Source organism: Silvimonas sp. JCM 19000, assembly GCF_054652575.1.
In genome coordinates this window covers 113852-160008 of sequence record NZ_BAAIHC010000009.1, presented here as the reverse complement: position 1 = coordinate 160008, position 46157 = coordinate 113852, and the positions used below count along the sequence as shown (strand labels likewise).

Below are 46157 nucleotides of genomic sequence, written 5' to 3'. Positions count from 1 at the left end.
CTGGGAAGCTGCTAAACTCTTCGTTTTCGCTGTTTCGCTGTGTGTCTGCAGCGGAGAAACCGAACTATACCCACCGCCTCGCAGACCGTCAACACCTGCTCTGCAAAAAACAATCTCCCCGATCGTTAAACCCCTGATCTGTCAGGAAATGTTTATTCGACATTGTTCGACAGCCTGCAGAATCCATTTTTCTTACATCTCAAAAACCGACGCCGGGCAATAAAAAACCCCGCACTTGCGTACGGGGCTTCGGCCTTACTCGCTTGGATATCTATATATAGCGAGCAATCATTCCCACTCAATGGTGGCAGGCGGTTTGCCCGACACATCATAAACAACGCGATTGATACCGCGGACTTCGTTAATGATGCGGTTGGATACCTTGCCCAGCAGTTCATACGGCAGTTCGGCCCACTTGGCGGTCATGAAGTCGCTGGTCTGCACCGCACGCAGCGCCACCACATATTCATAAGTGCGGCCATCGCCCATCACGCCCACCGACTTCACCGGCAGGAATACAGCAAACGCTTGCGAAGTTTTGTCGTACCAATCGGCAGCGCGCAGCTCATCAATAAAGATGGCGTCAGCGCGACGCAGCAGATCGCAGAACTCTTGTTTGACTTCGCCCAGTACGCGCACGCCCAGACCCGGCCCCGGGAACGGATGGCGATACACCATCTCATGTGGCAGGCCCAGCGCCACACCCAGCTCGCGGACTTCGTCCTTGAACAGTTCGCGCAACGGTTCCAGCAGCTTGAGGTTCAGCGTCTCTGGCAGGCCGCCCACATTGTGGTGGCTCTTGATGGTGTGGGCCTTCTTGGTTTTGGCACCGGCGGATTCGATCACGTCCGGGTAGATGGTGCCTTGGGCCAGCCAACGCGCGTTGGGCAGCTTGCCGGCTTCGGCCTGGAATACTTCAACAAATTCGCGGCCGATAATCTTGCGCTTGGCTTCCGGATCATTCACGCCTGCCAAGTGGCCCATGAACTGTTCAGTGGCATTGACGTGGATGACCTTCACGCCCAGATGCTTGTTGAAGATGTTCATGACTTGCTCGCCTTCGTTCAGACGCAGCAAGCCGTTATCTACAAATACGCAGGTAAGTTTGTCGCCGATAGCGCGATGGATCAGCGCAGCTGCGACCGAAGAATCGACACCGCCGGACAAGCCGAGGATGACTTCTTCGTCACCCACTTGTTCGCGGATCTTCTGCACCGCCTGGTCCACATAATTAGGCATGGTCCAGGACGGCTGCGCTTTGGCGATTTCGAGCACAAAGCGGTTGATCAGATCGCGGCCCTTGATGGTGTGCGTTACTTCCGGGTGGAACTGCACACCGTAGAATTGCCTGTCTTCGTCCGCCATGGCGGCGATCGGGCAGGAGGCGGTTTCAGCGATCAGCTTGAAGGTCGGCGGCAGCTCGGTCACCTTGTCACCGTGGCTCATCCACACTTCAAGCAGGCCGTGGCCTTGTTCGTTGGTGCGATCCTGGATATCGCGGAACAAAGCGCTATGGCCGCGGGCACGGATTTCGGCAAAGCCAAACTCGCGCACATGGCCGCCTTCGACCTTGCCGCCCAGTACTTGCGCCATCCACTGCATGCCATAACAGATACCCAGCACCGGCACGCCCAGCTCAAACAAGGCCGGATCCGCCTGATAATCGCTTTCGTAGACCGAGTTAGGTCCGCCCGAAAGAATGATGGCCTTGGGGTTGAACTCGCGAATGAAGTCGACCGTGACATCAAACGAGTGCAGCTCGCAATAAACGTGTGCTTCGCGCACGCGTCGGGCGATCAGTTGGGCAACTTGAGAGCCGAAATCAAGGATCAGGATCTTGTCCATGGCGCGCCTTTGGTTAACCTGCGGGTAGCAGGATGGAAAAAAGCTCGCTATTTTAGCGTGTTACGCCGTCGACGGCGAGCGCCACACAGCAAGGCCGCCACGCAGGCTGGACTACTGCCCTGCTCCCGTCGCTTGCGCCCAGGCCAGGGCGGTATCGATCACCGTCATGGCCCGTTCTGCCTGCGGATGATTGAGGATCACCACCACTGCCAGCATGTGGCCATCGGCCCCGCGCATATAGCCTGCGGCGGCGCGCACATTCTTGAGCGTGCCGGTTTTGATATGCGCTCCGGCGCCATCGGTATTGCGCAGGCGTTTTTTCATGGTTCCGTCGACCGCCGCGATGGGCAGCGACGAGATATATTCCGGCGCATACGGGCTTAGCCACCCCCATTGCAGCAACTGCGCCATATGACGCACCGACACTTGCTCCTCACGCGACAGCCCGGAGCCGTTCTCCAGCACCAGTTCTGGCCAGTCACCGCCATGTTGGCGGATGACCTCATGCACGCTGCGGATTGCCGCACCGATGTCATCGGGATCAGCGGGCTGCCGCGTTTGTGCGCCCATCGTGAGGAACAACTGCCGCGCCATCAGATTGTTGCTGTATTTATTAATATCGCGGATTGCGCTGACCAGATCAGGCGATACGCTTTGGGCCAGCTTGATAGCACCAGGCGGTACGTTGCCCAAGCGCCAGTTGCCCGCGATGTCGCCGCCGGTTTCCTTCCATAGATAGCGCAGCAAGCTGGCGGTGTAGACCGGGCTATCCAGATACGACTGATATTTGTCCACCACACAATCGGGCGGCAAGGCGCCGCTCACTTTGACGCGCACGGCACCACGCGCGCCTGGTGTGGCGGTAAAAGCCAGGGCATTCCCACTACAAGCCGCATTGCTGGACACCCGCACACCATTATCGACATCCAGCAAAGCCACCGGCGGGTCGACCACCACGCGCGTGCTGCGCGTGTCGCTCAGCACATGAAACCGGAAAGCATGGAAGTTGGTCAGCAACGCATCCGGCCCCACCAGGTAAGCGCGCGCCGGGTCGTTGCCGTCATCGGCAAAGCTGCTGCGCTCCGGGATTTGCAAGGCGCTGCGATCGAGCACGATGTCGCCGGTAATGCGGTTGACGCCAGCGGCGCGCACATCGCGCAGCAACAGCCACAAGCGTTCCAGCGTTAACTTGGGATCACCGCTGCCCTTTATATATAAGTTGCCGGCGAGCACGCCTTTGTCAGGCGCGGTTTCGGACCAGGCGTCGGTGGTCCAGCTGAAGGCTGGGCCGAGCAGATCAAGCGCGCTGAAGGTGGTCAGCAATTTCATGGTCGAGGCCGGATTGACCGGGCCGTCCGCATTCCAGTATTGCGCCTGCTCCGGCTTATCCAGTGGCAGCAACGCCAGTGACAGCGCGCTGGCCGGAATATGTACCGCGTCCAGCGCCTGTTGCACCGGGGCGGGCAAGGGCGTTGCGGCCATTGCGCCTGCCATGACCATATTGCTGCAAACCAGCATCCACCCTGCGACTGCACTTACCCATCTACTCATACGTCATCCCGGCCTGGCGCCGGTGATTCCGGCAGGCGCTATTGTGCCTGCGTTGCGCGGCTTGCGTGCGGCGCCGCGCCGGGTTGGTGCTTATACGCCGTGGCGCTGTTGCCATGCCTTGAGTTCGGCGCGATAACGGCGCAACTCCTCGCCATAGGTATCGAAAATACAGGGATCGCAGCCGTTGCCGCAGCAGGCCTCAAGCGGCGGCTCGTACGGCGGTTCGGGGCGTGGATCGGCCGGCTCGGCGCTGGCGGGAACAACGGGTGTATTCATGATCTGACCGGCTGGATTGAATCGGGCCATTATCGCCCAACATAGGCGTTACGGCAGCCCGGGCCGTCTGCTCGTCAACGAGACCGCCCGCCCCGCGTTGGGACTGCAGCGTGGGCCGGTTCGACGGGTATAAAAATATCGCAAAAATGCGTGCTGCGATGTGACAGCCCGACCGGCTTCTTTCTTATAATGCGACCAACCCGTCCCACAAGGACTGGCCCCCTCTTTTTAACTGCTGCCGATGGTGACCCACCCCATGAATATTGCTGAGCTCGTCAAGCCAGAAACAATCCTGCTCGACCTCAACGTTTCTACCCGAAACCGATTGTTTGAAGAAATTGCCCGTAAGCTTGAGCAGCAATATGGTTTGAATAAAGATCAGATCGTTAAAAGTCTGATCGCCCGTGAAGAACTCGGCTCGACCGCACTGGGCCTGGGCATGGCGCTGCCGCACGCGCGGCTTAAAGGGCTGACCGAAGCCAAGGCCGTGTATGTGCGGACTGCCCTGGCACTGCCGTTTGATGCCCCCGATGGCAAACCGGTGTCACACATTCTGGCCCTGCTGGTGCCAGAGCGTGCCACCGAAGCGCATCTACAATTGCTGGCCAGCGTGGCGCAATTGTTCAGCGATCAGGATTTCCGCCAGCATCTGCGCAACTGCGCGACGCCGGATGCGGTGTACCAGTTGTTCCAGTCCAGCGCACAGGCTTAAGGAGTAGCAATCGTGGCATCCGATACGCTGAGCGCGGGCAACAAGGCCAATATCCTGGCCGAGGCACTGCCTTATATCCAGAGCTTTCATTCGCGCACCTTCGTGATCAAGTATGGCGGCAACGCCATGACAGACGAGTCGCTCAAAGCCGGCTTTGCCCGCGATATTGCGCTATTGCAATTGGTGGGGATGCGCCCGGTGATCGTGCATGGCGGCGGCCCGCAAATTACCGGCTTGCTGGAACGCATGGGCGTCAAGAGCGAGTTCCGCCGTGGCATGCGGGTGACGGACGCGCAAACGCTCGAAGCGGTTGAGATGGCCACCGCCAAGATCAACCAGGAAATCGTGGGCTTGATCAATCGCAGCGGTGGCAAGGCTGTGGGCTTGAGCGGGCAGGACGGCCGGTTTATTCAGGCGCGCAAACTGCTGCTGCCGCCTGAAGCAGGCGAAACCGAGCCCGTCGATATCGGCGCAGTTGGCGAAATCGAACGGATAGATCCCGAAGTCATCAACTTGCTGCAGTCCCGCAGCTTTGTGCCGGTGATCATGCCCATCGGTGTGGGCACTGATGGCGAGGTGTACAACATCAATGCCGATCTGGTGGCGGGTACGCTGGCGCGTTCGCTCGATGCCGAAAAGCTGATCCTGATGACCAATACGCCGGGCGTGCTCAATAAAGCGGGCAAGCTGATCCCGAGCCTGACCTTGTCTGAAGTCGATGGCCTGGTGGCCGACGGCACCTTGTCGGGCGGCATGCTGCCCAAGATCAGTTCCGCACTGGATGCGGTAAGGGCCGGCGTTAAATCAGCCCACGTTATTGATGGCCGCGTCCCCAATGCCTTGCTGCTGGAATTGCTGACCAGTGAAGGCATCGGCACGCTGATCCGCCCCAATGGCGGCCCGCACTTTTTGACCGACAGCCAACGTTATTTCGGCGACCTGTAATCACGCGCCGCCAGCCGTCCAGCCGCCCGCTTCCAGTCCGGATCGCGGGCGTTTGCTTCTGGGCGGGCGCCGCCTGTTTTTGATCGCGCGGGCGGACGCGCTGTGCCTAATCGCTCTCTGGTAGAATCGCCCGCTATGGCTTATCAAGTACTCGCCCGCAAGTGGCGCCCCCGCACTTTTGCCCAGCTCGTGGGCCAGGAACATGTCATCAAGGCACTCGCCAACGCGTTTGCCAATGGCCGGTTGCATCACGCATGGCTACTGACCGGCACGCGGGGCGTGGGCAAGACCACCATCGCCCGCATCATGGCCAAATCGCTCAATTGCGAAACCGGCGTCACTGCGGAGCCGTGTGGTGTGTGCGCGGCCTGTACCCAGATCGATGCGGGGCGTTTTGTGGACTTGCTGGAGATCGATGCGGCGTCGAATACCGGCATCGACAATATCCGCGAAGTGCTCGACAACGCCCAGTACGCGCCTACCGCTGGCCGCTTCAAGGTTTACATCATCGATGAAGTGCACATGCTGTCCAAAAGTGCCTTCAATGCAATGCTGAAGACGCTGGAAGAACCGCCAGGCCACGTTAAATTCATCCTCGCGACCACTGATCCGCAGAAGGTGCCGATTACGGTGCTGTCGCGTTGTCTGCAGTTTTCTTTGCGGCAAATGACGCCGCAACAGGTTTCCGGCCATTTGCATCACGTGCTGCAAGCCGAACAGATTTCGTTTGAGCCGACCGCACTGGCGCTGCTGGGTCATGCCGCCAATGGTTCGATGCGCGACGCGCTCAGCTTGCTGGATCAGGCCATTGCGTATGGTGGCGGCGATGTGCGCGAAGAAGGCGTGCGCGCGATGTTGGGCGCAGTCGATCAGAGCTATCTGTTTGAGGTGCTGCGCGCCTTGGTGGCGCATGACGGCGTCGCCATGATGGCCGCCGCCGACAGTATCGCGGCTCGCGGTTTGTCGTATGAATCGGCTCTGCATGAGCTCGCGCATTTGCTGCATCAGATTTCGGTGGCGCAAGTGGTGCCGGCGGCGCTGGCGGATGATCTGCCGCAGCGTGGCGACATCCTGGCGATTGCCGATGCGATCAGCGCCGAGGACACCCAGCTTTATTATCAGATTGCAATTCACGGCCGCCGCGACCTTGCCCTGGCCCCGGATGAATACGCCGGTTTTTCAATGACGCTGATGCGCATGCTGGCCTTTGCGCCGGTTGGTGGCGCTCAGTTGGCGGCACTCCCCAGCCGTGGTGGCGCGACCCTCGCTGCGCCGGGTTCGGCTGCAGCACCTGCCGCTGCACCGGCACAAGCCGCCGTGGTTGCACCGGCCGTGGCGACCGCGCCGGTTGTCGCAGCGCCTGCCGTTGCGCCGGTAACTGCCGTTGCGGCGCCCGCGGCGATACCGGCTGCGGCTGCGGCGCCAGTGGCGGCAGCGCGGCCCGCGCCAGCACCAGCGCCCGTCGTCGAACCGGAAGACCCGAACGACATGCCGCCGTGGGAATCGCTTTCCACCGAGCCCCCCGCTCGCGCCGCGCTAAACCCGGCCGAGGCGGACCATCATGTTGAAGTAACCGTCAACGTCAGCGGCCCCGAACTCGCAGCCGTCACCGTCCACGTTGAGCCCGCCGCGGCACCGCGCCTGAGCGACTTTGATGGCGATTGGCGCGCGCTGTTGCATAGCATGAAGATCGGCGCGGCGTTGATGTTGGCGCACCAGGCCGAGTTGAGCAGTTGGGATAACGGCGTGTTTGTCTTACGCGTCAACAACGCCAACAAAAGCATCGCCACGCGCGATTTCCAGGACAGGCTGCGCGAGGCCTTGAGCCGCCATTTTGGCCAGGACATTGAAGTCAGCGCCACGCTGATCGAAGAAGAAATACACCACACGCCCGCGGCGATCATGCAACGCGAGCGTGCCGTACGCCAGGCACAGGCGGAAGACGCCATCCAGAACGATCCGTTCGTGCAATCACTGGTGCAGGATTTTGGCGCAACCGTGGTGCCCGGCACGATACAACCGGTGTAACCCGCGCTTTTACCGTTCAACAAGGAGCAAGCACATGTTCAATAAAGGCGGTCTGGGCAACCTGATGAAACAGGCCCAACAGATGCAGGAAAACATGGCCAAGGCGCAAGAAGCGCTGGCCACGGTGGAAGTGGAAGGCCAGGCCGGTGCCGGCATGGTCAAAGTGACCATGACGTGTAACCACGCGGTCAAGCGCATCCATATCGACGATAGCCTGCTGCAAGACGACAAAGACATGCTGGAAGACCTGATCGTGGCCGCGCTGAACGACGCCACGCGCAAGGTGGAGACCACCACGTCCGAAAAAATGGCGGGCTTTACCGCCGGCATGAGCCTGCCGCCTGGCTTCAAGATGCCGTTCTAAGCGCGCATCGCCCCGGGGGCAGAAGACCAGTGCTTCTGCCCTTGTTGTTTATACCCTCCTCCATCCACCCCGAGTCGCCTGTCGATGAGTACGCCGTCTTCTTTGCAGAACCTGATCGACGCATTGCGCGTGTTGCCCGGCGTTGGCCCCAAGTCGGCCAGCCGCATGGCGTATCACCTGTTGCAGCGCGATCAGCCTGGCGCCAATGATCTGGCGCATGCACTGATGCATGCGTTGGGCACGCTGCGCCATTGCCGCGACTGCAATACCTTTACCGAAGCCGAAGTCTGCGAGATTTGCGCGGATGAGCGCCGCACGCGTGAGCAATTGTGCGTGGTGGAAATGCCCACCGATTTGCTGATGGTGGAGCAAACGCTGGCCTATCACGGCTTGTACTTTGTGCTGATGGGGCGCTTGAGCCCACTCGATGGCATCGGCACGCAAGACATCGCCTTTGCCCGACTGCTGGAACGCGCCAGCGACGGCATCGTGCAAGAAGTCATCCTCAGTACCAACTTCACCGTTGAAGGCGAAGCCACCGCGCATTATCTGGCCGAGATGCTGCGCGCGCGCGGGCTGCAAGTCAGCCGCATTGCACGCGGTCTGCCGGTGGGCGGCGAGCTGGAACATGTCGACCCGGGCACGCTGGCGCAAGCGTTGGTGGAACGCCGCAAGCTGTAACCGCACCTCAGGCCGATCAGCTGCGGCGGCCAACACGCATAGGGTGGGTCATGACCCACCCATCAAAGGCAGCGAAAAAAACGCAAAGATCGCGGGTCTTATCAGTGGCTTTGAATGGTGGGTCATGACCCACCCTATTTGAAGCGCTGCCCGCGCAAAAAAAAGCCCCACCGGGTAACGGTGGGGCAGCTCTACTCCAGGAAGACCTCTTCAGGCACATTCCGTCGCCGGATTACTCCAGACGCAATTCAGTTTTCGGATCGAACAGCACTACCTTGCTCATATCCAGCGCCAGACGCATGGTTTCGCCCGGGCCCTTGGCATCACGCGGGTGCACACGCGCCACCACTTCTTTGCCATGGTGTCCGGGCCGGTCGGCTCGGTCAACACGCATAGGGTGGGTCATGACCCACCCATCAAAGGCAGCGAAAAAAAACGCAAAGATCGCGGGTCTTATCAGTGGCTTTGAAGGGTGGGTCATGCGCACCCTATTTGAAGCGCTGCCCGCGCAAAAAAAAGCCCCACCGGGTAACGATGGGGCAGCTCTACTCTAGGAAGACCTCTTCAGGCACATTCCGTCGCCGGATTACTCCAGACGCAATTCAGTTTTCGGATCGAACAGCACCACCTTGCTCATATCCAGTGCCAGACGCATGGTTTCGCCCGGGCCCTTGGCATCACGCGGGTGCACACGCGCCACCACTTCTTTGCCGTTGATTTTGGTAAAGATCATGGTGTCCGGGCCGGTCGGCTCGGTCAGGTTGACCTTGATGCTGATGGCGGCGCTGTTGTCTTCTGCATGCGCCACGTCCAGTTGTTCCGGACGTACGCCCAGGATCACTTCCTGGCCCACGCGGCCAGCCAGACGCTGACCATTCGGCAACGGCAGGAAACGCGCGTCGCTGTCGGTCTGCAGGCTCACGCCGATCTGGCCGTTTTGCTCAGCCAGGTGGCAATCGATGAAGTTCATCGACGGCGAACCGATAAAGCTGGCCACAAACAGGTTGCTCGGGCGCTCGTAGATTTCTTGCGGGCTGCCAAACTGCTGGATGATGCCGTCTTTCATCACGGCAATACGATCGCCCAGCGTCATGGCTTCGATCTGATCGTGCGTCACGTAGACCATGGTGGTCTTCAGGCGCTGATGCAGTTGCTTGATTTCAGTCCGCATTTCCACGCGCAGCTTGGCGTCCAGGTTGGACAGCGGCTCGTCAAACAAGAACAGGATAGGATCACGCGCCAGTGCACGGCCCATGGCCACACGTTGACGCTGGCCGCCGGACAGCTGGCCCGGCTTGCGATCCAGCAGGTGGTCCATCTGCAGCATCTTGGCCACGCGCTGGATCACTTCGTCTTGCTCTTTCTTCGGTACTTTGCGGGTTTCCAGACCAAACGCGATGTTCTGGCGCACGTTCATGGTCGGGTACAGCGCGTAGCTCTGGAACACCATCGCGATATCGCGATCTTTGGGCGAAATGTTGTTCACCACGCGGCCGCCGATATGCACTTCACCGGTGGTCGGGCCTTCCAGGCCTGCAATGATGTTCATCAGGGTGGACTTACCGCAGCCCGACGGACCAACCAGGATCAGGAACTGACCGTCGTCGATCTCGATATCGATGCCTTTGAGGATATGCGTGTCGCCAAAGCTTTTGGTGACGTTCTTGATGGCAAGTGCGCCCATCTTTTTCTCCAGTTCTGAGTTCGGGTACCGGGCTGCTGGCAAAGCGGGCATCGCCGTGTGGCTTGCTCCTGCGTTTGCCGCAGCGCTCGGGTTTATCTATGAAGGCTGGATCAGCCCTTGACCGCGCCAGCGGCCAGGCCGCGCACGAAATATTTGCCTGCCACCACGTAGACGAAGATCGTCGGCAGCGCCGCGATAATCGCGCCAGCCATGTCTACGTTGTATTCCTTCACCGACGTCGAGGTGTTGGCCATGTTGTTCAGGCCCACGGTAATCGGTTGCGAATCACCGGAGGAGAACACCAGACCGAACAGGAAGTCGTTCCAGATCTGGGTAAATTGCCAGATGAAGGTCACCATCACGATAGGCAGCGACATCGGCAGCACCACGCGGAAGAAGATACGCCAGAAGCCAGCGCCATCGAGGCGTGCGGCGTTGATCAGCTCGTCCGGGATACCGACGTAATAGTTGCGGAAGAACAGCGTGGTCGAGGCGATACCGCAGACAACGTGTACGAAGATCAGGCCCGGTGTGGTACCGGCAATGCCCAGATAACCTTCGGTTTGCGCCATCGGCAGCAGCAGCACCTGGAACGGGATGTACAAGCCATACATCAGCATGGCAAACACGATCTCGGAGCCGTAGAACTTCCACTTCGACAAGATGTAGCCGTTGATGGCGCCCATCGTGGTGGAGATGATCACGGCCGGGAAGACCATGCGCACCGAGTTCCAGAAGTACACCGACAAACCGGTACATTGCACGCCGGTACATGCCGTGCCCCAGGCTTTACGCCATGCGTCCAGCGTAATGTGCATCGGCAGCGACAACAGGTTGCCGGTGCGGATTTCGTCCGTCGTCTTGACCGACGTGGTGATCATGACGTACAGCGGCAGCAAGTAGTAGATAACCGCGTAAATCAGAACCGCATAAACCAGGATGCGGGCCCACTTGTTGTTATTAGCCATTAACGACTACCTCTGCGCAGTTCGGAATACAGGTAAGGCACGATGACGGCCGACACGCTCAGCAGCATCATCATTGCGCTGGCAGAACCCAGGCCCATTTCGCCACGGGTGAACGCCATTGCGTACATATAGGTTGCGGGTACGTCCGACGAGAAGCCCGGGCCACCACCAGTCAGCGCGACCACAAGGTCAAAGCTCTTGATGGCGATGTGAGCCAGAATCATCAGCGTGGAGAAGAACACCGGCCGCATGGCGGGCAGAATGATCTTCCAGTAAATACGCGGCAGGGTTGCGCCATCGATCTGGGCTGCCTTGATGATCGAATCATCAATACCGCGCAGGCCAGCGAGGAACAGTGCCATTACAAAACCGGACGATTGCCAGATGGCGGCGATCACCACGGTGTAGATCGACATGTCGGGATTGACCAGCCAGTCAAACGTGAACGTGGTCCAGCCCCAGTCATGCATCAGCTTTTCCAGGCCCAGACCCGGGTTCAGCATCCATTTCCAGGCGGTACCGGTCACGATGAAGGACAGTGCCATCGGGTACAGGTAAACGGTACGGATGAAGCCTTCAAAGCGGATTTTCTGATCCAGCAAAATGGCCAGGAAAATACCGACCAACATGCTGATACCGATAAACAGCACGCCAAACTTGAACAGGTTGAATACAGCCACCCACCAGCGGTCATTGGCAAACAGACGCGCATATTGGTGGAAACCGACCCATTCATATCTGGGCAACAGGCTCGAGGCAGTAAAAGACAGATACCCGTTCCAGACTACAAAGCCGTAAATGAATACCAGCGAGAGCAAGAACGACGGGGCAAGCACAAGCCGCGGAAGCCAGCGTTCCGCAAAGCCATACTGAGCTGGCCGGGTCGACTGAATCATGACAAATCTCCGATGTACGATGAGGTGGAGCCCCCTCTCCCACCTGGAACGGTGAGAGAGGGTTACTGCGGGTATTACAAGTACGGGTATTTCAGGTCAGTACCAGAGATGGCCTTGCGGCCATCCATGGATTAGTTGACCTTGGCAGCAGCAGCCAGCTTGGCGGCAGCTTGTTGGGCGGTCATGCTGTCGTCGTTCCAGAATTGCGAAACAACGTCGAAGATCGCGCCTTGGGTAGCCGAGTGAGCAGCCATGCCGTGAGCGAAGGACGGAACCAGCGAGCCGGACTTGTTGTCAGCTGCGAAGTCTTTGGCAGACTCTTTGCCGCAGTCATCAAACTTGGCCATGTCGGCGTCCAGACGAACCGGGATGGAACCCTTGTTCAGGTTGAACACTTGCTGGAATTCCGGGCTAACCAGGGTTTCAGCCAGATCGTTCTGACCCTTGGCACCGTCAGCATTCTTCAGCTTGAAGAAAATGAAGCTGTCGATGTTGAAGGTGTAGGACTTGGCAGTGCCAGGTGCCGGCACACACAGGAAGTCTTTGCCCGGTACCTTGCCAGCAGCCAGGAACTCGCCCTTGGCCCAGTCACCCATGAACTGCATACCGGCCTTGCCATTGATAACCATGGCGGTAGCCAGGTTCCAGTCGCGGCCAGCGGCGTTCTTGTCGGTGTACGGCTTGATCTTCTTGTAGGTTTCGAGTGCCTTGACCATGGTGGCGCCCTTCAGGGTTGCCTGGTCCAGTTGTACGAAAGCCTTCTTGAAGAAGTCGGAACCGCCTACGCCCAGAACCACGTCTTCAAAGACGGTGGAGTCTTGCCACGGTTGACCACCGTAAGCCACCGGCTGGATGCCGGCTTTTTGCAGCGCGTCAGCAGTCTTGAAGAATTCGTCCCAGGTGGTCGGAACTTTGGCGTTGGCTTTCTTCAGCAGCTCCGGGTTCACCCACAGCCAGTTAACGCGGTGAACGTTAACCGGTGCAGCCACGTAGTGGCCTTGATACTTCATCACGTTCTGCACAACCGGCGGCAGAACCTTGTTCCAGTTGTTCTTGTTGGCCACTTCGTCGATGTTGGCCAGAACGCCCTGGTCACCCCATTCCTGAATGGCGGGGCCTTTAACTTGAGCGGCGGAAGGCGGGTTGCCAGAAACCACGCGGGTCTTCAGCGCGGTCATGGCGTTATCGCCAGCACCACCAGCAACTGCGAAATCCTTCCACTTGTCGCCCTTGGCTTCGAGCATCTTCTTCAGCTCGCCAGCGGCCTTTGCTTCACCGCCGGATGTCCACCAGTGCAGGACTTCAACTTCTGCCGCATTGGCAGCGCATGCAACGGTCATCAAAGCCGCTGCGCAGAGCGTCATACGCAAAGTTTTCATTTTCTTCGGTCTCCTAGGCTGCGAGCCGCCCCATGGCTTCGCTCGCGCTAGAGACTCTAGTTGCAGGCCAATTCGGCCGAAATCAGGTGAACCCCTGACCAGGGCATATATGTACGGCGTATGCCTTATGAAACGGCGCAAAACCGCATGGATATTTGGTTTGCGCCCTGTTTGCGCGGGTGCAAAAGAGACACGCGCGGGCAAAAAAAGCCCCCGAATGATAAGACCACTTGATGTCGGATGTAGCTACGGCAATCTGATTACATCGGGCGGCACACCCGAGGGCGTCGCCGCATAAAAAAAAGGACGGCCTAAGCCGTCCTCAAACAAGATGTTGAACCGAAACGTTTAGAACGAGGTGTAGGTACCGATCATGACGCGCGAGCCATTGTCGGTGCCGGTCATCGAGACCCCATCCATCTGGCCGGACGTCGACACGGCCGGGCGGCCATCATCGGAACCGAACTTCTGATAGCGCGCTTGCAGATAACCCACGGTCTGCTTCGACAGCGAGTAGGTGTACTGGCCAAAGATCTGGTTGCTGTCAAAGTCGCCCGAATCAACATGCTGGCCGGCGACATTAACGCTCTTGTGGCCGTTGTACTTGTTGTTCAGGATGCCCTGCCAGCCCAGCGCCACCTGGTGCTTCTGCATGAAGTCATACGAAGCGGCGACCAGGAACTGATCGTTCTCTACCTTGAAGTTCTTGATCGCCTGAGCGCGACCGTTATCGTCGGTCCACTTGTTGTGCTTGTAGCCGCCACGCACCTGGAAACCACTGTTGGCAATCTTCCAGTTGCCCTGCACAAAGTAGAACTCTTGCTGCGTGCCGGTATCGCCACCGCTCTCGAACGCGTCGTCGATATTAAAGCCACCGCCGACCACGTTGCTCTGGTTGCCCTTGACGCCTTTCTGCAGCTGGTAGCCGGTCGAGACATTCACGCCATAGCCGTCATTGACGTAGCGTGCCACGGCATCAAATGCATAGGTCTGGCCCTGGGCGGTCTTGGTACCGAAGTCGTACATGGCTTCAGCACTGAAACCATCGAACTTGGGCGTGGCGTAGGTGATGGCTTCTTTAAACCAGACCCCATTGGCACCGTAGTCTTCCCACAGATTGCCGGCGCCCCACTGGAAGGCATCTAGCTCAAGATAGGACGGCGCAAACATGCGGCCCGAGCGGAACGAGCCCCAGTTGCCAGCCACGCCCACATAGGCTTCGCGGCTACCCCAGGCGGCCTGCGACGGCGTGGCAACCTTCTGGCCGATATGCCACAGCAACTTGTTGCCGTTATCGAGCTTGTCGACGCCGTCAAAGTTGATGATCAGATCTGTTTCATTGCCGAAAGCCGAGCCGCCACCATCTTTCAGCCCGTTTTTTGAGCTTTGTTGATGACCACGCACGTACAGATCCATTTCGGCCGAACCACTGATGGACACATCGGCAAATGCGGGCGCGGCAAATGCGGCGCTCATTGCGGAAGCGATAAGTACACGTTTGAACATGACAGGTTCTCCTGATTATTTTTGAATTGCGGTTGCACAACGCAGGCGGACATAAGCCGGATCGGTGTTCAAATCCAAACCGTCGGCTGTTGGGACCGGAGCTTAGGCGGGGCCGCTCTATCAGGACAACGCGTAAAAAAACCACCTTCCGGTGGTTGCAAATTGCGTATCGGCAATTAAATCAAACAAGCTATTAGCTTATGATTCTTAATGAGAATTTGAGAATTGATTGATCATTTGGTTAGCCAACACCAATACAACAGAACCAATTAAAAAAGGGCAGCTTGCGCTGCCCTTTTTATTAGCATTTAACCAGAAACGTATTTCTGATTAGAAGCCGGTCCAGGTACCAACCAGAACGCGAGCGCCGTTGTCGGTGCCGCTGGTAGCGGTGCCATCATATTGCCAGTTAGCGGCAGCAAGCGGACGAGCGGTGTCGCTCTTGAACTTGTGGTAGCGAACTTGCAGGAACGACACGGTGTTCTTGGACAGACCGTAGGTGTACTGACCGAAGTACTGGTTCAGATCATGGCTCTTTTGATCTTGACCGTTGATCTTGCTGTTCACGATATCTTGCCAGCCCAGAGCAACGCTGCTCTTGCCCCAGCTGTACGCACCGGCAACCAGGAACTGGTCGTTTTCTGCCGAGTTGTACACAGTGCCAGTGGCTTCGGACGGGGTGATGTTGGAGGTAGCGAGATCAGATTCCCACTTGTTGTGCTTCCAACCGCCGCGGACGCTGAAACCGTTACCGATGTCCCAGTTACCTTGAGCAAAGTAGAAGGTTTGCTTGTTGCCGGTGTCGCCGCCGGAGGTGTAAGCGTCATCCTGGTTGATACCAACTTGACCCTTCTGTTGTTGGTAGCCGCCAGCCAGGCTCAGACCGTTACCGTTGTAGGTAGCGATTGCGTCGATAGCCCAGGTTTGGCCTTGAGCAGTTTTGGTGCCCAGGTCATAAGCAACTTGTGCGCCGAAGCCGCCGAAGTCAGGCGTGGTGTAAGCCAGAGCTTCTTTGAACCATACAGCGTTCGCGCCGTAATCTTCCCACAGGTTACCGGCGCCCCATTGGAACGCATCCAGAGCCAGGTAGGACGGTGCAAACACGCGACCCGAACGGAAGGTACCCCAGTTGCCGGTCAGGCCGATGTAGGCTTCACGCGAGCCCCATGCAGCGGTAGCAGGCGTAGCTACTTTTTGTGCTACGTGCCAAATCAGCTTGTCGCCGGAATCCAGTTTGTCGGAGCCGTCGAAGTTCAAGGTCAAATCGGTTTCGTTCAGCAGGGCGGTGCTGCCGCCGTCGCCGCTGTTAGCGGACTGCTGGTGAGTACGTACGAAAATATCCATTTCCGCAGCGCCGCTGATGGTCACATCAGCGAATGCCGGAGCGGCGAATGTAGCGGTTACCGCAGCAGCAATCAGAGCACGCTTAAACATTTATAGGTCTCCTAGTTTGATAAGTGGTCGTTCAACCAGCTGTATTTGCAAGAATCGGCGTTACAGATGACGCGAACCTTGCTCTACCGTCAAAGCATACGGTAACGACCTTATGCGTCGCAAACCCGTACCAGGAACAACCTGATTATTGTCGTATGCGTGCAACATTCTTATGGATCAACTTTGTGAGAGCCATTCTCGACTAGTCAACCGTCTAGTTTTTTAACTGGATTTATTGCAATTAATTCAAATGATTAGCAGTAAAACATTAAATACGAATAGAGCATTTATTCAGCCGGATACATCAAAAAACAAAGGCCGCAAACGCGGCCTTTGTTTAAAACAAACAGCTTTAAAACGCTTATTTAGCGTTCCACAAAGCCTTGGTGGTATCGAGCATACGGTTGGAGAAGCCCCATTCGTTGTCGTACCACGACAGGACTTTAACCAGCAGGCCGCCATTGGTGACCTTGGTATAGCCTGCCTCGTAAGTTGACGAAGCCGGATCGTGGTTAAAGTCGTGCGATACCAGCGGCAGATCGTTGTAGTTAAGGATGCCTTTCAGTTCACCTTCAGAAGCTTCCTTGATGATGGAATGGATTTCTTCTTTGGTGGTGGCGCGGGCAGCGGTAAACGACAAATCAACCAGCGACACATTGATGGTCGGAACGCGCACGGCAAAGCCATCGAGCTTGCCATTCAGTTCCGGCAACACCAGACCTACGGCCGAAGCAGCACCGGTCTTGGTCGGGATCATCGATTGGGTGGCCGAACGCGCGCGACGCAGATCGCTGTGATACACGTCGGTCAGCACCTGGTCGTTGGTGTACGAGTGCACGGTGGTCATCAGGCCAGCCACGATACCGATCTTGTCGTGCAGCGGCTTGACCAGCGGCGCCAGGCAGTTGGTGGTGCACGATGCGTTCGAGATGACGGTGTCGCTGGCTTTGAGCACGCCATGGTTTACGCCGTAAACGATGGTGGCATCAACGTCAGCGCCGCCCGGTGCCGAGATGATGACTTTCTTGGCACCCGCAGTGATGTGGGCCGAGGCTTTTTCTTTGGTGGTAAAGAAGCCGGTACATTCCAGCACCACGTCCACGCCCAGGTCTTTCCACGGCAGTTCGGCCGGATTGCGCACGGCGCAAACCTTGATCTTGTCGCCGTTGACCACCATGAATTCGCCTTCCACGGCAACGGTGCCATTGAAGCGGCCGTGCACGGTGTCGTACTTGGTCAGGTGGGCGTTGGTATTGGCGTCGCCCAGGTCATTGATGGCGACGACCTGAAATTCGTTAGTCCGGCCCGATTCATACAGTGCGCGCAGCACGTTGCGGCCGATGCGGCCGTAGCCGTTGATGGCGATGCGGATTGCCATGACGATTTCTCCTGGTTGGTTTAACGATTGAGCCGCTGGGGCTGTCCCACCCTCAGCGGCTTGTGTACATATATATAGATAGTGCGACTGACCGGTCGGGCAGTATGCCAGCAACCGGTTCTGGCGTTCGGTGCGGTCGAATCAGGCGACAGTGTAATCCTGAGCAGATGGCGCTTCCATCCGGACATTCAACACGCGTCTTGTTTCAAACCTGCTGCCACCGCCTTCGCCGGCGCTTTAGCCGCGCAGTGCAGATGCGGCCTTGGCCAGTTCCGTGATCGCCGCCCAGTCGCCCGCCGCCAGTTTATCCTTGGGCGCCAGCCACGAGCCACCTACACATCCCACATTCGGCAGTGCTAACAGTTTGGGTGCCGACTCAGGCGTGACGCCCCCAGTCGGACAGAACAGCACTTCAGCCAGCGGGCCACCGAGCGCCTTGAGCATGCCGTACGAACCGGCTTGTTCTGCCGGGAACAGCTTGAGCGCATCAAAGCCTTCTTCCAGCGCGTAGATCACTTCAGACGGGGTCATCACGCCCGGCAACAGCGGAATGCCCGCTTCGCGCGCACCGGCCACCAGCTTGGGGGTCAGGCCGGGGGTGACGGCGAAACGTGCGCCAGCCTCGACGGACTGCTTGAATTGCTCGGGACGAATAACCGTGCCGACGCCGACGATGGCCTCGGGCACTTGTTCAGCGATCAAACGGACCGCTTCGAGCGCTGCTTCAGTCCGCAGCGTGACTTCCAGTACACGGATACCACCTGCAACCAAGGCTTTGGCCAAAGGCACGGCGTGTTCGGTCTTTTCGATCACCAGCACCGGCATCACCGGGCAGGAGCGCATGATTTCACGAATTTGCATGATCCTGACTTTCTAATAATTGCTCGTTAGTACCTACGGTCGCCCCGCGCATTCCGCTAGTTGGCACGTACGGAATAATGCGCCGGCAGGGTAACCCCCGATGCCTTGCGTTGACCGCTGCGCTCAGTGAGCCAGCCCCAACGACAAGGCGCCCTCTTCCGCGCCCGTGGCAGCGTGCCGGAAAGAAGCAAACAGTTCGCGCCCCATGCCATGCTGGTTTGCGTCCAGATCGGCCTCTGCCCGCTCGCGCGAGGCCCAGACCTGAGAATCGACTTTTGCCTGCAAAACGCCAGTGACTGCATCCAGCCGCACGATGTCGCCATCACGCAGCTTGGCCAACGGGCCACCAGCCAGCGCTTCTGGCGTGATATGGATCGCTGACGGCACTTTGCCGGAGGCGCCGGACATGCGGCCATCGGTGATCAAAGCCACCTTGAAGCCGCGGTCCTGCAGCACCCCCATCACCGGCGTCAACTTGTGCAGTTCCGGCATGCCCATGGCGCGCGGCCCCTGGAAGCGCAGCACCACAATCAAGTCTTTTTCCATCTCGCCGCGTTTGAAGGCTTCGAGTACATCGTGTTGATCGTGAAAAACCATGACCGGCGCTTCGACGATGCGATGCTCAGGTTGCACGGCCGAGACCTTCATCACCGCACGGCCCAGGTTGCCATCGAGCAAACGCAGGCCGCCGTCGGCGCTGAAAGGTTTGGTGATCGGCCGCAGCACGGATTCGTCGGCCGAATGTTCCGGCGCTTCGCGCCATTCGACTTTGCCATCGATCAAGAAAGGTTCACGCGTGTAGTGGTGCAGACCCTCGCCCATCACCGTGGTGACGTCGGCATGCAGGTAGCCGCCTTTGAGCAATTCGCGCGTCAGATAGCCCATGCCACCGGCGGCGTGGAACTGGTTTACGTCGGACGCGCCGTTGGGGTAGATCTTGGCCAGCAGCGGTACCACCGCCGACAAGTCATCGAAATCGCTCCAGTCGATGATGATGCCAGCAGCACGGGCGGCAGCGGTCAAATGCATGGTGTGATTGGTGGAGCCGCCAGTGGCCAGCAAGCCGACGATGCCGTTGACGATCGCTTTCTCATCGATCATGCGACCGACCGGAATAAAGTTGTTGCCCAGCGCGGTATTGCGCGAAGCCACCCGGCCCGCCTCGGCGGTCAGCGCGTCGCGCAATGGCGTGTTGGGGTGGACGAAAGCCGAGCCCGGCAGGTGCAGGCCCATGATTTCCATAAGCATCTGGTTGCTGTTGGCGGTGCCATAAAACGTACAGGTACCGGCGCCGTGATACGACGCTTCCTCGGAGCGCAGCAGCTCCAGCCGATCACACTTGCCTTCGGCAAACAGCTGGCGGATTTTCGATTTTTCGCCGTTGGAAATGCCTGAAGTCATCGGCCCCGCCGGAACGAAAACAGCCGGCAAATGCCCGAACTGCAAAACGCCTATAAGCAGGCCTGGCACAATCTTGTCACATACACCCAGCAAAGTGACGGCATCGAACATATTGTGCGACAGCGCAATGGCGGTCGACATGGCGATGACGTCGCGGCTGAACAGCGACAACTCCATACCCGGTTCGCCCTGGGTGACGCCATCACACATGGCCGGCGTGCCACCCGCAAATTGCGCGGTGGCGCCGACTTCATGGACGGCGTTCTTGATGATGGCGGGATAGGTTTCAAACGGTTGGTGTGCCGACAACATATCGTTATAAGACGACACGATGGCGACGTTGGGATGCCGCATTTCGCGCAGCATGATTTTGTCTTTTTCTGGCGCGGCAGCCCAGCCATGCGCCTGATTGGTGCATGCGAGCCCTTTACGCACCGGCTCTTTACTGGCTGCCTGATCCAGCCGCGCCAGATAGCGCTGACGGGATTCGCGACTACGTTCGACGATACGCCGGGTTACCTCGGTAAGCCGGGGGTGAACGGGGCTGACAGCAGGCATTGCAAGACTCCGGTAGAGATTTCGCGACAGGTTGGAAGGTGCTTTCTAACGGTGATGCTGAGGGCCCGTAAGGGGCTCGAAATTAGTTGCCGAGGCGTAGTTTTACTACAACCCCGATGGCTACTCAACTTTTAATATGACACAAAAGGGTGCTGCTGCGGTGCAACATAACCAAGTGTTCAGGGGTGATTTGATCCAGGACAAACTCTGCGTTCTTGCCCAGGAACCAACGCTGGCGATACCGTTTGCGCCGCGCTTTGTCGATGTAGTAAGATTACAAAGTCTTACTACGTCCAGCAGCGTTACAAGCCGAGCATAGTTGATATTGCGCTTTAAAACCGTGCATTTTCAATGTCGGCAAGAGGTACGGCGGGGTGCCATCCCCCGCCACGTCGCGCAGGCTGTAACGCATGCCGTAGCCTTGGCGCAGAGCCCGGAACAGTCCCACTGGCTGTTACAGAAACGGAGGCCGCCTGGCCTCCCGCATAAAAGGAAAAGGAACGTCCCTTATGACCCCCATCGACGCTTTCGACATGGTGCTGTTTGGCGGCACCGGCGATCTGGTAATGCGCAAGCTGTTGCCCGCGCTGTATCACCAGCACCGTGACGGCAATCTCCCCAAGTCTGGCCGCATTATCTGTCTGGGCCGCAGCGTGCCCGACAACGCCGCCTATCTCGACAAGGCGCACGGACTGGCCAAGGGTTATCTGGGCAAGGATTATGAAGAAGACGTGTGGGCCGCTTTTGCCGCGCGCGTCGAATACCTGAAGCTGGATGCCAACGATCCGGCCGAATACAGCAAACTGGCCGACAAGCTCAATGAGCAACAAGGCCGTTCACGCGTGTTCTATCTGTCCACCGCGCCCGATCTGTTTGCCCGTATCTGCAAAGCCTTGTCCGATGTGGGCCTGGCCCGCGTACCTAATACCCGTGTTGTGCTCGAAAAACCGTTGGGCCACGATCTTGAGTCGTCCAACGAAATCAACGACGCCGTCGCTGAATATTTTGACGAACAACAGATCTACCGGATTGACCATTACCTGGGCAAAGAGCCGGTACTGAACCTGATCGCCTTGCGCTTTGCCAACACGCTGCTTGAACCGTTGTGGCGGCGTGAGTGGATTCGCGATGTGCAGATCACCGTCACCGAACAGGTTGGCGTAGAAACGCGTGCTGATTTCTACGACAAGACCGGCGCGCTGCGCGACATGATCCAGAACCACTTGCTGCAATTGCTGACTATCGTCGCCATGGAACCGCCGGCCTCGATCGACGCCGATGCCGTGCGTGACGAAAAGCTCAAGGTATTGCGCGCACTCAAGCCGCTGACGCAAGAAGACGTACACACCAAGGTGGTTCGTGGCCAATACCGTGCCGGTGCCATCAATGGCAAGCCGGTGCCGGGCTATCAAGAAGAACCGGGCGTGCCGGCTGGCTCCAAGGCCGAAACCTTTGTCGCGCTCAAGGCTGAAATCCAGACCTGGCGTTGGGCAGGCGTGCCGTTCTTCCTGCGCACCGGCAAGCGTTTGCAAGAACGTATGGCCGAGATTGTCATCAACTTCCGCGAAGCACCGCACTCGATCTACGGCCGTGGCACCTCGCCCAACCGCCTGGTGATCCAGCTGCAACCGGATGAATCGGTGCGTCTGTATCTGATGGCCAAAGAGCCGGGCAACCAGGTGCGTCTGCGCCCGGTGCATCTGGACATGGACTTCAAGGAAACCTTCAAGACCCGTTCGCCCGAAGCCTACGAGCGTCTGCTGATGGACGTGATCCGTGGCGATATCTCGCTGTTTGTGCGGCGTGACGAACAACGCGCCGCATGGCGTTGGGTCGAGCCGATTCTGGATTCGTGGGAAAACAGTGCCGAAGGTCCCAAGCCCTATACGGCCGGTACCTGGGGCCCTGCGGCTTCTTCGGCGCTGCTGTCGCGTGATGGCCTGTCGTGGCACGAAGAGTCCTGATCCGGGCTTGTCCCTGAGTGATGTACAGAAAGCGCGCTCCAACCGGGGCGCGCTTTTGCCGATTTGTTGCGGGGTTTTTGATGCACTGCAACAAATGCAACAATTTCAAGAGGTAGTGAATGTCCGTTCAATGGCATGAATTTGCATCCAAAGAGCAACTGGACCAGCAACTGGCGCAAACCATAGCCCAGCAACTCAACCAGGCCATCGCTGCACGCGGCCAGGCGTCGCTGGCCGTTTCGGGCGGACGCACCCCGGCGGGCATGTTCAAGGCACTGAGCGAACTCGATATCGATTTCGACAAGGTGTACGCCACGCTGGTGGATGAACGCTGGGTGCCGGTCGACCATGCCGACAGCAATGAGCGCACCGTGCGCCAGAACCTGCTGGTGGGCAAAGCGGCCGCCATCCATTTTGTTTCGCCGGTTTCCAGTGCGGCTACCCCGCACGAAGGCCAGGCCGAAATCGAACAACGCTTCGCCACCCTGCCCGCGCCGTTTGACGTGTTGATTCTGGGCATGGGCGACGACGGCCACACCGCATCGCTGTTCCCGAATGCGCCTGAGCTGGAAGCCGCTTGCAGCTCGACCGATCTGGTGGCTGCCGTTACGCCGCCGGTGGCGCCGCACCAGCGCATTACGCTGACGCTGCCCACCATCGCCAAAGCGCATAACGTGATCGTGCACATTACGGGCGTAGGCAAAAAAGAATTGCTGCAAACCGCACTGACCGAAGACAAGCCGCTGACGGCGCAATACCCGATCCGTCGCGTGCTCGATGCCGTCAAGGGCAACAAGTCCGTGTTCTGGACGGCGTAATCCGTACTGCTTAATGGGGCCGTACTACAAGGCCCGAAACCCCCAACCGCGCCTCCGCCAAAAGCCAGGGCGCGGACACATAACAAAGTGATGGAGTGAGACGCTAATGCTCGAACGCATCAAAACGATGATCGATAGCCTGTCCAGATCGGAACGCAAGGTTGCCGAGCTCGTACTGGCCCAACCCAACCTGGTGGCCAACGCCCCGATCGCACAAATTGCCGATCTGGCGGACGTGTCACAACCCACGGTCATCCGTTTCTGCCGCTCACTCAATTGCTCGGGCTTGCAAGACTTCAAGCTGCGCCTCACGCGTAGCCTGGTGTCGGGCGTGCCGTATGTGCATTCGATGGTATCGGCCGACGATTCGGCGCACGACCTCGCCAAAAAACTGTTCGACAACAATATTTCGCATCTGCTGCGTTGCCGGAACGAACTCGACACCGATGCACTCGAAAAGTCGATCAAGATCCTGGCCAACACGCACAAGATTGAAGTGTGGGGTCAGGGGCAGTCCGGCGCGGTGGCCATCGATGCGCAAAACAAGTTCTTCCGTCTTGGCGTGCCCACCGTGGCCTACACCGATCCGCACATGCACGGCATGAGCGCATCGATGCTCAAACCCGGTGACGCGGTGGTCGCCGTATCCAATTCGGGCCGTACGCTCGATTTGATGCGCTCGGTCGAAATTGCCCGTGATGCCGGTGCCGACGTGATCGGCATTACCCACAGCAAATCGCCGCTGGCCAAGCGCTGCTCGATTTGTCTGTACGCCGACACCATGGAAGATCCGGATCTGTACACGCCGATGATTACCCGTATCGTTCACCTGGTGATCATCGATGTGCTGGCGGTCGGTGTGGCGCTCAAGCGCGGCCCGGAATTGATCGACCAGCTGGAAAAGATGAAGCGCAACCTCAAGGAAAAACGCGTGCGCGGCCACGAAAGCTGAGCACGCCCGGCATCACGCAACACGCACTACCCGGCGCGCAGCGGCCATCTTGCTGCGGGCGCGCCACGGCCCCCTGCCACCGTATCTGCTGACCCGGGCCCCAAGACCCGGGCACTGATGACGAGGGCCATCCACAAAGATTTACCGTGAGTTTCAGACATCAGGCCCGCCGCGGCGGGTATCAGTGCCACTGAGAAAAAAGGAACCCAGACATGTCCAACCTGACTCAATCCCCCGCATGGCTCGCGCTGGCGGAACACTACAAAGAAGTTGCCCCGCTGCACATGCGCGATCTGTTCAATGACGATCCGCAGCGCTTTGAAAAGTTTTCGCTGGAATCGGGCGGCCTGTTCTTTGATTACTCCAAGAACCGCATCACGCCCAAAACGCTGGAACTGCTGTTCGATCTGGCCCGTCAGGCTGGCGTGCCCGAAAAAATCAAAAGCATGTTTGCCGGCGACAAGATCAACATCACCGAAAACCGCGCCGTGCTGCACGTGGCATTGCGCAACCTGGACAGCAACCCGATCCTGGTCGATGGCGAAGACGTCATGCCCAAGGTCAATGCGGTCAAGGAAAAGATGTTCAAGTTCTCCGACGAAATCCGCTCGGGCGAACGCGTCGGCTACACCGGCAAGGCCTTCACCGACATCGTCAACATCGGTATCGGTGGCTCTGACCTCGGCCCGCTGATGGTGTGTAACGCGCTCAAGGCATATGGCCACGAACGCCTGACCATGCACTTTGTGTCCACGGTCGACGGCGAACAGATCAGCTCCATCCTCAAGCGCCTGAATCCGGAAACCACGCTGTTTATCGTGGCGTCCAAAACCTTTACCACGCAAGAAACCATCACCAACGCGCACACCGCGCGCAAGTGGTTCCTTGAGCGCGTGGGCAACGAAGCACATATCGCTCGCCATTTTGTCGCGCTGTCCACCAACGCCAAGGCGGTGGCCGAGTTCGGTATCGACGTCGACAACATGTTCGAATTCTGGGATTGGGTCGGCGGTCGTTATTCGCTGTGGTCGGCCATCGGTTTGCCGATCGCCATCTACCTCGGCAAGCACGATTATCAAGACTTGCTGCATGGTGCTTACACCATGGACGAGCATTTCAAGAACAAGCCGTTCGAACAGAACCTGCCGGTCATCATGGGCATGCTGGGCGTGTGGTACATCAATTTCTTTGGCACCAAAACCCATCTGATTTCGCCGTACAACCAGTCGCTGGCGCGCTTCCCCGCGTACCTGCAACAGCTGGATATGGAATCCAACGGCAAGTCGGTGACGCTCGATGGCAGCCGTGTGGATTATCAAACCGGCCCGGTGGTATGGGGCGATGCCGGCATCAACGGCCAGCACGCTTACTACCAGATGCTGCATCAGGGCAGTCAGATTGTGCCGATCGACTTCATCAGCTCGATCGAACATCCTGACGCGCCGGAACCGCACCCGGCCATCCTGATGGCCAACGTGTTTGCGCAAACCGAAGCGTTTATGCGCGGCAAGAACGAAGCCGAAGTGCGCGCCGAGCTCAACAAGGCCGGCATTACCGGTGAAGCGCAAGACAAGCTCACCCCGCACAAGATCTTTGAAGGCAACCGCCCGACCAACACCATCCTGATGCAGCGCCTGACGCCGCGTCGCCTGGGTGCGTTGATCGCGCTGTACGAACACAAGATCCTGGTGCAAGGCACCGTGTGGAATATCAACTCCTATGATCAATGGGGCGTCGAGTTGGGCAAGCAGCTCGCCAAAGCCATTGAAGCGGATCTGACCACACCGGGGCTGACCACCAGCCATGACTCGTCCACCAACGGGCTGGTCAACTACTACAAGCGCAATGCATCGCGCTAAGTCACACGCACTCACGTCCCCACTATAAATACCGCACTGCGGACTGATCGCCCGGCCAAAAGCCGGGCGATGCACCGGATGGATACGACAGACCGGGCATTAACCACATCAAAAAGGTATGGCAATGGCAGAGCAGATTCACGACCAGGACCCTCAGGAAACCCGTGAGTGGCTGGAAGCGCTGGATGGCGTACTCGAAAACGAAGGTGCTGAGCGCGCGCACTATCTCGTTGAAAAACTGATCGATCACGCACGTGCTGACGGCGTCAATATCCCGTACACGGCCACCACCGCTTACATCAACACCATCCCCGCCCACCTCGAGGCCAAGAGCCCGGGCAACCATACGTTTGAAGAGCGCATCCGCTCTTACACGCGCTGGAACGCAGCGGCGATGGTTGTGCGTGCGGGCAAGATCAACCCGGACCTGGGCGGCCACATCACGTCGTTTGCCTCGGCCGCCACGTTGTATGACGTGGGCTGGAACCACTTCTGGCACGCCCCCAGCGAAAATCACGGTGGCGATCTGATTTACTTCCAGGGCCATAGCGCCCCGGGCATGTATTCGCGCGCCTTCCTCGAAGGCCGTATCTCGGAAGAACAACTGGTCAAGTTCCGCCAGGAAGTCGATGGCGCGGGTCTGTCCAGCTATCCGCACCCGTGGCTGATGCCGGACTTCTGGCAGTTCCCCACCGTTTCGATGGGCCTTGGCCCCTTGATGGCCATCTACCAGGCCCGCTTTATGAAGTACCTGGACGACCGTGGCTTCAAGCAACAAGGCGATCGCAAGGTCTGGTGTTTCTGCGGCGATGGTGAAATGGACGAGCCGGAATCGCTGGGCGCGATCTCGCTGGCAGGCCGTGAAAAGCTCGACAACCTGATCTTTGTGATCAACTGCAACCTGCAGCGTCTGGATGGCCCGGTGCGCGGCAACGGCAAGATCATTCAGGAACTGGAAGGCGACTTCCGCGGTTCGGGCTGGAACGTGGTCAAGGTGGTATGGGGTTCCGGTTGGGACGCCCTGCTGGCCAAAGACAAAAACGGCCTGCTGCAAAAACGTATGATGGAAGTGGTCGACGGCGAATACCAGACCTACAAATCCAAAGATGGCGCGTATGTGCGCAAGCATTTCTTTGGCGCCTACCCGGAACTGCTGGACATGGTTTCCAACATGTCCGACGACGACATCTGGCGTCTGACCCGCGGTGGTAACGATCCGCACAAAGTGTTTGCCGGCTACAAAGCCGCGTCTGAACACAAAGGCCAACCGACGCTGCTGCTGGTTAAAACCGTCAAGGGTTACGGCATGGGCGCGGCCGGTGAATCGCAGAACGTGGCGCATCAGACCAAAAAACTGTCTGGCGACGACCTGCTGCATTTGCGCGACCGTTTCCGCATTCCGCTTACCGATGACGAAGCCCGTGCCGCCACGTTCTATCGCCCGGCCGCCGATGCGCCTGAGCTGAAGTACATGCACGAACGCCGGCAATCGCTGGGCGGCTATCTGCCGTCGCGCAAGCCGGTGAACGAGCCGCTGGAAACCCCGGCGCTGGACGCCTTCAAAACCCTGCTGGAAAGCAGCGGCGAACGCGAAATGTCCACCACCATGGCCTTCGTGCGCATACTGTCCACGCTGGTCAAAGACAAAACGTTGGGCAAGCGCATCGTGCCGATCGTGCCGGATGAATCGCGCACGTTTGGTATGGAAGGCATGTTCCGCCAACTGGGTATCTGGAGCCACGTCGGCCAGCTGTACGAGCCGCAAGATGCAGACCAGCTGATGTTCTACAAAGAGTCGACCACGGGTCAGATTCTGCAAGAGGGCATCAACGAAGCGGGCGCGATGGCCGACTGGATTGCCGCCGCCACCGCCTACGCCAACCATGGCGTGACGATGATTCCGTTCTACATCTATTACTCGATGTTCGGCTTCCAGCGCATTGGCGATCTGGCCTGGGCTGCGGGTGACCTGCGCGCACGTGGCTTCCTGGTTGGCGGTACCGCGGGCCGCACCACGCTGAACGGCGAAGGTCTGCAGCATCAGGATGGCCACGGTCACCTGTTTGCCGAGTTTGTGCCTAACTGCGTGTCGTATGACCCGACCTTTGCCTATGAACTGGCAGTGATCGTGCAGCACGGCATGAAGCGCATGTATCAGGATCAGGAAAACATCTATTACTACCTGTCCGTGATGAACGAAAACTACGCGCACCCGGCCATGCCGGAAGGCGCGGAAGCCGGCATCATCAAGGGTCTGTACAAGTTCCGTCCTGCCGCCAGCACCGGCGAGCTGCATGTGCAGCTGATGGGTTCGGGCACCATCTTCCGCGAAGTGATTGCCGCGGCTGATCTGCTCAAGAACGATTTCGGCGTCGAAGCCGATATCTGGTCCGCCCCGAGCTTTAATGAACTGAAGCGCGACGGCATGGCCGCCACCCGCCACAACATGCTTCACCCGCTGGCCGAGCCGCAAGTGCCGTTTGTAACGCAATGCCTGAAAGACGCGGTGGGCCCCACCATTGTGGCCACCGACTACAAGCGCACCTATGCCGACCAGATTCGTGAATACGTGCCGGGTCGTTATGTGGTGCTGGGCACCGACGGCTTTGGCCGTTCGGATGGCCGTAGCCAGCTGCGCAGCTTCTTTGAGGTTGATCGTTACCACGTGGTCGTCGCCGCGCTCAAGGCGCTGGCCGACGAAGGCAAGCTGCCGGCCGCCAAGGTGGCGGAGGCGATTGCCAAATACGGCGTCAATGCGGATCGTCCAGCCCCCTGGACGGTTTGAACGCGTGAGGCACAGCCCCCGGTCTGATCGGGCGGGGGCTGTACCAGGAACGGGGCTAAGGCGATACCGGCCCCGCTGCTCACCCAAGACAGGTACAAGAAGCCATGAGCAATGTTATTGAACTGAAGATTCCCGACATCGGCGGCCATGACGGCGTCGATGTCATTGAAGTCATGGTCAAAGCGGGCGACGTGATCGAAGTCGAGCAATCGCTGATCACGCTCGAAACCGACAAGGCCACGATGGAAGTGCCGGCCACTGCGGCTGGTACGGTCAAAGAAGTAAAGATCAAGACCGGCGATAAAGTGTCGGAAGGCGATGTGGTGGTGTTGCTGGAAGTGGCCGATGCGGCTGCAGCACCAGTCCCGGCCGCTGCCCCGGCACCTGCGGCTGCGCCAGCCCCGGCGGCAGCACCCGCGCCCGTTGCAGCACCGGCCCCGGCCCAGGCTCCGGCCGCAGCCCCTGCCGCCAGTGGCCCGATTGAAGTGCGCGTTCCTGATATCGGTAACTTCGACGCCGTCGAGATCATCGAAGTCAGCGTCAAGGTGGGCGATACCGTGGCGGTGGACGATTCGCTGCTGACGCTCGAATCCGACAAGGCCAGCATGGAAGTGCCCTCACCCGCCGCTGGCGTGGTCGAGAGCATTGCCGTCAAGGTGGGCGAAAAGATTGGTGAAGGCGCGTTGATCCTGACGCTGAAAGGCGTAGCTGGCGCGGCTGCTCCGGCACCCGCCGCTGCGGCACCCGCACCCGCTCCGGCGGCGGCCGCCCCTGCGCCCGTCGCTGCCCCGGCACCCGCGCCCGCTGCTCCGGCTCAAGCCGCAGCTGCCCCGACGGCGGCCAGCACCAGCTACAACGAAGAAGGCTTCAAGCGCGCGCACGCCAGTCCGTCGGTGCGCCACTTTGCACGTGAACTGGGCGTGGATTTGTCACGCGTCACCGGCACCGGTCCCAAGGGCCGCATCCTGCACGAAGACGTGCGCGGCTTTATCAAGACCGCCTTGTCCGCTGCAGCGGCGGCACCGACTGCAGCTCCGGCGGGTAGCGGCGTGGGTCTGGATCTGCTGCCGTGGCCCAAGGTCGACTTTGCCAAATTTGGCCCGGTCGAAGCCAAGCCGCTCAGTCGCATCCAGAAGATTTCCGGCGCCAATCTGTCGCGCAACTGGGTGATGATTCCGCACGTCACGTTCAACGACGAAGCCGATATCACCGAGCTGGAAGAATTCCGCAAGTCGATCGGCAAAGAGTGGGAAAAGAGCGGTCTCAAGCTCAGCCCGCTGGCCTTCATCATCAAGGCCGCCGCCGAAACGCTGAAGGCGTTCCCCAACTTTAATTCCAGCCTCGATGGCGACAACCTGGTGCTCAAAAAGTACTACCACATCGGTTTTGCCGCCGATACGCCGAATGGCCTGGTGGTGCCGGTGATCAAGGATGCCGACAAGAAAGGCCTGAAAGAGATCGCCAAAGAGCTGACCGAACTGTCGGGTCTGGCGCGTGAAGGCAAGCTCAAGCCCACCGACATGCAGGGCGCGACGTTTACCATTTCCAGCCTGGGCGGCATAGGCGGCACCAGCTTTACGCCTATCATCAATGCGCCCGAAGTGGCCATCCTGGGCGTGTGCAAGAGCCAGATCAAACCGGTCTGGAACGGCAGCGCATTCGAGCCGCGCTTGCTGTGCCCGCTGTCCTTGTCGTTTGATCACCGCGTGATTGATGGCGCGGCAGCAGCACGCTTTACCGTGCATCTGGCCCGCCTGCTGGCCGATCTGCGTCGTCTGATTCTGTGAGGCGCGTGACGGGCGCCACCGCGCCCGTCCGTGCTGGTCTGCGCGGCCCCGTACGCCGGTGCCGCGCGCCCACCCTCCCTCGCACAAAGGTAATGCCATGAGCAATGTAGACATTAAAGTGCCCGACATCGGCGGTCACGAGAACGTCGAAATCATCGAAGTGATGGTCAAGCCCGGTGACGTGATTGAAAAAGAACAATCGCTGATCACGCTGGAAACCGACAAAGCCACGATGGAAGTCCCGTCCACGCACGCAGGCACCGTGGTGTCGGTGGCCGTTAAAGTGGGCGACAAGATTTCCGAAGGTGGCCTGGTGATTACGCTGGAACAAGCCGCAGCCAGCGCCGGTACGCCGGTCGCCGCGCCTGCGCCGGCCACAGCCGTGCCGTCGCCACAACAAGCTTCCAGCGCCTCGCAACCGGCCGCTGCGCCGCAAGCGCCGGTCATTTCGGGCGATGTGGTGGAATGTGATGTGCTGGTGCTGGGCGCTGGTCCTGGCGGCTACACCGCTGCCTTCCGCGCGGCCGATCTGGGCAAGAAAGTGGTGCTGGTCGAGCGCTACGCCACGCTGGGCGGCGTGTGTCTGAACGTGGGTTGCATCCCGTCCAAGGCGCTGCTGCATGTGGCCAAGGTGCTGACCGACGCCGAAGAAATGCGCTCGCACGGCATCGACTTTGGCGCGCCCAAAATCGATATCGACAAGCTGCGCGGCTTTAAGGACGGCGTAGTTACGCGTCTGACCAAGGGCCTGAGCGGTCTGGCCAAGCAACGTAAAGTGACGGTGCTGACCGGCAACGGCCAGTTTAGCGGCCCCTACACGCTGAATGTGACGGCCGAAGATGGCTCGGTTAAAACCGTGCGCTTTGCCAATGCCATCATCGCCGCCGGTTCTACCGCCTTCAAGATTCCGGGTTATCCCTACGATGATCCGCGCGTCATTACCTCCACCGGTGCGCTCAAGCTCGAAGGCATTCCCAAGCGCATGCTGGTGGTGGGCGGCGGCATTATCGGTCTGGAAATGGCCTGCGTGTATGGCGCGCTGGGTACCGAAATCAGCGTGGTGGAACTGGGCGATGGCCTGATTCCCGGCGCGGATCGCGATATCGTCAAGGTGCTGCAAGACCGCATCAACGGCCGTTACAAGATCATGGTCAAGACCAAGGTCAGCAAGGTGGAAGCGCTGCCGGAAGGCCTGCGTTGCACCTTTGAAGGCGATTGGGCCCCGGCCGAGCCGCAGGTGTACGACAAGGTGCTGGTCGCCGTCGGCCGTCGTCCTAACGGCGGTTTGATTGGCGCCGAGTTTGCCGGCGTCAAGGTCGATGAGCGCGGCTTTATCAGCGTGGATAACCAGTGCCGCACCAACGTGCCGCACATCTTTGCCATCGGCGATATCGTCGGCAATCCGATGCTGGCGCACAAAGCCACGCACGAAGCCAAATGCGCGGCCGAAGTCATCTCGGGCATGAAGAGCTATCTGGATTACCGCGCGATTCCGTCGATTGCGTATACCGACCCCGAAGTGGCGTGGATGGGTCTGACCGAAACCGAAGCCAAGGCCAAGAACATCCCCTACGAAAAAGCCGTATTCCCGTGGGCGGCTTCAGGGCGTGCACTGGGCAACGGCCGCGATGATGGTCTGACCAAGATCCTGATCGATCCGGAAACGCACCGCATCCTCGGCGCCGCCATTGTGGGCGTCAACGCTGGTGAGTTGCTGGGCGAAGCGGTGCTGGCCTACGAAATGGGCGCGGATATCAACGACATTGTCGGCACGGTGCACGCGCACCCGACCCTGTCCGAGACCGTGTACATGGCGGCCGAGATTGCGCATGGTTCGATCACCGACTTGTATATTCCGCGCAAGAAATAAACGTGCGGCATGCGTAGGTGCAGCATGGAAAACCCGGCCTCGGCCGGGTTTTTTTATGCCTGAGCGCGCGACGTGAGAAGCTTTTTTAAGACCGGATATTTATATGGAATATGCCAAAAGCATTAATTCGCGTATAAACAACAGCATCGGCGGGTCCGTTATTAGGATATCTCCGATAATCGTTATGCTGCGGCTGTCCCCTTAACCAAGGTCTACCCCATGCAACGTCTACTCGCTGTTGTTGTCTGTGCCACCCTCGCCGCCCCGGTCTGGGCTGATCCTGTCGTCCTTGGCGGCGGCACCATCCAGTTTGTCGGCCGTATCGTAGAAGACGCCTGCACCGCCACCGCACCCGCCGACGGCAGCGCGCGTCCGCAACTGAGCGGCTGCAAGCCCGAAGTGGCCAGTCGCACGCAAATCAGCGTACAACCGCTGACCCGGCCAGTGGCCAATCCGGTGGTCAAGCAAATCAGCAGCACGCCCACGGCGGATCATAAAGCCGCTATCGTCACCATCGAATATCTGTAACCCGTACGCCCGGCACCGCGTTGGTACCGGGCGCTTTGACCACCCCCAGCCTGACCCTGCCCTCGCCATGAATCTGCGTTCTCGCTTGCCCGATGTCGGTACCACCATTTTCAGTGTGATGAGCCAATTGGCGCTTGATCACGGCGCCATCAATCTATCGCAAGGTTTTCCTGACTTTGCCCTGGACGCCGCCCTGCTCGAACACGTTAACGACGCCATGCGCCAGGGCCACAACCAGTACGCGCCGATGCCGGGCTTGTTGGCGTTGCGCGAAGCTATCGCGGGCAAACTGGCGCTAAGCCAGCAAGTGAGCGTAGACCCGGTCAGCGAGATCACGATTACCGCCGGCGCCACGCAGGCGCTGTTTACCGCACTGGCAGCGGGGCTGCACGCGGGCGACCAGGCGCTGGTGCTGGATCCCTCCTATGACAGCTACGCGCCGGCCATCGCCGCCCTCGGCGCCGAGCCGATCCGGATCAAGCTGGCCCCGCCGACCTTTGCACTGGATTGGCAACAGATTGAAGACGCCATCACGCCGCGCACCCGCGTCATCATCATCAACAACCCCGGCAATCCTTCCACCCGCATCTGGTCCCGCGTGGATCGGGCGGCGCTGGCGCAACTGGCCGAGCGCCACGATTTGCTGGTGATCGCCGATGAGGTTTACGAACATCTGGTTTACGACGGCGCGCAGCATCTCAGCGTGCTGGCCGAGCCCGCTTTGCGCGCACGCAGCATCGCGGTGTATTCGTTTGGCAAGACGTTTCATGCCACCGGCTGGAAGATCGGCTATATGGTGGCGCCCGCGGCAATCACGGCGGAGCTGCGCAAACTGCATCAATTTCTGGTGTTCTCGGTGCATACGCCCGCGCAATTTGGTCTGGCCGCGCATTTGCGCGACGCCGCGCACTGGCAGAATCTGGGCCGCGAATACCAGGCGCGCCGCGATCACCTGGCCGCCGGGCTCAGCGCCGCAGGCTTTGATTTGCTGCCGTGCGCGGGCACGTATTTCCAGTTGGCCAGCTATGCCCGTATCCGCCCCGATCTGAACGAACTCGAATTTGCGCAATGGCTGACCATGGAATACGGCGTCGCCAGCATTCCGCTTAGTCCGTTTTATGGCGATGGCGCCAACCACCAACTGGTGCGCTTCTGCTTTGCCAAGCGCCCGGAAACGCTGGATGCGGCGCTGGCCCGGCTAGCGCCACTGGCCCAGGCCGCCTGAGCCACCACGCCGGGGCCGCCGTACTGCGGTTTCCGGCAGTTGCCGCGCGCACGCTGGCCCGGCAGACTTGCGCTTATCCGACCCGGAGAACCCGCATGAGCGCGCCCGCATTCCAGCCTGTGATTACATCGCTGCTGGATACCGATCTGTACAAGTTCACCATGATGCAAGAGATCCTGCATCACCATCCCGAAACCAGCGCCGAGTACGTGTTCAAGTGCCGCAACCGGCCCGAGCTGCCGCTGTCGGCCCTGAAGCAAGAAGTCGAAAAACAGCTTGACCATCTGTGCACATTGCGCTTTAACGACGTTGAGCTGGACTACCTGGCCGGGCTGCGCTTTATCAAATCGGACTTTGTCGATTTTTTGCGGCTGTTCCATCTGCACCGCCAGTTCATCCACGTGACTATTCCGGAACATGATCCGGATGGCCTCGAAATCCGTGCCGTCGGCCCGATGCTGCATGTGATGTTGTTTGAGATCTACGTGCTGTCGACGGTCAACGAGCTGTATTTCCGCCAGTTTCCACAAGACGTTGCCATTGCCGAGGGCCGTCGCCGCATCGCCGACAAGCTGACGCGTCTGGATGCCTTTGCGCAAGAACCGCCCTGCCGCTTTCCGTTTGTGATGTTCGACTTTGGCACGCGCCGCCGCTTCTCCCGCGCCTGGCATGAAGAGATCATCGCCGGTGCCGCCGCCCGCCCTAACTCGTTTATCAAAGGCACCAGCAACGTTGAACTGGCGCGCATCTATAACCTGACGCCCATAGGCACCATGGCGCACGAATATCTGCAGGCGTTCCAGTCGTTTGGCTCGCGCTTGCGCGACTTTCAGAAAAACGCGTTGGAACATTGGGTGCGCGAATACCGGGGCGATCTTGGCATTGCGCTCACCGACATCGTCGGCATGGACGCGTTTTTGCGCGATTTCGATCTGTATTTCTGCAAGCTGTTTGACGGGCTGCGCCACGATTCGGGCGACCCGTTTGTGTGGGGCGAAAAGGCAATCGCGCACTATCACAAGATGCGTATCGATCCGCTGACCAAGATGCTGGTATTCAGCGATGGCCTGAATGTGGACAAAGCCATCACGCTGTACCGCCGCTTTGCCGATCGCGCCCGCACCGGCTTTGGCATCGGTACCAATCTGACCAATGACTGCGGCATCACCCCGCTACAGATCGTGATGAAGATGACGCGCTGTAACGGCCAGTTTGTTGCCAAGGTCAGCGACAGCCCCGGCAAGGGCATGTGTGAGGACCAGAATTTTCTTAACTATCTTGGCGACGTATTCCACATCGACAAGGCCATGCTCAATCACTGAGCGCGGCCCGGCGTAAGCGGCTCAGGCGCGCGGCGGTGTGTTGCAACACGCCGCCGCCTTGAGCGTGGATTGCGCCGCCAGATTGCTGTCCTGATTGTCATACCAACCCGCGCGCCAACGGCTGAAGCCGGTGGTTCTGGCTTGCAGCCAGTTGAGCAGGCGGCTGTAGTGCCAGATGCGCACATCGTAAGTCACCGCCACCCGGCCACCGTGCACCGGCTCGATCTGCAACACGCCCTCTTGCAAGGCCAGTTGGTTCAGCTGCGTACGCTGTTCGTCCGACAAAGCTCGCCCCAGCGCCAGCACGCGGCGCACTTGCCAGAGCGGCGTGCTGTTGGCGACCTCCGCTTTTTTTGCTCGCGCCATGGCGCCCTATCCTTTCAGTTTGCGTACCACATCGATCAATTCGGCAATGGCGTCATCGCCCCCGCCGTCGGCAATGGCCCGCGCCACACAACCGTGCGCGTGGTCTTCCAGCAACTGCATTGCCACCGAATCCAGTGCGGCCCGGATGGCAGTGATCTGGGTCAGGATATCTACGCAATAACGATCCTGCTCCACCATACGCCCCACGCCGCGCACCTGGCCTTCTATGCGATTGATGCGGCCGAGCAAACGTTTTTTTTCCGGCTGCACTACCACCCGGTCGGGATCGCCAGGTGTCAAAGCCTCGGCACCAGCCCCATCAGCACAGTGCAGACAACCTTCACCGGACGTCATAACCGGCATCCTCAATGGCCTGGCGGAACTCATCCGGGCCGGTGGCTGCGGCATCGTAATCGACGGTGGCACGCGCGGTTTGTTGGTCCACCACGGCACTATGCACGCCGGGGATAGCGGACAACACGCGGGTCAGGGTGGCAACGCAACCGCCGCAGCTGATGCCGTCGATTTCAAGGGTTGTGGTTTGCATGATCGGAAGCTCCTGGTTGAGGGTCGGCAGACGCGAGCGCAGGCGGCTGCCAGCCTCGCAACGCATTAAGCAGCACTGAAACCGAGCTCAGCGCCATGGCTGTGCCGGCGACGGCCGGGCTTAACCACCCGAACGCAGCCAGGGGGATACCCAGCACATTGTAGATAAAAGCAAAAAACAGATTCTGGCGGATACGGCGGAGCGTGGTACGCGACAACGCCAACGCTTGCGGCAAGATACGCAAATCGTTGCGCAGCAGCGTCACATCGGCGGCTTCAACCGCCACATCGCTACCGCTGCCCATGGCAAAGCTGACATCGGCCGCGGCCAGGGCGGGCGCATCGTTGATGCCATCGCCGACCATAGCCACACGGCCACCTGCCGCCCGCAATTGCGCAATCACGCCGGCCTTGCTGCCTGGCATGGCTTCAGCGTGGATAGCGCTGATGCCCACTTGCTGCCCCACCCATTGCGCAGTGGCGCGACGGTCACCGGTCAACATCACCGGCCGGATGCCCATATCGCGCAAGGCGGCGATGGCGGCGCGGGCGTCGGGCCGGATCTGGTCGGCCAAGGCAAAGGTCGCCAGCAACCGGCCGTGCTGCGCGATGGCGATCAGGGTCTCGTCTTGCTGGCCATCTGGCGCAGGCTGACCCGGCGCTAGCCAATCGGGGCGACCCACTTGCCAGCCCGCCTGGTCGGCGACCCTGCCACTCACCCCCAGACCGGCATCGACCTTGAACTGCGTAACTGGCAGCAGGCCAAGCTGGCGTTCACGCGCGGCGTCGATCAAGGCGTGCGCCAAAGGATGCTCGCTGCCGGCTTCCAGGCTGGCGGCGATCTGCAATAACTGCTCCGCGCTGTGGTCGGTGTCGAGCACGTCTATGCGACGCAAAGCCGGGCGGCCCGTGGTCAGCGTGCCGGTCTTGTCGAACACCAGCGTATCCAGCGCCGCCGCATGTTCCAGCGCACTGGCATTGCGAAACAGCAAGCCCAGCCTGGCCCCCCGTCCCACACCAACCATCACGGCCGATGGCGTGGCCAGGCCAAGCGCGCATGGGCACGCGATCACCAGCACCGACACCGCATGTATCATCGCGGGCACCAGCGCCCCCAGCCACCACCAAGCCAGCACAAACACCAGCAAAGCAATACCGAGCACGCTGGGTACAAACACGGCTGAGATCCGGTCTGCCAGGTGTTGAATCGGCGCGCGCGAGCCCTGGGCGGCGCTGACCAGGCGGATGATCTGCGCCAGCTGCGTGCCGGAACCGGTGGCGGTGACGAGACAACGCAACATGCCGTCCTGATTGCGGGTGGCGGCGTACACGGCGTCGCCTGCCACTTTATGCACGGGCAGGTTTTCGCCGGTGAGCATGCTTTCATCGACGGCGGCCGCGCCTTCCGTCACCACGCCATCCGCCGCGATCACTTCGCCATGCCGCACGATCAGTACATCGCCCTGCTGCAGCAGGCTGATTTCAACTTCGCTGATCTGCCCGTCACGCTCGATCCGGGCAGTTTTGGGCTGCAATTGCAGCAAATGCGACATGGCTTGCGAGGCGCGTTGGCGGGCGCGCGCTTCCAGCCATTTGCCAAGGCAAACCAGCGTGATGACGGTGGCGCTGGCCTCAAAATAAACCGGCTGCGCATCCGCCCTCAGCACAACCACCAGCGCACTGAATAACCACGCCACGCTGGTGCCGAGGGCAATCAGCACATCCATATTGGCCCCGCCCCCGCGCACGCTCTGCCATGCGCCACGATAGAAGCGCAGGCCGGGGCCAAACTGCACCAGGGTGGCCAGCGCCAGTTGCCACGGCCGCGGCAACATTGCGCCATGCCAGCCGCCCAGCATCGCCAGCATGTCCAGCCATAGTGGGGCCGTCAGCACGGCGGGCAGAAGCCACACCGCCGCACTGGTGCGTTTTTCATCGGCGCTGGGCGGGGTTGCGTCGGCCAACAGCCGGGCCTGGTAACCGGCCTTTTGCACCGCAGCGATCAGTTGTTCGGTGGAATGTTGCGCTGCGGTCTGCTCAACCTGCGCGACTTCGGTGGCCAGATTGACCTGCGCCACCACGCCCGGCAGGCGGTTAAGCACTTTCTCGATGCGCGCGGCGCAGGCGGCACACGTCATGCCTTGGATGGCAAACGATTGCGTTTGGCGGGGCGCGCTGGCAAGCGGGGTTGAGGGGGTCATGGCAATAGTCCAGAAATACCGGCAGGGGGTATATTACGCCGCCGTATTGATCGACATCAAGCCAGGGCAGAACGGTGATTTCAGGCTTTACGCTATACGGCAGGGGGGTATAGGCTTTGCGGCGCTTTGTTCGGCCACGCCAGCAATTTGCCCGCGTTGCGCCAATACTGATGCCTATCAAGATGACGACACAAACGGTGGCGCCTTATCCGGTGCCACCCGGAGAACGCGCATGAACCGCAGAGATTTTCTGTATTACGCCGGCGCCGGCCTGAGCTTGCTCACCTTGCGCCAGGCCGCCATGGCCATGGACATGGCCCAGATGGCGGGCATGGACCATACCGCCCATGGTAAAGCCGCGGCCAGACCTGCTGCCGGCAAAACCATCACCCTGCCCCGTGGCGCGCCGCTGCATCCGCTAATGCGGCTAAAAAACCAGAGCAAAAAGCCTGGCCAGTTTGTTGCCACCCTGCGCGCCGCACCCACGGTGGTGCAACTGAAGCCGGGCCTGCGTACGCCGGTGTGGGCTTATAACGGCAGCGTGCCGGGCCCGCTGATCGAGGTGCACGAAGGCGATAGCGTCAGCATCAAACTGATCAACCAGCTCAAACAGCCCACCACCATCCATTGGCACGGCCTGCCGGTGCCGCCGGAACAGGATGGCAACCCCGGCAGCGAAATCGCACCGGGCAAATCGCGCACTTATCGCTTTACCTTGCCGGTGGGTAGCGCAGGCACTTACTGGTTCCACCCGCATCCGCATGGCCACACTGCGGAACAGGTTTACCGCGGTCTGGCCGGGCTGTTTATTGTGCGCAGCAAAGCTGACCCGCTGGCACATCTGCCGGAGCGGCATCTGGTGTTTTCTGATCTCAAGCTGCAGGCCAACGGGCGCATTGCGGACAACGAGATGGACGACTGGATGAATGGGCGCGAAGGCCAGTTTGTGCTGGTCAACGGCCAGTGGCAGCCCACGCTGAATGTATTGGGACGTCAGCGCTGGCGCCTGTGGAATGCCTGCAGCGCGCGCTATCTGCGGCTCAAGCTGCCGGATCAATCCATGATCCAGGTCGGCACGGATGGCGGTTTGCTGGCCGCGCCGGTGCCGGTGAGTGAATTGCTGCTGGCGCCGGGTGAACGCGCCGAGGTGGTGGTGTCCGGCGACGGCAATAGTGCGCTGACCGCGCTGGCCTATGATCGCGGCAAGATGGGCGATGTGGCGCCCGAGCACGATGTGATCCTGCTGCATGCGCATTTCCGCATCGGCGTGCCGACCGAATTGCCGCAGCAATTACGCGCTATCGAAGCGCTCGGCCAGCCGGTTGCGAACAAGGAACTGGTGTTCAGCGAAGACATGGACAACATGACCGATGACCCGGCGTCGATGAAGTTCATGATCAATGGCAAGGTGTTTGATATGAACCGGGTCGATCTGACCAGCAAGGCAGGCGAGGTCGAAGCGTGGACCTTGCGCAATGACTCGGATATGGACCACCCCTTTCATCTGCACGGCACGCAATTTCAGGTGGCCGAACGCCGCTTCAAAGGCCAGACTACCCCGGAGAAATTGTTGGCCTGGCGCGACACCGTCAATGTGCGGCCACAAGAATCCGTGGTCATCCATACCGTGCAAAAAGACAAGGGGCGCCGCGTCTATCATTGCCACATCATCGAGCACGAAGACCTCGGCATGATGGGCCAGATGGATGTCATCTGATTTGCGCTTGTTTTATTACAAGCGGATACATGAGAATGGACGAACGTTACGGTGAACCGGTGATCAGCTTTCTATGCTGGTTGCAACGTCAACGTCCAGTTGATAAACCCAGGAGAAAAAAACCATGAAAAAGCTTTTTGCTGCAGTGCTCGCCCTTTCGATTTTCGGTTCCGCTGGTCTGGCTTTTGCTGAAGAAGCTGCCGGCACCGCTGATGCTGATCCGGCTGCGAAATCTTCGCAACACGTGAAGCATCACAAAAAAGCCAAGAAAGCCAAGGCTAGCGCCGCTTCCGCTTCTTGATAGAACGGTAGTGCGCTCCCCCAAAACCGGCCCCAGGGCCGGTTTTTTAATGCCCGCTCGTCACGCGCATACGCTGCCGGGTGCGCCTGCGTTTGCTACACTTGCGCCATTCTCAGCCACACACAAGACACTGCAATGGCCCAATACGTTATGTCGATGCTCCGCGTGAGCAAAATCGTCCCGCCTAAACGTCAGATCATCAAGGATATTTCGCTCAGCTTTTTCCCCGGCGCCAAGATCGGTTTGCTGGGCCTGAACGGCGCGGGTAAATCCACGGTGCTGCGCATCATGGCTGGTGCCGACAAAGAGTTCGACGGCGAAGTACAACATCTGGCCGGCGTGAAGATCGGCTATCTGCAGCAAGAGCCGCAACTGGACGCCAGCAAGACCGTGCGCGAAGAAGTCGAAAGCGGCATGGGCGAAGTGATGGATGCGCAAAAGCGGCTGGAAGAAGTCTATGCCGCCTACGCCGAACCGGATGCCGACTTTGATGCGCTGGCCGAAGAACAAGGCCGACTGGAAGCCATCATCTCGGCCGGTGCCGGCGACAATACCGCGCTGCAACTCGAACTGGCCGCGGACGCGCTGCGCCTGCCGCCGTGGGATGCGGTGATCGGGCATCTGTCCGGCGGTGAAAAGCGGCGCGTGGCATTGTGCAAACTGCTACTGTCCAAGCCCGACATGCTGCTGCTGGATGAGCCGACCAACCATCTGGACGCTGAATCGGTGGAATGGCTGGAGCAATTCCTGGTGCGCTTTCCGGGCACCGTGGTGGCCGTCACCCATGATCGCTACTTCCTTGATAACGCCGCTGAGTGGATTCTGGAACTGGACCGCGGCCATGGCATTCCATGGAAGGGCAATTACTCCAGCTGGCTGGAGCAAAAAGAAGCGCGCCTGAAGCAGGAAGAATCAACCGAATCGGCCCGCCAGAAAGCGCTGAACAAAGAACTGGAATGGGTACGGCAGAACCCCAAAGGCCGCCAGGCCAAATCGAAGGCACGGATTGCGCGCTTCGAAGAACTGTCCAGCTTTGAGCATCAAAAGCGCAACGAAACCCAGGAAATCTTTATCCCCGTGGCCGAGCGTCTGGGCGATAAGGTCATCGATTTCAACGGCGTCTCCAAAGCCTTTGGCGACCGTCTGCTGATCGACAACCTGAGCTTCTCGGTACCTGCTGGCGCCATCGTCGGCATCATCGGCCCCAACGGCGCGGGTAAAACCACGCTGTTCAAGATGATCGCCGGCAAAGAGCAACCCGATAGCGGCAGCATCGAAATCGGCCAGACCGTGCAGACCGCGTTTGTTGAACAATCGCGCGACAGCCTCGAAGACGAAAAGACCGTGTTCGAAGACGTGTCCGGCGGCCTTGATAATCTGCAAGTAGGCAAGTTCGAGATGTCCAGCCGCGCTTATCTGGGCCGCTTCAACTTCAAGGGTGGCGATCAGCAGAAAAAAGTCGGCATGTTGTCCGGCGGTGAACGCGGCCGTCTGCATCTGGCCAAAACGCTGCTGCAAGGCGGCAATGTGTTGTTCCTGGATGAGCCATCCAACGATCTGGACGTGGAAACCCTGCGCGCGCTGGAAGACGCGCTGCTGGAATTTGCCGGCACCGCATTTGTGATCAGCCATGATCGCTGGTTTCTTGACCGCATCGCCACGCACATCCTCGCGGCTGAAGGCGACAGCCAGTGGACCTTCTTTGATGGCAACTACCAGGAATACGAAGCGGACAAGCGCAAGCGTCTGGGTGAAGAAGGCGCCAAGCCGAAGCGTATACGCTACAAGCCCGTCACGCGTTAATGGCCCAAGCGGCGGACTGCAGGGCCGCCGCAGAATGCCCACAAAAAAGCCGCCTCATGGGCGGCTTTTTTACGTCGGGCACAGCGGGGGCGTTACTTGAGACGCGCCCAAGTCGCCAACGCGGCTTTCTTGTTCGGCTCCGGGCTGCTGATGGCGCTGCAATTGCCATCCTTGCCAAATTTGCTGCACTGAACCCAGACGCGATTAGCGCCAGCCTTGCAGATTTTGCCGGGGGCGCCACAGCGTGGACAGGGCACGGGCGTGGCAACGGGTTGGGCAGCAGCGGGCTCAGACATAGCGGTCAAATCTTTTGTCAAGGTTTGTTGCGGTACGCGCAGAAACCCGGGCGCGGCCCGATTTTGGGATGATTGCGACAGGTATTGGGGCGCAAGTCATAGATGGTACAGCGCCGCGTTTCGGCGTGCAGATAGCGGCAATCGCCACTGGCGCGCTGGGCCAGCGTAAACACTTCGTGTTTGAAGTTGAAATGCTGGATCACACCGGCTTTCTGCAAGCGCTTGGCAATCTGCTTGGCGGCTTCATGCTCGGCCTCAAACGCATCCACCTCGCCCATGCGAACCAGATCAGGCAGGCGCACCTCAACCGGCATGGTGCAACAGGACGCCTGGCAATCGATACACAGGCTGGCGCGATAGCGCGCCCAGGTATCCAGATTTTCCAGCGTCGAAAGGTGTATCAGTTTCTTGGTGATCATAAGCAAACAGTCCAGTGCGGCGCGCATTATCAGTGGCCCGGGGGGCCAGACGCAATGCAACTGTGCTGGACGGTAGCGCCTGCCACGCCTGCGGCCAGGCGCTTGGCCGCGTACAATCGCGCTTTTGCCTGCCGGATCGTCGTATGCATAACCGTTCGCCACTGCCGCATCGCGATGGCGTCGCCCCCAGTTTTGTGGTGCTGCCCGAACAAGGCGAGTGGCCCGATCTGCTCACTTTTTTGCTGCAACGTTTTCCGTTTTTGCCGGCCGGGGTGCTGGCGCAACGCCTGGCTAACGGAGAGATGGTGGATCAGCATGGGCAGCCGGTGCGCGGCGATATGCCGTATCCGCGTGGTGGTCGGCTCTGGTATTACCGCGACGTGCCCGACGAGATCAAAGTGCCGTTCGAGATCAACATCCTGCATCGCGATGAGCGCCTGCTGGTGGTGGACAAACCGCATTTTCTGGCCACCATCCCGTCGGGTCGCCAACTGCGGGAGACCGTGGTGGCGCGTTTGCGCCAGCAGTTTGATCTGCCCGAACTGACGCCAGTGCACCGGCTGGATCGGGAAACGGCGGGCGTGGTGCTGTTCTGTTTACATCCGCCCAGCCGTGGCGCGTATCAGGCTTTGTTCCAGCACCGCCAGGTGCAAAAGGAATACGAAGCCGTGGCGCCCTACCGCGCTGAGTTGCTTGCACCGCATACCCGGCATAGCCACATCGCGGCTGGCAGCACGTGGTTTACCATGCAGGAAATTGACGCCGAGCCCAATTCGAGCACGCATATAGAAATGCTGCACCCATTAGCCGGATCAAATCCGCAACTGGCTCTATATCGATTAAAGCCGCACAGCGGACGCAAGCATCAATTGCGGGTGCATATGGCCGCTTTGGGTGCGCCTATTGTCAATGACCCGTGGTATCCCACGCCATTGGGCGACAAGGCCGATGACTTTAGCGCCCCATTGCAATTGCTGGCACGGGCAATTGAATTTATCGACCCCTACAGCGGCGAATTGCGAAAATTCTGCAGCCAGCGCAATCTGGCATTAGCCGCTGATTGCCAATTCTGATTGCGCAAATAAACGCCCGAATTAATCGGGCCTTTATTTGCGCCTGGCCTAACCGCCGCCTTTGTCCGAGGTGTCGGGCGGAAACCGGGTGACGTGCACATTGTGTCTATGCGTAAACGCTTGCAGAAAATGCAGCAGCGCATGCCGTCGCACCCGGTTAAGGTCTTGAAACGCGTCGATCAAGGCTTGTTCTTCCGGATCCAGCGGCAGCGGCTCGCGCAGCGGAAACCCGCCACCCTCGGCAGTGCCCAGTCCGGTCAATAACCAGTCGGTCGATGCACCGAGCAAGCTGGATATGCCCATCAGATTGGTCAACGTTGGATCGGCCTCATCCGATTCCCAGGCGCTGACCGAGGGTTGGGTTACATGCAAACGATCAGCCAACCAGCCCTGGCTGCGTTTCCGGGTTTTGCGCACCATGCTGATGCGAGAGCCTAATGTATTCATGAAGTGGATATTAGCGGGTTTGTTGCATGCGGCAGAATTGTCTTTAAAGATACGAGATGCTATAGCGCAAGGCGATTTGCTTATAGTCATATATAGGAATAGCCCGAATCATTACGCATTAAAAGAATAGCAATGCGTGGCCGTATTTTTGACAGCGGCTTTGCAATTGGCAATCCATTCAATTAAATCAGCAATTAATTCAGAATTATCTTGTCGGCCGCTGCACATCGGGCAAACAGCGCGCTAGAATGGCTGCCTCTGATCCCGTCAAGCAAGGAAGCAAACCATGAACATCGCCAATGATGTAACGGCTTTGATCGGCAATACCCCGCTGGTGCGCCTTAACCGGCTGCCCGCCAGTGGCGGCGCCACGGTGGTGGCCAAGCTGGAATATCTGAACCCCAGCCACAGCGTCAAAGACCGTATCGCCGTTGCAATGATGGATGCGGCCGAACGCGATGGTTTGATCAACGCAGACACCACCATCGTCGAACCAACCTCGGGCAACACCGGCATTGGTCTGGCCATGGTGTGCGCGGCGCGCGGTTACAAACTGATTTTGACGATGCCCGAAACCATGTCGCGTGAACGCCGCGCCCTGTTGCGCGGCTATGGCGCGCAACTGGTGCTGACGCCAGGGCCGGAAGGCATGGGCGGCGCCATCAAGCGCGCTACCGATCTGGTGGCTGAAAACGCCAATCACTTTATGCCGCAGCAGTTCGAAAACCCGGCTAACCCGGAAATCCATCGCAAAACCACCGCCGAAGAGTTGTGGCGCGATACCGACGGCCAGATCGACATCCTGATTGCAGGCGTAGGCACCGGCGGCACCATTACCGGCGTGAGCGAAGTGATCAAGGCCCGCAAGCCTTCATTCAAAGCCATTGCTGTTGAGCCGGATGCCAGCCCGGTGCTGTCTGGCGGCGCCAAAGGCCCCCATCCGATTCAGGGTATCGGCGCGGGCTTCGTGCCCAAGGTGCTGTCGACCAGCGCCTATGACGAAGTGATCCGGGTGAAGAACGAAGATGCCTTCGCCACGGCGCGCGCATTGGCGACGCAGGAAGGCATTATGGGCGGCATCTCGTCCGGTGCAGCGGTCTGGGCTGCACTGGAAGTAGCTAAACGCCCGGAAAATGCCGGCAAGCTGATTGCGGTGATCATTCCGTCGTTTGGCGAGCGCTATCTGTCGACACCGCTGTTTGCCGATCTGGTGGACTGATCGCGGCTACCCGCGCGCAACGGCGGGTGGGTCGGCTGACCCACCCCTGTCGCCCTACGCTTAGTGGGTTTCGTGGCCGATCACGCCACCAACGGCAGCACCGCCCACGGTGCCCACAGCCGAACCATTAGTCAGCACCGAACCGGCAACCCCGCCCACTGCGGCACCGACGGCCGTGTGTTTGGTGGTGCT

40 protein-coding genes (1 of these 40 cut by a window edge) are annotated in these 46157 nt (G+C 59.5%); 20 read left to right on the top strand and 20 right to left on the bottom strand.

The genetic code is table 11. The features are described from left to right. Positions 1-288 precede the first annotated feature (288 nt). The 3 genes from guaA to ACYQ1A_RS10760 all read right to left on the bottom strand — a co-directional run bounded on the left by guaA (position 289) and on the right by ACYQ1A_RS10760 (position 3672). Positions 289-1845 carry a glutamine-hydrolyzing GMP synthase gene (gene guaA, locus ACYQ1A_RS10770; RefSeq protein WP_499362027.1) on the bottom strand — a complete coding sequence of 519 codons (1557 nt, stop codon included), beginning with the start codon at positions 1843-1845 and terminating at the stop codon, positions 289-291. Positions 1846-1956: 111 nt separating this feature from the next. Continuing rightward, a complete protein-coding gene (gene dacB, locus ACYQ1A_RS10765) occupies positions 1957-3339 on the bottom strand; it encodes a D-alanyl-D-alanine carboxypeptidase/D-alanyl-D-alanine endopeptidase (RefSeq protein ID WP_499362026.1) in 1383 nt (460 codons plus the stop codon). 147 nt (positions 3340-3486) lie between these two features. Then, positions 3487-3672: an oxidoreductase-like domain-containing protein gene (locus tag ACYQ1A_RS10760; RefSeq protein ID WP_499362025.1), complete on the bottom strand. Its 186-nt coding sequence runs from the start codon at positions 3670-3672 to the stop codon at positions 3487-3489. 256 nt (positions 3673-3928) lie between these two features. Between ACYQ1A_RS10760 and ACYQ1A_RS10755 the strand changes: the two genes are divergently transcribed. The 5 genes from ACYQ1A_RS10755 (at position 3929) to recR (ending at position 8402) form a co-directional block, all read left to right on the top strand. After that, entirely contained in the window at positions 3929-4384 is a 456-nt protein-coding gene (locus tag ACYQ1A_RS10755; RefSeq protein ID WP_499362024.1) for a PTS sugar transporter subunit IIA, read from the top strand. Between the two features lie 12 nt (positions 4385-4396). After that, positions 4397-5329, top strand: a complete 933-nt coding sequence (gene argB, locus ACYQ1A_RS10750) for an acetylglutamate kinase (RefSeq protein ID WP_499362023.1) — start codon at positions 4397-4399, stop codon at positions 5327-5329. Positions 5330-5464: 135 nt separating this feature from the next. Beyond that, on the top strand, positions 5465-7357 hold the full coding sequence (gene dnaX / locus ACYQ1A_RS10745; protein ID WP_499362022.1) for a DNA polymerase III subunit gamma/tau: 1893 nt from the start codon (positions 5465-5467) through the stop codon (positions 7355-7357). A gap of 34 nt (positions 7358-7391) precedes the next feature. Beyond that, the gene (locus ACYQ1A_RS10740) at positions 7392-7721 is read left to right on the top strand and encodes a YbaB/EbfC family nucleoid-associated protein (RefSeq protein ID WP_053937390.1); all 330 of its coding nucleotides are present in this window, start codon (positions 7392-7394) and stop codon (positions 7719-7721) included. An 84-nt stretch (positions 7722-7805) separates the two neighbouring features. Beyond that, positions 7806-8402 (top strand): recombination mediator RecR, encoded by a 597-nt coding sequence (recR, locus tag ACYQ1A_RS10735; RefSeq protein WP_499362021.1) that lies wholly within the window; start codon positions 7806-7808, stop codon positions 8400-8402. Between the two features lie 232 nt (positions 8403-8634). Here the strand turns inward: recR and ACYQ1A_RS10730 are convergent, their stop codons facing one another. From ACYQ1A_RS10730 to edd, 10 genes are all read right to left on the bottom strand, one after another. Then, the gene (locus ACYQ1A_RS10730; protein WP_499362020.1) at positions 8635-8796 is read right to left on the bottom strand and encodes a hypothetical protein; all 162 of its coding nucleotides are present in this window, start codon (positions 8794-8796) and stop codon (positions 8635-8637) included. Between the two features lie 192 nt (positions 8797-8988). After that, complete coding sequence (locus ACYQ1A_RS10725) at positions 8989-10086, bottom strand: ABC transporter ATP-binding protein (protein ID WP_499362019.1); 1098 nt, start codon at positions 10084-10086, stop codon at positions 8989-8991. Between the two features lie 110 nt (positions 10087-10196). Continuing rightward, positions 10197-11054 (bottom strand): carbohydrate ABC transporter permease, encoded by an 858-nt coding sequence (locus ACYQ1A_RS10720; protein ID WP_499362018.1) that lies wholly within the window; start codon positions 11052-11054, stop codon positions 10197-10199. Continuing rightward, positions 11054-11950 (bottom strand): carbohydrate ABC transporter permease, encoded by an 897-nt coding sequence (locus ACYQ1A_RS10715; RefSeq protein WP_499362017.1) that lies wholly within the window; start codon positions 11948-11950, stop codon positions 11054-11056. The genes ACYQ1A_RS10720 and ACYQ1A_RS10715 overlap by 1 nt, the downstream gene beginning before the upstream one ends. Positions 11951-12081: 131 nt before the next feature. Continuing rightward, positions 12082-13533, bottom strand: a complete 1452-nt coding sequence (locus ACYQ1A_RS10710) for an ABC transporter substrate-binding protein (protein WP_499362016.1) — start codon at positions 13531-13533, stop codon at positions 12082-12084. A 144-nt stretch (positions 13534-13677) separates the two neighbouring features. Next, positions 13678-14835, bottom strand: a complete 1158-nt coding sequence (locus ACYQ1A_RS10705; RefSeq protein WP_499362015.1) for a porin — start codon at positions 14833-14835, stop codon at positions 13678-13680. 330 nt (positions 14836-15165) lie between these two features. After that, complete coding sequence (locus ACYQ1A_RS10700; RefSeq protein ID WP_499362014.1) at positions 15166-16269, bottom strand: porin; 1104 nt, start codon at positions 16267-16269, stop codon at positions 15166-15168. 361 nt (positions 16270-16630) lie between these two features. Then, positions 16631-17647 (bottom strand): type I glyceraldehyde-3-phosphate dehydrogenase, encoded by a 1017-nt coding sequence (gene gap, locus ACYQ1A_RS10695; protein ID WP_499362013.1) that lies wholly within the window; start codon positions 17645-17647, stop codon positions 16631-16633. Positions 17648-17884: 237 nt separating this feature from the next. After that, positions 17885-18508, bottom strand: coding sequence for a bifunctional 4-hydroxy-2-oxoglutarate aldolase/2-dehydro-3-deoxy-phosphogluconate aldolase (locus ACYQ1A_RS10690; RefSeq protein WP_499362012.1), 624 nt, complete (start codon positions 18506-18508; stop codon positions 17885-17887). A 123-nt stretch (positions 18509-18631) separates the two neighbouring features. After that, the gene (gene edd / locus ACYQ1A_RS10685; RefSeq protein ID WP_499362011.1) at positions 18632-20467 is read right to left on the bottom strand and encodes a phosphogluconate dehydratase; all 1836 of its coding nucleotides are present in this window, start codon (positions 20465-20467) and stop codon (positions 18632-18634) included. Between the two features lie 509 nt (positions 20468-20976). Between edd and zwf the strand changes: the two genes are divergently transcribed. From zwf to pncB, 10 genes are all read left to right on the top strand, one after another. Further along, positions 20977-22431 (top strand): glucose-6-phosphate dehydrogenase, encoded by a 1455-nt coding sequence (zwf, locus tag ACYQ1A_RS10680; RefSeq protein WP_499362010.1) that lies wholly within the window; start codon positions 20977-20979, stop codon positions 22429-22431. 119 nt (positions 22432-22550) lie between these two features. Beyond that, positions 22551-23249 carry a 6-phosphogluconolactonase gene (pgl, locus tag ACYQ1A_RS10675; RefSeq protein ID WP_499362009.1) on the top strand — a complete coding sequence of 233 codons (699 nt, stop codon included), beginning with the start codon at positions 22551-22553 and terminating at the stop codon, positions 23247-23249. Positions 23250-23355: 106 nt separating this feature from the next. Further along, on the top strand, positions 23356-24201 hold the full coding sequence (gene hexR, locus ACYQ1A_RS10670) for a transcriptional regulator HexR (protein ID WP_053937378.1): 846 nt from the start codon (positions 23356-23358) through the stop codon (positions 24199-24201). Positions 24202-24413: 212 nt separating this feature from the next. Next, a complete protein-coding gene (gene pgi, locus ACYQ1A_RS10665) occupies positions 24414-26060 on the top strand; it encodes a glucose-6-phosphate isomerase (RefSeq protein ID WP_499362008.1) in 1647 nt (548 codons plus the stop codon). A gap of 124 nt (positions 26061-26184) precedes the next feature. Further along, positions 26185-28845 carry a pyruvate dehydrogenase (acetyl-transferring), homodimeric type gene (gene aceE / locus ACYQ1A_RS10660; protein WP_499362007.1) on the top strand — a complete coding sequence of 887 codons (2661 nt, stop codon included), beginning with the start codon at positions 26185-26187 and terminating at the stop codon, positions 28843-28845. Positions 28846-28949: 104 nt separating this feature from the next. Beyond that, on the top strand, positions 28950-30632 hold the full coding sequence (gene aceF / locus ACYQ1A_RS10655; protein WP_499362006.1) for a dihydrolipoyllysine-residue acetyltransferase: 1683 nt from the start codon (positions 28950-28952) through the stop codon (positions 30630-30632). Between the two features lie 97 nt (positions 30633-30729). Next, the gene (lpdA, locus tag ACYQ1A_RS10650; protein WP_499362005.1) at positions 30730-32502 is read left to right on the top strand and encodes a dihydrolipoyl dehydrogenase; all 1773 of its coding nucleotides are present in this window, start codon (positions 30730-30732) and stop codon (positions 32500-32502) included. 219 nt (positions 32503-32721) lie between these two features. Beyond that, complete coding sequence (locus tag ACYQ1A_RS10645) at positions 32722-33030, top strand: hypothetical protein (protein ID WP_062225434.1); 309 nt, start codon at positions 32722-32724, stop codon at positions 33028-33030. 67 nt (positions 33031-33097) lie between these two features. Further along, positions 33098-34255 carry a methionine aminotransferase gene (locus ACYQ1A_RS10640; protein ID WP_499362004.1) on the top strand — a complete coding sequence of 386 codons (1158 nt, stop codon included), beginning with the start codon at positions 33098-33100 and terminating at the stop codon, positions 34253-34255. Between the two features lie 95 nt (positions 34256-34350). Next, positions 34351-35577: a nicotinate phosphoribosyltransferase gene (gene pncB / locus ACYQ1A_RS10635; protein ID WP_499362003.1), complete on the top strand. Its 1227-nt coding sequence runs from the start codon at positions 34351-34353 to the stop codon at positions 35575-35577. A gap of 21 nt (positions 35578-35598) precedes the next feature. On the opposite strand, the gene ACYQ1A_RS10630 is transcribed toward pncB, so the two are convergent. The 4 genes from ACYQ1A_RS10630 to ACYQ1A_RS10615 are packed head-to-tail and all read right to left on the bottom strand — an operon-like array spanning position 35599 to position 38690. Then, positions 35599-35943, bottom strand: coding sequence for a hypothetical protein (locus tag ACYQ1A_RS10630; protein ID WP_499362002.1), 345 nt, complete (start codon positions 35941-35943; stop codon positions 35599-35601). Between the two features lie 6 nt (positions 35944-35949). Continuing rightward, positions 35950-36297 carry a metal-sensitive transcriptional regulator gene (locus ACYQ1A_RS10625; protein WP_499362001.1) on the bottom strand — a complete coding sequence of 116 codons (348 nt, stop codon included), beginning with the start codon at positions 36295-36297 and terminating at the stop codon, positions 35950-35952. Beyond that, positions 36284-36490, bottom strand: coding sequence for a heavy-metal-associated domain-containing protein (locus ACYQ1A_RS10620; protein ID WP_062225527.1), 207 nt, complete (start codon positions 36488-36490; stop codon positions 36284-36286). The genes ACYQ1A_RS10625 and ACYQ1A_RS10620 overlap by 14 nt, the downstream gene beginning before the upstream one ends. Next, complete coding sequence (locus tag ACYQ1A_RS10615) at positions 36471-38690, bottom strand: heavy metal translocating P-type ATPase (RefSeq protein WP_499362000.1); 2220 nt, start codon at positions 38688-38690, stop codon at positions 36471-36473. The genes ACYQ1A_RS10620 and ACYQ1A_RS10615 overlap by 20 nt, the downstream gene beginning before the upstream one ends. A gap of 232 nt (positions 38691-38922) precedes the next feature. Between ACYQ1A_RS10615 and ACYQ1A_RS10610 the strand changes: the two genes are divergently transcribed. The 3 genes from ACYQ1A_RS10610 to ettA all read left to right on the top strand — a co-directional run bounded on the left by ACYQ1A_RS10610 (position 38923) and on the right by ettA (position 42511). Next, the gene (locus ACYQ1A_RS10610; RefSeq protein WP_499361999.1) at positions 38923-40407 is read left to right on the top strand and encodes a multicopper oxidase family protein; all 1485 of its coding nucleotides are present in this window, start codon (positions 38923-38925) and stop codon (positions 40405-40407) included. A gap of 124 nt (positions 40408-40531) precedes the next feature. Beyond that, on the top strand, positions 40532-40708 hold the full coding sequence (locus ACYQ1A_RS10605) for a hypothetical protein (protein ID WP_499361998.1): 177 nt from the start codon (positions 40532-40534) through the stop codon (positions 40706-40708). Positions 40709-40843: 135 nt separating this feature from the next. Continuing rightward, positions 40844-42511, top strand: coding sequence for an energy-dependent translational throttle protein EttA (ettA, locus tag ACYQ1A_RS10600; protein WP_499361997.1), 1668 nt, complete (start codon positions 40844-40846; stop codon positions 42509-42511). A 313-nt stretch (positions 42512-42824) separates the two neighbouring features. Here ettA and ACYQ1A_RS10595 read toward each other — a convergent pair whose 3' ends face one another. Further along, entirely contained in the window at positions 42825-43226 is a 402-nt protein-coding gene (locus tag ACYQ1A_RS10595; RefSeq protein WP_499361996.1) for a YkgJ family cysteine cluster protein, read from the bottom strand. A gap of 143 nt (positions 43227-43369) precedes the next feature. Between ACYQ1A_RS10595 and ACYQ1A_RS10590 the strand changes: the two genes are divergently transcribed. Further along, positions 43370-44299: a pseudouridine synthase gene (locus ACYQ1A_RS10590; RefSeq protein ID WP_499361995.1), complete on the top strand. Its 930-nt coding sequence runs from the start codon at positions 43370-43372 to the stop codon at positions 44297-44299. A gap of 48 nt (positions 44300-44347) precedes the next feature. On the opposite strand, the gene ACYQ1A_RS10585 is transcribed toward ACYQ1A_RS10590, so the two are convergent. Continuing rightward, on the bottom strand, positions 44348-44746 hold the full coding sequence (locus tag ACYQ1A_RS10585) for a helix-turn-helix domain-containing protein (RefSeq protein ID WP_062224229.1): 399 nt from the start codon (positions 44744-44746) through the stop codon (positions 44348-44350). A gap of 286 nt (positions 44747-45032) precedes the next feature. Between ACYQ1A_RS10585 and cysK the strand changes: the two genes are divergently transcribed. Beyond that, the gene (gene cysK / locus ACYQ1A_RS10580) at positions 45033-45965 is read left to right on the top strand and encodes a cysteine synthase A (RefSeq protein ID WP_499361994.1); all 933 of its coding nucleotides are present in this window, start codon (positions 45033-45035) and stop codon (positions 45963-45965) included. A gap of 60 nt (positions 45966-46025) precedes the next feature. On the opposite strand, the gene ACYQ1A_RS10575 is transcribed toward cysK, so the two are convergent. After that, positions 46026-46157 carry the 3' portion of a glycine zipper 2TM domain-containing protein gene (locus ACYQ1A_RS10575; protein WP_062224233.1) on the bottom strand. 75 nt of this gene lie beyond the right edge of the window, so only the last 132 of its 207 coding nucleotides appear in the window; its start codon lies beyond the right edge, outside the window; its stop codon occupies positions 46026-46028.

What these genes read in the sequence shown, in the direction of transcription:
- guaA (WP_499362027.1), bottom strand. Translation starts at nt 1,845, where the DNA reads ATGGACAAGATCCTGATCCTTGATTTCGGCTCTCAAGTTGCCCAACTG.
- hexR (WP_053937378.1), top strand. Translation starts at nt 23,356, where the DNA reads ATGCTCGAACGCATCAAAACGATGATCGATAGCCTGTCCAGATCGGAA.
- ACYQ1A_RS10640 (WP_499362004.1), top strand. Translation starts at nt 33,098, where the DNA reads ATGAATCTGCGTTCTCGCTTGCCCGATGTCGGTACCACCATTTTCAGT.
- ACYQ1A_RS10755 (WP_499362024.1), top strand. Translation starts at nt 3,929, where the DNA reads ATGAATATTGCTGAGCTCGTCAAGCCAGAAACAATCCTGCTCGACCTC.
- ACYQ1A_RS10610 (WP_499361999.1), top strand. Translation starts at nt 38,923, where the DNA reads ATGAACCGCAGAGATTTTCTGTATTACGCCGGCGCCGGCCTGAGCTTG.
- ACYQ1A_RS10700 (WP_499362014.1), bottom strand. Translation starts at nt 16,269, where the DNA reads ATGTTTAAGCGTGCTCTGATTGCTGCTGCGGTAACCGCTACATTCGCC.
- ACYQ1A_RS10720 (WP_499362018.1), bottom strand. Translation starts at nt 11,054, where the DNA reads ATGGCTAATAACAACAAGTGGGCCCGCATCCTGGTTTATGCGGTTCTG.
- ACYQ1A_RS10690 (WP_499362012.1), bottom strand. Translation starts at nt 18,508, where the DNA reads ATGCAAATTCGTGAAATCATGCGCTCCTGCCCGGTGATGCCGGTGCTG.
- ACYQ1A_RS10725 (WP_499362019.1), bottom strand. Translation starts at nt 10,086, where the DNA reads ATGGGCGCACTTGCCATCAAGAACGTCACCAAAAGCTTTGGCGACACG.
- ACYQ1A_RS10740 (WP_053937390.1), top strand. Translation starts at nt 7,392, where the DNA reads ATGTTCAATAAAGGCGGTCTGGGCAACCTGATGAAACAGGCCCAACAG.
- ACYQ1A_RS10595 (WP_499361996.1), bottom strand. Translation starts at nt 43,226, where the DNA reads ATGATCACCAAGAAACTGATACACCTTTCGACGCTGGAAAATCTGGAT.
- recR (WP_499362021.1), top strand. Translation starts at nt 7,806, where the DNA reads ATGAGTACGCCGTCTTCTTTGCAGAACCTGATCGACGCATTGCGCGTG.
- gap (WP_499362013.1), bottom strand. Translation starts at nt 17,647, where the DNA reads ATGGCAATCCGCATCGCCATCAACGGCTACGGCCGCATCGGCCGCAAC.
- ettA (WP_499361997.1), top strand. Translation starts at nt 40,844, where the DNA reads ATGGCCCAATACGTTATGTCGATGCTCCGCGTGAGCAAAATCGTCCCG.
- cysK (WP_499361994.1), top strand. Translation starts at nt 45,033, where the DNA reads ATGAACATCGCCAATGATGTAACGGCTTTGATCGGCAATACCCCGCTG.
- pgl (WP_499362009.1), top strand. Translation starts at nt 22,551, where the DNA reads ATGTCCGTTCAATGGCATGAATTTGCATCCAAAGAGCAACTGGACCAG.
- aceE (WP_499362007.1), top strand. Translation starts at nt 26,185, where the DNA reads ATGGCAGAGCAGATTCACGACCAGGACCCTCAGGAAACCCGTGAGTGG.
- edd (WP_499362011.1), bottom strand. Translation starts at nt 20,467, where the DNA reads ATGCCTGCTGTCAGCCCCGTTCACCCCCGGCTTACCGAGGTAACCCGG.
- ACYQ1A_RS10715 (WP_499362017.1), bottom strand. Translation starts at nt 11,950, where the DNA reads ATGATTCAGTCGACCCGGCCAGCTCAGTATGGCTTTGCGGAACGCTGG.
- ACYQ1A_RS10645 (WP_062225434.1), top strand. Translation starts at nt 32,722, where the DNA reads ATGCAACGTCTACTCGCTGTTGTTGTCTGTGCCACCCTCGCCGCCCCG.
- dnaX (WP_499362022.1), top strand. Translation starts at nt 5,465, where the DNA reads ATGGCTTATCAAGTACTCGCCCGCAAGTGGCGCCCCCGCACTTTTGCC.
- ACYQ1A_RS10625 (WP_499362001.1), bottom strand. Translation starts at nt 36,297, where the DNA reads ATGACGTCCGGTGAAGGTTGTCTGCACTGTGCTGATGGGGCTGGTGCC.
- ACYQ1A_RS10605 (WP_499361998.1), top strand. Translation starts at nt 40,532, where the DNA reads ATGAAAAAGCTTTTTGCTGCAGTGCTCGCCCTTTCGATTTTCGGTTCC.
- ACYQ1A_RS10760 (WP_499362025.1), bottom strand. Translation starts at nt 3,672, where the DNA reads ATGAATACACCCGTTGTTCCCGCCAGCGCCGAGCCGGCCGATCCACGC.
- ACYQ1A_RS10615 (WP_499362000.1), bottom strand. Translation starts at nt 38,690, where the DNA reads ATGACCCCCTCAACCCCGCTTGCCAGCGCGCCCCGCCAAACGCAATCG.
- ACYQ1A_RS10730 (WP_499362020.1), bottom strand. Translation starts at nt 8,796, where the DNA reads ATGCGTGTTGACCGAGCCGACCGGCCCGGACACCATGGCAAAGAAGTG.
- ACYQ1A_RS10585 (WP_062224229.1), bottom strand. Translation starts at nt 44,746, where the DNA reads ATGAATACATTAGGCTCTCGCATCAGCATGGTGCGCAAAACCCGGAAA.
- pgi (WP_499362008.1), top strand. Translation starts at nt 24,414, where the DNA reads ATGTCCAACCTGACTCAATCCCCCGCATGGCTCGCGCTGGCGGAACAC.
- ACYQ1A_RS10590 (WP_499361995.1), top strand. Translation starts at nt 43,370, where the DNA reads ATGCATAACCGTTCGCCACTGCCGCATCGCGATGGCGTCGCCCCCAGT.
- ACYQ1A_RS10705 (WP_499362015.1), bottom strand. Translation starts at nt 14,835, where the DNA reads ATGTTCAAACGTGTACTTATCGCTTCCGCAATGAGCGCCGCATTTGCC.
- pncB (WP_499362003.1), top strand. Translation starts at nt 34,351, where the DNA reads ATGAGCGCGCCCGCATTCCAGCCTGTGATTACATCGCTGCTGGATACC.
- ACYQ1A_RS10620 (WP_062225527.1), bottom strand. Translation starts at nt 36,490, where the DNA reads ATGCAAACCACAACCCTTGAAATCGACGGCATCAGCTGCGGCGGTTGC.
- ACYQ1A_RS10630 (WP_499362002.1), bottom strand. Translation starts at nt 35,943, where the DNA reads ATGGCGCGAGCAAAAAAAGCGGAGGTCGCCAACAGCACGCCGCTCTGG.
- zwf (WP_499362010.1), top strand. Translation starts at nt 20,977, where the DNA reads ATGACCCCCATCGACGCTTTCGACATGGTGCTGTTTGGCGGCACCGGC.
- dacB (WP_499362026.1), bottom strand. Translation starts at nt 3,339, where the DNA reads ATGGCAGGCGCAATGGCCGCAACGCCCTTGCCCGCCCCGGTGCAACAG.
- aceF (WP_499362006.1), top strand. Translation starts at nt 28,950, where the DNA reads ATGAGCAATGTTATTGAACTGAAGATTCCCGACATCGGCGGCCATGAC.
- lpdA (WP_499362005.1), top strand. Translation starts at nt 30,730, where the DNA reads ATGAGCAATGTAGACATTAAAGTGCCCGACATCGGCGGTCACGAGAAC.